54 protein-coding genes and 1 pseudogene (2 of these 55 cut by a window edge) are annotated in these 57,671 nt (G+C 41.7%); 37 read left to right on the top strand and 18 right to left on the bottom strand.

What is annotated here, in order from left to right:
• From ACH11B_RS24125 to ACH11B_RS24090, 8 genes are all read left to right on the top strand, one after another.
• Positions 1 to 1,256: the 3' portion of a two-component regulator propeller domain-containing protein gene (locus tag ACH11B_RS24125; RefSeq protein WP_377610813.1), read on the top strand. 1,732 nt of this gene lie to the left of the window's left edge; 1,256 of the gene's 2,988 nt are visible here — the last part of the coding sequence; its start codon lies beyond the left edge, outside the window; its stop codon occupies positions 1,254 to 1,256.
• 68 nt (positions 1,257 to 1,324) lie between these two features.
• A complete protein-coding gene (locus ACH11B_RS24120) occupies positions 1,325 to 1,945 on the top strand; it encodes a response regulator transcription factor (protein ID WP_130858378.1) in 621 nt (206 codons plus the stop codon).
• Between the two features lie 262 nt (positions 1,946 to 2,207).
• On the top strand, positions 2,208 to 2,816 hold the full coding sequence (locus ACH11B_RS24115; RefSeq protein ID WP_377610810.1) for a phage tail protein: 609 nt from the start codon (positions 2,208 to 2,210) through the stop codon (positions 2,814 to 2,816).
• Positions 2,817 to 2,836: 20 nt separating this feature from the next.
• On the top strand, positions 2,837 to 3,994 hold the full coding sequence (locus ACH11B_RS24110) for an ABC transporter substrate-binding protein (protein WP_377610808.1): 1,158 nt from the start codon (positions 2,837 to 2,839) through the stop codon (positions 3,992 to 3,994).
• A 21-nt stretch (positions 3,995 to 4,015) separates the two neighbouring features.
• Complete coding sequence (locus ACH11B_RS24105) at positions 4,016 to 9,997, top strand: Ig-like domain-containing protein (protein WP_377610806.1); 5,982 nt, start codon at positions 4,016 to 4,018, stop codon at positions 9,995 to 9,997.
• A gap of 61 nt (positions 9,998 to 10,058) precedes the next feature.
• Positions 10,059 to 10,967: a PorP/SprF family type IX secretion system membrane protein gene (locus tag ACH11B_RS24100; RefSeq protein ID WP_149105946.1), complete on the top strand. Its 909-nt coding sequence runs from the start codon at positions 10,059 to 10,061 to the stop codon at positions 10,965 to 10,967.
• Positions 10,968 to 11,087: 120 nt separating this feature from the next.
• Positions 11,088 to 11,891, top strand: coding sequence for a carbon-nitrogen hydrolase family protein (locus ACH11B_RS24095; RefSeq protein WP_013667686.1), 804 nt, complete (start codon positions 11,088 to 11,090; stop codon positions 11,889 to 11,891).
• 135 nt (positions 11,892 to 12,026) lie between these two features.
• A complete protein-coding gene (locus ACH11B_RS24090) occupies positions 12,027 to 12,257 on the top strand; it encodes a DUF6597 domain-containing transcriptional factor (RefSeq protein WP_130858373.1) in 231 nt (76 codons plus the stop codon).
• Positions 12,258 to 12,751: 494 nt separating this feature from the next.
• On the opposite strand, the gene ACH11B_RS24085 is transcribed toward ACH11B_RS24090, so the two are convergent.
• Complete coding sequence (locus tag ACH11B_RS24085) at positions 12,752 to 13,261, bottom strand: SRPBCC family protein (protein WP_013667683.1); 510 nt, start codon at positions 13,259 to 13,261, stop codon at positions 12,752 to 12,754.
• Positions 13,262 to 13,403: 142 nt separating this feature from the next.
• The gene (locus tag ACH11B_RS24080; protein WP_013667682.1) at positions 13,404 to 13,763 is read right to left on the bottom strand and encodes a helix-turn-helix domain-containing protein; all 360 of its coding nucleotides are present in this window, start codon (positions 13,761 to 13,763) and stop codon (positions 13,404 to 13,406) included.
• Between the two features lie 125 nt (positions 13,764 to 13,888).
• Between ACH11B_RS24080 and ACH11B_RS24075 the strand changes: the two genes are divergently transcribed.
• Complete coding sequence (locus tag ACH11B_RS24075) at positions 13,889 to 14,680, top strand: SDR family oxidoreductase (protein WP_013667681.1); 792 nt, start codon at positions 13,889 to 13,891, stop codon at positions 14,678 to 14,680.
• A 64-nt stretch (positions 14,681 to 14,744) separates the two neighbouring features.
• Positions 14,745 to 15,068: a nuclear transport factor 2 family protein gene (locus ACH11B_RS24070; RefSeq protein ID WP_013667680.1), complete on the top strand. Its 324-nt coding sequence runs from the start codon at positions 14,745 to 14,747 to the stop codon at positions 15,066 to 15,068.
• A 115-nt stretch (positions 15,069 to 15,183) separates the two neighbouring features.
• Here the strand turns inward: ACH11B_RS24070 and ACH11B_RS24065 are convergent, their stop codons facing one another.
• Complete coding sequence (locus tag ACH11B_RS24065; RefSeq protein WP_377477464.1) at positions 15,184 to 15,966, bottom strand: NIPSNAP family protein; 783 nt, start codon at positions 15,964 to 15,966, stop codon at positions 15,184 to 15,186.
• A gap of 493 nt (positions 15,967 to 16,459) precedes the next feature.
• Between ACH11B_RS24065 and ACH11B_RS24060 the strand changes: the two genes are divergently transcribed.
• Entirely contained in the window at positions 16,460 to 17,677 is a 1,218-nt protein-coding gene (locus ACH11B_RS24060) for an alpha/beta hydrolase (RefSeq protein WP_377610802.1), read from the top strand.
• Between the two features lie 126 nt (positions 17,678 to 17,803).
• Here ACH11B_RS24060 and ACH11B_RS24055 read toward each other — a convergent pair whose 3' ends face one another.
• Positions 17,804 to 19,633, bottom strand: a complete 1,830-nt coding sequence (locus ACH11B_RS24055; protein ID WP_377610800.1) for a glycoside hydrolase family 2 protein — start codon at positions 19,631 to 19,633, stop codon at positions 17,804 to 17,806.
• 182 nt (positions 19,634 to 19,815) lie between these two features.
• Here ACH11B_RS24055 and ACH11B_RS24050 point away from each other — a divergent pair, with 182 nt between their 5' ends.
• The 3 genes from ACH11B_RS24050 to ACH11B_RS24040 all read left to right on the top strand — a co-directional run bounded on the left by ACH11B_RS24050 (position 19,816) and on the right by ACH11B_RS24040 (position 24,188).
• Positions 19,816 to 20,589, top strand: coding sequence for an SDR family NAD(P)-dependent oxidoreductase (locus tag ACH11B_RS24050; protein WP_377610798.1), 774 nt, complete (start codon positions 19,816 to 19,818; stop codon positions 20,587 to 20,589).
• Positions 20,590 to 20,679: 90 nt separating this feature from the next.
• Positions 20,680 to 21,594 (top strand): helix-turn-helix domain-containing protein, encoded by a 915-nt coding sequence (locus ACH11B_RS24045; RefSeq protein WP_377610796.1) that lies wholly within the window; start codon positions 20,680 to 20,682, stop codon positions 21,592 to 21,594.
• 197 nt (positions 21,595 to 21,791) lie between these two features.
• Positions 21,792 to 24,188 (top strand): ABC transporter permease, encoded by a 2,397-nt coding sequence (locus tag ACH11B_RS24040; RefSeq protein ID WP_377477459.1) that lies wholly within the window; start codon positions 21,792 to 21,794, stop codon positions 24,186 to 24,188.
• 17 nt (positions 24,189 to 24,205) lie between these two features.
• On the opposite strand, the gene ACH11B_RS24035 is transcribed toward ACH11B_RS24040, so the two are convergent.
• The 4 genes and pseudogenes from ACH11B_RS24035 to ACH11B_RS24020 form a co-directional block, all read right to left on the bottom strand.
• Entirely contained in the window at positions 24,206 to 24,586 is a 381-nt protein-coding gene (locus ACH11B_RS24035) for a VOC family protein (RefSeq protein ID WP_149105932.1), read from the bottom strand.
• Between the two features lie 303 nt (positions 24,587 to 24,889).
• Positions 24,890 to 25,539, bottom strand: a pseudogene (locus tag ACH11B_RS24030) (DUF2306 domain-containing protein).
• Between the two features lie 362 nt (positions 25,540 to 25,901).
• The gene (locus ACH11B_RS24025) at positions 25,902 to 26,255 is read right to left on the bottom strand and encodes a cupin domain-containing protein (protein WP_013667672.1); all 354 of its coding nucleotides are present in this window, start codon (positions 26,253 to 26,255) and stop codon (positions 25,902 to 25,904) included.
• 80 nt (positions 26,256 to 26,335) lie between these two features.
• Positions 26,336 to 27,124, bottom strand: coding sequence for a helix-turn-helix domain-containing protein (locus ACH11B_RS24020; RefSeq protein ID WP_377610793.1), 789 nt, complete (start codon positions 27,122 to 27,124; stop codon positions 26,336 to 26,338).
• Between the two features lie 547 nt (positions 27,125 to 27,671).
• Between ACH11B_RS24020 and ACH11B_RS24015 the strand changes: the two genes are divergently transcribed.
• The 5 genes from ACH11B_RS24015 (at position 27,672) to ACH11B_RS23995 (ending at position 31,880) form a co-directional block, all read left to right on the top strand.
• Positions 27,672 to 28,520 (top strand): helix-turn-helix domain-containing protein, encoded by an 849-nt coding sequence (locus tag ACH11B_RS24015; protein ID WP_377610792.1) that lies wholly within the window; start codon positions 27,672 to 27,674, stop codon positions 28,518 to 28,520.
• 53 nt (positions 28,521 to 28,573) lie between these two features.
• Entirely contained in the window at positions 28,574 to 29,074 is a 501-nt protein-coding gene (locus ACH11B_RS24010) for a DinB family protein (protein ID WP_377477457.1), read from the top strand.
• A 199-nt stretch (positions 29,075 to 29,273) separates the two neighbouring features.
• Positions 29,274 to 30,200, top strand: a complete 927-nt coding sequence (locus tag ACH11B_RS24005; protein ID WP_377610790.1) for a hypothetical protein — start codon at positions 29,274 to 29,276, stop codon at positions 30,198 to 30,200.
• A 157-nt stretch (positions 30,201 to 30,357) separates the two neighbouring features.
• Positions 30,358 to 30,861 (top strand): type II CAAX prenyl endopeptidase Rce1 family protein, encoded by a 504-nt coding sequence (locus tag ACH11B_RS24000; RefSeq protein WP_377610788.1) that lies wholly within the window; start codon positions 30,358 to 30,360, stop codon positions 30,859 to 30,861.
• Between the two features lie 104 nt (positions 30,862 to 30,965).
• On the top strand, positions 30,966 to 31,880 hold the full coding sequence (locus ACH11B_RS23995; RefSeq protein ID WP_149105929.1) for a hypothetical protein: 915 nt from the start codon (positions 30,966 to 30,968) through the stop codon (positions 31,878 to 31,880).
• Between the two features lie 128 nt (positions 31,881 to 32,008).
• Here the strand turns inward: ACH11B_RS23995 and ACH11B_RS23990 are convergent, their stop codons facing one another.
• Positions 32,009 to 32,962 carry a helix-turn-helix transcriptional regulator gene (locus ACH11B_RS23990; RefSeq protein WP_377610785.1) on the bottom strand — a complete coding sequence of 318 codons (954 nt, stop codon included), beginning with the start codon at positions 32,960 to 32,962 and terminating at the stop codon, positions 32,009 to 32,011.
• A 124-nt stretch (positions 32,963 to 33,086) separates the two neighbouring features.
• On the opposite strand from ACH11B_RS23990, the gene ACH11B_RS23985 reads away from it, so the two are divergent.
• Both ACH11B_RS23985 and ACH11B_RS23980 read left to right on the top strand, forming a co-directional pair.
• Positions 33,087 to 34,871 carry an ABC transporter ATP-binding protein gene (locus tag ACH11B_RS23985; protein ID WP_377610783.1) on the top strand — a complete coding sequence of 595 codons (1,785 nt, stop codon included), beginning with the start codon at positions 33,087 to 33,089 and terminating at the stop codon, positions 34,869 to 34,871.
• A gap of 38 nt (positions 34,872 to 34,909) precedes the next feature.
• The gene (locus ACH11B_RS23980) at positions 34,910 to 36,640 is read left to right on the top strand and encodes an ABC transporter ATP-binding protein (protein WP_377610781.1); all 1,731 of its coding nucleotides are present in this window, start codon (positions 34,910 to 34,912) and stop codon (positions 36,638 to 36,640) included.
• Between the two features lie 77 nt (positions 36,641 to 36,717).
• Here the strand turns inward: ACH11B_RS23980 and ACH11B_RS23975 are convergent, their stop codons facing one another.
• Positions 36,718 to 37,284: a Crp/Fnr family transcriptional regulator gene (locus tag ACH11B_RS23975; RefSeq protein ID WP_377610779.1), complete on the bottom strand. Its 567-nt coding sequence runs from the start codon at positions 37,282 to 37,284 to the stop codon at positions 36,718 to 36,720.
• Between the two features lie 129 nt (positions 37,285 to 37,413).
• Positions 37,414 to 37,800, bottom strand: a complete 387-nt coding sequence (locus tag ACH11B_RS23970; protein ID WP_377610777.1) for a winged helix-turn-helix transcriptional regulator — start codon at positions 37,798 to 37,800, stop codon at positions 37,414 to 37,416.
• Positions 37,801 to 37,874: 74 nt separating this feature from the next.
• Here ACH11B_RS23970 and ACH11B_RS23965 point away from each other — a divergent pair, with 74 nt between their 5' ends.
• Positions 37,875 to 38,771: an NmrA/HSCARG family protein gene (locus ACH11B_RS23965; protein WP_377610775.1), complete on the top strand. Its 897-nt coding sequence runs from the start codon at positions 37,875 to 37,877 to the stop codon at positions 38,769 to 38,771.
• A gap of 438 nt (positions 38,772 to 39,209) precedes the next feature.
• Here the strand turns inward: ACH11B_RS23965 and ACH11B_RS23960 are convergent, their stop codons facing one another.
• Complete coding sequence (locus tag ACH11B_RS23960; RefSeq protein ID WP_377610772.1) at positions 39,210 to 39,566, bottom strand: winged helix-turn-helix transcriptional regulator; 357 nt, start codon at positions 39,564 to 39,566, stop codon at positions 39,210 to 39,212.
• A 100-nt stretch (positions 39,567 to 39,666) separates the two neighbouring features.
• On the opposite strand from ACH11B_RS23960, the gene ACH11B_RS23955 reads away from it, so the two are divergent.
• The 14 genes from ACH11B_RS23955 (at position 39,667) to ACH11B_RS23890 (ending at position 51,479) form a co-directional block, all read left to right on the top strand.
• Positions 39,667 to 40,629: an aldo/keto reductase gene (locus tag ACH11B_RS23955; protein ID WP_377610770.1), complete on the top strand. Its 963-nt coding sequence runs from the start codon at positions 39,667 to 39,669 to the stop codon at positions 40,627 to 40,629.
• 343 nt (positions 40,630 to 40,972) lie between these two features.
• Positions 40,973 to 41,761, top strand: a complete 789-nt coding sequence (locus ACH11B_RS23950) for a nucleotidyltransferase domain-containing protein (RefSeq protein WP_130855166.1) — start codon at positions 40,973 to 40,975, stop codon at positions 41,759 to 41,761.
• Positions 41,733 to 42,467, top strand: coding sequence for a DUF6597 domain-containing transcriptional factor (locus ACH11B_RS23945; RefSeq protein ID WP_377610768.1), 735 nt, complete (start codon positions 41,733 to 41,735; stop codon positions 42,465 to 42,467). Before ACH11B_RS23950 ends, ACH11B_RS23945 begins: the two co-directional genes overlap by 29 nt.
• 211 nt (positions 42,468 to 42,678) lie before the next feature.
• Entirely contained in the window at positions 42,679 to 43,608 is a 930-nt protein-coding gene (locus tag ACH11B_RS23940) for an AraC family transcriptional regulator (RefSeq protein WP_130855168.1), read from the top strand.
• Between the two features lie 91 nt (positions 43,609 to 43,699).
• The gene (locus ACH11B_RS23935) at positions 43,700 to 44,476 is read left to right on the top strand and encodes an SDR family oxidoreductase (protein WP_149105928.1); all 777 of its coding nucleotides are present in this window, start codon (positions 43,700 to 43,702) and stop codon (positions 44,474 to 44,476) included.
• A 41-nt stretch (positions 44,477 to 44,517) separates the two neighbouring features.
• The gene (locus ACH11B_RS23930) at positions 44,518 to 45,840 is read left to right on the top strand and encodes an MFS transporter (protein WP_377610766.1); all 1,323 of its coding nucleotides are present in this window, start codon (positions 44,518 to 44,520) and stop codon (positions 45,838 to 45,840) included.
• Positions 45,841 to 45,909: 69 nt separating this feature from the next.
• Complete coding sequence (locus tag ACH11B_RS23925) at positions 45,910 to 46,473, top strand: hypothetical protein (RefSeq protein WP_377610764.1); 564 nt, start codon at positions 45,910 to 45,912, stop codon at positions 46,471 to 46,473.
• A 28-nt stretch (positions 46,474 to 46,501) separates the two neighbouring features.
• Positions 46,502 to 47,545 (top strand): DUF6268 family outer membrane beta-barrel protein, encoded by a 1,044-nt coding sequence (locus ACH11B_RS23920; protein WP_130855172.1) that lies wholly within the window; start codon positions 46,502 to 46,504, stop codon positions 47,543 to 47,545.
• A 133-nt stretch (positions 47,546 to 47,678) separates the two neighbouring features.
• Complete coding sequence (locus tag ACH11B_RS23915; protein ID WP_377610762.1) at positions 47,679 to 48,461, top strand: SDR family oxidoreductase; 783 nt, start codon at positions 47,679 to 47,681, stop codon at positions 48,459 to 48,461.
• 10 nt (positions 48,462 to 48,471) lie between these two features.
• Positions 48,472 to 48,906 (top strand): DUF2147 domain-containing protein, encoded by a 435-nt coding sequence (locus tag ACH11B_RS23910; RefSeq protein ID WP_130855174.1) that lies wholly within the window; start codon positions 48,472 to 48,474, stop codon positions 48,904 to 48,906.
• A gap of 18 nt (positions 48,907 to 48,924) precedes the next feature.
• The gene (locus ACH11B_RS23905; protein WP_149105923.1) at positions 48,925 to 49,122 is read left to right on the top strand and encodes a hypothetical protein; all 198 of its coding nucleotides are present in this window, start codon (positions 48,925 to 48,927) and stop codon (positions 49,120 to 49,122) included.
• A gap of 3 nt (positions 49,123 to 49,125) precedes the next feature.
• Entirely contained in the window at positions 49,126 to 49,482 is a 357-nt protein-coding gene (locus tag ACH11B_RS23900) for a hypothetical protein (protein ID WP_130855175.1), read from the top strand.
• A 7-nt stretch (positions 49,483 to 49,489) separates the two neighbouring features.
• Positions 49,490 to 50,398 carry an AraC family transcriptional regulator gene (locus ACH11B_RS23895; protein WP_149105921.1) on the top strand — a complete coding sequence of 303 codons (909 nt, stop codon included), beginning with the start codon at positions 49,490 to 49,492 and terminating at the stop codon, positions 50,396 to 50,398.
• Between the two features lie 337 nt (positions 50,399 to 50,735).
• Positions 50,736 to 51,479: an SDR family oxidoreductase gene (locus tag ACH11B_RS23890; RefSeq protein ID WP_377610759.1), complete on the top strand. Its 744-nt coding sequence runs from the start codon at positions 50,736 to 50,738 to the stop codon at positions 51,477 to 51,479.
• Positions 51,480 to 51,609: 130 nt separating this feature from the next.
• Here ACH11B_RS23890 and ACH11B_RS23885 read toward each other — a convergent pair whose 3' ends face one another.
• The 6 genes from ACH11B_RS23885 to ACH11B_RS23860 all read right to left on the bottom strand — a co-directional run bounded on the left by ACH11B_RS23885 (position 51,610) and on the right by ACH11B_RS23860 (position 57,086).
• Complete coding sequence (locus ACH11B_RS23885) at positions 51,610 to 53,085, bottom strand: PLP-dependent aminotransferase family protein (RefSeq protein WP_377610757.1); 1,476 nt, start codon at positions 53,083 to 53,085, stop codon at positions 51,610 to 51,612.
• A 640-nt stretch (positions 53,086 to 53,725) separates the two neighbouring features.
• Positions 53,726 to 53,917: a hypothetical protein gene (locus ACH11B_RS23880; protein WP_377610755.1), complete on the bottom strand. Its 192-nt coding sequence runs from the start codon at positions 53,915 to 53,917 to the stop codon at positions 53,726 to 53,728.
• A 49-nt stretch (positions 53,918 to 53,966) separates the two neighbouring features.
• Positions 53,967 to 54,599, bottom strand: coding sequence for a hypothetical protein (locus ACH11B_RS23875; RefSeq protein WP_377610753.1), 633 nt, complete (start codon positions 54,597 to 54,599; stop codon positions 53,967 to 53,969).
• Positions 54,600 to 54,602: 3 nt separating this feature from the next.
• Positions 54,603 to 54,773: a hypothetical protein gene (locus ACH11B_RS23870; protein WP_377610751.1), complete on the bottom strand. Its 171-nt coding sequence runs from the start codon at positions 54,771 to 54,773 to the stop codon at positions 54,603 to 54,605.
• 589 nt (positions 54,774 to 55,362) lie between these two features.
• Entirely contained in the window at positions 55,363 to 56,274 is a 912-nt protein-coding gene (locus ACH11B_RS23865) for a helix-turn-helix domain-containing protein (protein ID WP_377612870.1), read from the bottom strand.
• 17 nt (positions 56,275 to 56,291) lie between these two features.
• Positions 56,292 to 57,086, bottom strand: coding sequence for an SDR family NAD(P)-dependent oxidoreductase (locus tag ACH11B_RS23860; protein WP_377612868.1), 795 nt, complete (start codon positions 57,084 to 57,086; stop codon positions 56,292 to 56,294).
• A gap of 467 nt (positions 57,087 to 57,553) precedes the next feature.
• On the opposite strand from ACH11B_RS23860, the gene ACH11B_RS23855 reads away from it, so the two are divergent.
• A protein-coding gene (locus ACH11B_RS23855; RefSeq protein WP_377612866.1) for an Rpn family recombination-promoting nuclease/putative transposase crosses the window boundary here: on the top strand, positions 57,554 to 57,671 show its beginning. The gene runs 749 nt beyond the window's last position; the window shows 118 of its 867 coding nt (coding positions 1–118); it begins with the start codon at positions 57,554 to 57,556; its stop codon lies off the right edge, out of view.

The following is a 57,671-nucleotide window of genomic DNA, read 5'->3' as shown; positions in this document are numbered from 1 at the left end:
CAGACCATGTCGCGGTAGCCACCCATAATGGTTTAAGTATGATTGACAAACAGACAAAGCAAATTGCTAATTACTCTCGACTGGATCGATTGCCAGCAAATGAATTTAATCAGGCGGCTGCTTTTCAGCAGGGCAATACCTTTTACTTGGGAACCATCAATGGTTTGCTTTATTTTAATGCGGAGGCGCCTCGTGTTCCGCAAGTAAGAAGATTAACGAAAACCACTCCCCTAAATATTACCAGCTTTACTACCGAGCGAGCAGGCCAGGGATTGGAACGGCATTACACCTTCCCGTATAAACAAAATAAAAGGCTTATAATAGAAGCTGGAACGCGCTATTTTACGATTGGCTTTGGCGGGGTGAGTGAGCTGGCCAAAGAGCTACAGTTTTTTTATCGATTGGATGGACACTTGGATTGGCTGCCTTTGGGGCGTCGGCAGGAAATTACCTTCGTTGAAACGCCGCCCGGCAGTTATCAGCTGCACCTTGCTTCTCGTCTGCCGGATGGGCGGTGGACTAACGCTAGCCTAATCGTGCCACTTCAAGTGAATCCCACCTTTTATCAAACAATTTGGTTTAAATGCCTGCTCGTATTGCTTTTCGCGATCATTATTTGGGCAATCTTTAAATATCGTGAATATATACAAATCAAAGAACGTCGTTTACGAATTAGCATCGCCAGCGATCTTCATGATGAGGTGGGAAGTTCTTTAACACGCATTTATTACCAAGCCGATTCGCTGAACAGCAAAATAAACGGGTGGAGTGAAGAAAATAAGCAATTGCAACAAATCGCAGATACTAGTAGGCAAGCCTTATCTACCATGAGCGACATGGTTTGGTCGATCGATTCGCGTTTTGATACACTAAAAGACCTGGTTATCCGTATGAAAGACTACCTGTATAAACTTCAGGAGGAGGTAGATTTTCAGTATAAGTTTGAGATTCGGGGAGCTTACGCCTCAAACGGCTTGTCTCAAATTATAAGGCAGAACCTTTTTCTTATTTTTAAAGAGGCTGTGACCAACGTGATCAAGTATGGCGATGGTTCAGAAGCAATCATCGAGCTGATTATCGACAATACTATACACTTGTCGATTAAAAATACCTGTTCAAATCCTAAGGAATTATTTGTAAATCACCAAGGTGGACGCGGACTCCAAAATATGAAGGAGCGCGCTGCTAAAATGAATGCACAGTTGTCTATTGTTGAAGAGAATCAATATTTTCAGGTGCATATAATACTTATGTAGTTCAAAACTAATGCATGCACCCCCATTGAGGGGGATGTAGAACCAAAAATAATAAATAGTTTTAACGCATGATACGTTTAGGGATAATTGAGGATGACGAGCATATTCGTACAGCCCTGTTAAATTTTTTCAAAGAACAGCAAGGTTTTTCTTGTCTTTTAGCGGCGGGCTCGGTAGAAGACTTTATGAGTCAGTGGACAGACAATACTTATCTCGATGTGGTTTTGTCAGATATCGGGCTGCCTGGAGAATCCGGAATTAAAGGGATTTCCCGCATAAAAAAGAGAGCACCAAAATGTCAGGTAATTATGCTGACTGTTTATGATGACGCAAAAAGGGTTTTTCAAGCCTTGTGCAATGGCGCTTCCGGTTACCTCTTAAAGCAAACGCCTTTACAAAAAATCAAAGAGTCTGTTATTTCACTTTGCGATGGGGGAGCACCGATGTCGCCAGGTATTGCACGACTGGTGGTGGAGTATTTCAACCCCAGGGTGACGCCTGATCCAAAAGAAAAACTTACACCGAGAGAAGAGCAAATCGTAAGTGCTATTGAGGAAGGACTGACTAATAAGGAAGTCGCACTGCGTTTGGATATTGCTGTAGAGACCGTTAAATATCATATTAAAAATATCTATCAAAAGCTAGAGGTCAATAGTAGACATGCATTGATCAGCCGAAAATTTAAATAGTTCAAGTGTAAGAAGCTTTGTTTAATAAACTATGCCTTGTATCAGCTCCGATACTAAATAACAAGTATATCCAAGGCTACGCTAGCTCCTCCTCTTAGCCACAGCGCACAACCCTTAATCTCCACACATGCGATCCCCCCCAAAGGAGGGATACAAAGTGAGCAAAATTTGTGTTCATTTTGTGTCGTTGTGGAAATTGTGTGAAATACTTCATATCCACAATAGCAGTCAATATACGTAACACATACTAAACTCAAAAATTATGGCAGCAGAACCTCTTTTAAGTGAAATAATGATATGGGCACCTGATTTTGCCCCTAAAGGTTGGGCATTTTGTCAAGGACAGCTTTTGGCTATCAGTTCAAACTCCGCACTGTTTGCACTGCTTGGAACCATTTATGGAGGCAACGGTACGACTACCTTTGCATTACCGGACTTGCAAGGGCGCGTAGTGATCGGCCAAGGCCAAAATCCAAGTGGGTCCAACTATATACTTGGACAAAGGGCAGGTACAGAAACCATTACCTTAACATACGCGCAAATGCCAATGCACACACATCAAGCAACGTTCACGCCAACTCCCGGGAGCGTTTCCGTTGGTGTTTCCACGAACCAAGCACAAACACATGTAGCCACATCTGGTAGCGTATTGGCCGCACCTTATGACCCTAATAATGCCGCGTCATTAAATGGCTTTATAGATCAGGCAAATGCAGGTACCTTAGTAGATCTGAGTGGAGTATCAGCAACTGGTGGAGGTAATGTAGCAGTAGGTCAAGCAGGTGGCAATATACCATTCAGCATCATGCAGTCTTATCAAGTACTCCATTTTGTAATTGCACTGCAAGGTGTATTTCCTTCGAGAGAATAATCCCCCCTTCTACCTTTGATATGCAAAAGTTAAAAATAGGATTCTTAATACCCTATTCAGGGGTATTCAAAAATCTTCGCAATGATTTCAAGCAAGGTGTTATGCTTGCGTTGGCGCAAAGGACACCAAACTGCCGTATCGAAATCATTGAGGAGTTTATTCAAACCGGCGGTCAGTCCTTTGTCGAAAATGCACTAAATAAACTGGCTTTATTCGATCAAGTCGATATGATCATTGGTGTGATAGGTACCAAGGTTACTCAAAACTGCTTAGAAATCATCAATAAATACCGTATACCCGTCGCGATAGCCAATTTAGGTGGTTTTGTTCCTACGTATCAATTCCGGTCAGATTATCTCTTTTATACGAGTCTCGATCTTTGGAAAAGCGAGTGGGTGATGGGGAAATGGGCGCAACGGGAATACGGCGCAGATCCATGTGTAAGCCTATCGTATTATGAGGCAGGATATAATATGCACGAATGTTATCGTTATGGCTTACATGCGGCTGGAGCTAGCCACGTCAAGCTTAATTTTATAAATGGAATGACTTCCATGCCAAACACCCTGCTTCTCATCAATCAATTACAAATGTTGATGCCAAACCACACCCACGCCATGTTATCGGGAAAAGAAGGAGAGCAGTTTCTCCGCTATTATCAGGAAAGTAAGATATCCTCTCGCACCGCATTAAGTGTGGCTCCGTTTATGACGGATGAGTGCTTGGAAACAAGCGATCTATTCGTGACAAATCTAACCAGTGCTATAACCTGGACCTACACATTAGAAACAGGCGCTAATCAGGATTTTATACAGGCTTATGAGAGTAACTATGACGAGAAACCGATAGTGTATAGCATGCTTGGTTACGAAGTAGGCTTATGTCTTTCAAAAGCGATTCGTGGACATGAAGATAAGAAGATCACACGCGATTCATTGGCTAGTGTGCTGGCAGCGATCACCTGCCTCGGTCCACGAGGAGAAATCAACCTTAAAACGACGCCTTATCAGTCCAGTCACCCGGTATATGTCCGGCTCTCACAAATCAATCGTAAAACAGGCCTAGTAGAAAATAAGGTAATTGACCAGGATCCAGGTATCAGTTGGGAGCACCCTGAAATGCTGCAAGCGGCCTATCAAAATAGTTCCGGGTGGCAGAATCCTTACTTATGCGTCTAGTCGATATTTTAACAAGTATATATGAAATACTTTTACCCTACAAAATTTTTCAACTACCTAATAACGCTTTGCGGACTGTTATTCAGTGGTCTTATTGTACATGCACAAGTACTCAATTCCGGTGTTTATGACTGGGAGGGCTTTAATGCAGGAGAGGTTCACGCCATTAGCACAAATACGGCACCAGCCACCTGGGAGGTTGGTAATGGCTTTTCAGCCATTGCAACGGGAAATGGCAATGGTAGTCAAATCAGGGTGTTAATTGGCACTAGTTTAAGTACAAAAGTGTTACGTTATGATGCGTTGGCTGGCGCTACGCTTCATTCTGCCACTTTAAAAAGTACCTCTGGAGATAATTTTGGTATAAGGCAATTTAACATTTGGCCTACCCAAAATGAAACCCAGATGATTGAAATTTATGTAAAAAGAGATGGTGTTCTTATTGATACCATCCGCACTTACTATCAACCCACTATACCCATCCATAAAATTGCCATAAGTTCAAGCGACTATCCATTCTTGGCGAATATGGATGAGCTTGAAATAGTTGGTTTCAACATAGGTGTTATGTTGGATGATATTGAAGTAATGACTAATCAGGCTCCTGTCGCGATGGATGATGCCGTATCGGTAAGGGAAGATACACCCGGCACTGGGAATGTCTTGACGAATGATAGTGATCCGGAAGAGAACGCCCTGACCGCCTCTTTGGTGACGGCGCCCGTAAATGGCACGATCGTACTCAATGCGGATGGTAGCTTTACTTATACACCAAGTGCTAATTTTAATGGTTTAGATAGTTTACGATATCAGGTTTGCGATAATGGTACACCTTCTCGATGTGATACAGCATGGGCACACTTTCAAATTGAAGCGGTAAACGATGCACCGGTAATTGTGGGACTACCTGCCGATATTACCGTGCGAGAAGACGCTACCGAAGATGCATTGGATATTTCGTCGGCGACAATAATGGATGTTGATGCGGGTGTGGGACAAGTCTCCTTAACGTTGGACGCCACCGGCGGAATATTTGATATTGCAGCAGGAACTGGAATCTCCATAACGGGCCATTTGACTGGAAAGTTAACATTAACGGGAAATCTGATAGATCTTAATAATTACATCAATGTGCCTAGTAATATTTATTTCCGGCCTGATCATAACCTGTCAGGCGACAATGCGGCTCTGGTAGAAGTTTCCATCAATGATAATGGTAACACCGGTTCAGGCGGTGCAAATAATGTAGTCGTTGGTACTATCAATATAGATATTACGCCGGTGAACGATGCTCCGATGGCTGTAGACGATGCTGTCAGTACAGCGAAAAACGTAGCAGCGATAGGGAATGTTTTGACGAATGATACAGACCCTGAAGGGAATGTGCTGACTGTCTCACTGGTGACGGCGCCGGTTAATGGAACGGTGGTATTAAATGCTAACGGCAGTTTCACGTACACACCAAACACTAATTTTGTCGGCTTAGACAGCCTGAACTATCAGGTATGCGATAATGGTAGCCCGTCCTTATGCGATACAGCGACTGTCAAGTTCACCGTAAATTCAACAAATGACGCTCCGGTTGCAGTTGATGATGAAATTATTGTAACTGAATATGAACCTGCAACGGGTAACGTTTTGACGAACGATAACGATCCCGACGGGAATGCGTTGACTGCCTCACTGGTGACGGCGCCTGTGAATGGTACAGTCGTGCTGAATGCCGACGGCAGTTTTACCTACACGCCAAATTCAGACTTTTTCGGTCAAGATAGTTTAATCTATCAAGTATGTGATAATGGCACGCCCTCACTTTGTGACACCGCAACGCTTAGAATAGCAGTAACTGCTGGAAGCCCACGAATAAATATGGTAAATACAACTGCCTCAAACGGTTTGTATAAATTAGGAGATGAGATAAGTATCGTAGTTGTTTTTAATCAAATTGTCGTCGTTCAAGCGGCAGGGGGAAACCCCACGCTGACATTAAATACAGGTGTCGTGAACAGGGATGCCGAATATGTTTCCGGATCGGGTACCGATGCCATAACATTTAATTACACGGTGCAAGCAGGTGATCTCAGTCATGACCTGGATTACCTATCAACCACCGCATTGAGACTCAATGGTGCGGTGATAAGAAACGGGGCTTTAGTTGATGCGGATCTCACATTGCCAAATACCGGTGGTCCAAACTCCCTTGCCGGTCAACATGATATTGTCGTTGATGGAGTTACTCCCGTTTCAACCTTGGTTATTGTACCAAATAATGGATATTATAGAATGGGAAGTTCACTGAACTTTACGGTGAATTTCAATGAGCCTGTTACCGTTAGTGGCAACCCTTACCTGAACCTGACTATTGGAGAAGCACTTGTTCAGGCGACCTATGTTGCAGGTTCAGGAACTAGCACGCTTGCGTTTAGCTACGCCGTGCAAAGCGGAGACTTAGATTTAGATGGGATCACCTTGGCCGGAATTATCGGCAATGCAAGTGTTATGCAGGACGCTGCTGGCAATGAGGCTTCCGCTATGTTGAATAATGTACCGAGTACAGCAGGAATTTTCGTCAATACCATACAACCAAGCGTAACGCTTTCTACGGAGGCCAGTTCTCCAGTTAGTAGTCCTTTCACCGTAATTGCAACGTTCAGTGAGGCCGTTACTGGATTTACACTTGAGGATATTATAGGAAGCAATGCAACACTTAGTAACTTACAAACAAACGATAATATTTCTTATTCGTTCTTAGTGACACCCGCGGCGGGGGGAATTGTGCAGATCTACATACCAGCTGATATGGCGGTTAATGTCGGTAGCAATGGTAACCTAGCATCCAATACACTAAGTCTTCAGTATGCGACGATTATTACGGGCATAACCTTGGATGACGGGTCTTTTGTGTATGACGGCACCGCAAAATCGCTGGCTATCGCCGGCACCTTACCAGCGGGCACGAGTGTCAGTTATGAAAATAACAGTCGCACCGATGTAGGTACGCAGGAAGTAACGGCCACGATTAGCGGTGATAATTATGAAACACTGATATTAAAAGCAAACTTAACGATTACCAAAGCCGCTATCACAGGCATCAGTTTCCAAGATGGATCTTTTGTATACGACGGAACAGCAAAATCATTGGCCATCTCAGGTACTTTGCCAGTAGGCACGAGTGTCAGCTATGAGCATAACAGTCGCACCGATGTAGGTACGCAGGAAGTAACGGCCACAATCAGCGGTGACAACTACGAAACCCTGGTGCTGAAAGCAAACTTAGCGATCAGTAAGGCCACCATTACGGGCATAACCTTGGATGACGGGGCTTTTGTGTATGACGGCACCGCAAAATCACTGGCCATCTCAGGTACTTTGCCAGTAGGCACGAGTGTCAGCTATGAGAATAACAGTCGCACGGATGTAGGTACGCAGGAAGTGACGGCCACCATTAACGGTGATAATTACGAAACCCTGGTGCTGAAAGCAAACTTAACGATTAGCAAGGCCGCTATCACAGGCATCAGTTTCCAAGATGGATCTTTTGTATACGACGGAACCGCAAAATCACTGGCCATTTCGGGCACTTTACCAATGGGCACGACTGTCAGTTATGAAAATAACAGTCGCACGGATGTAGGTACACAGGAAGTAAGTGCTACGATTAGTGGTGATAATTATGAAACCCTGGTACTGAAAGCGCGCTTAACAATTACCAAGACCAACATTACTGGCGTAACGTTGGATGACGGATCTTTCGTTTATGACGGTACCGCAAAATCGCTGGCTATCGCTGGCACCTTACCAGCGGGCACGAGTGTCAGTTATGAAAATAACAGTCGCACGGATGTAGGTACACAGGAAGTAAGTGCTACGATTAGCGGTGATAATTATGAAACCCTGGTACTGAAAGCGCGCTTAACAATTACCAAGGCCAACATTACGGGCGTAACGTTGGATGACGGATCTTTCGTTTATGACGGTACCGCAAAATCGCTGGCTATCGCTGGCACCTTACCAGCGGGCACGAGTGTCAGTTATGAAAATAACAGTCGCACGGATGTAGGTACACAGGAAGTAAGTGCTACGATCAGCGGTGATAATTATGAAACGCTGGTACTGAAAGCAAACTTAACGATTACCAAGGCCAACATTACGGACGTAACGTTGTATGACGAATCTTTTGTGTATGACGGCACCGCAAAATCACTGGCTATCGCTGGCACCTTACCAGCGGGCACAAGTGTCAGTTATGAGCATAACAATCGCACGGATGTAGGAACACAGGAAGTGACGGCCACCATTAACGGTGATAATTACGAAACCCTGGTGCTGAAAGCAAACTTAACAATCAGCAAGGCCACCATTACTGGTATCACATTGGAAGATGCAAGTTTTGCCTACGATGGTAAGGCCAAGTCATTAGCAATAGCAGGTACTTTACCAGCAGGCACTACTGTTAGCTATGGAAACAATGGTCGCACAGATGTAGGTACACAAGAGGTAATAGCAACAATCAACGGAGCGAATTATACCGATCTAGTGTTGACCGCCAATCTGACAATCACCAAAGCCGCTATCACCGGCATCAGTTTCCAAGATGGATCTTTTGTATACGACAGCACCGCAAAATCATTGGCCATCTCAGGTACCTTACCGGTGGGCACCAGCGTAAGCTATGAAAATAACAACCGCACCGATGTAGGTACGCAGGAAGTAAGTGCTACGATCAGCGGTGATAATTATGAAACGCTGGTACTGAAAGCAAACTTAACGATTACCAAGGCCGCTATCACCGGCACCAGTTTCCAAGATGGATCTTTTGTATACGACGGAACAGCAAAATCGCTGGCCATCTCGGGGACTTTGCCAGTGGGCACCAGCGTAAGCTATGAGAATAACAATCGCACGGATGTAGGTACACAGGAAGTAAGTGCTACGATTAGTGGTGATAATTATGAAACCCTGGTACTGAAAGCGCGCTTAACAATTACCAAGGCCAACATTACGGGCGTAACGTTGGATGACGGGGCTTTTGTGTATGACGGCACCGCAAAATCACTGGCCATCTCGGGGACTTTGCCAGTGGGCACAAGTGTCAGTTATGAGAATAACAATCGCACCGATGTTGGAATGCAGGAAGTAACCGCTAAGGTAAGCGGTAGCAATTATATCCCACTCACGCTAAAAGCAACCTTACAAATAAGGACTGTTGAGCGTAGTATCGATTTCGAGGAATTACCGGAAAAAACCTACGGCGATAACGATTTTAATCTACAGGCTACGGCTAATAGTGGGGAGGCGGTTAGTTACATTAGCAGTAATACCAACGTAGCGACAATCAGTGTCGACGGGCGTATCCATATTGTTGGCGCTGGTGAAACTATTATTACGGCCACCGTTCCGGATAACGCTAATTATAACAACAAGCCAACGGTAAGTAGGAAACTAATCGTTAAAAAAGCTTCGCAAGAAATTAGTTTCACGGAACTAGGAGAAGTAGCCCGTAACGTAGGCAGTCTCCCGCTAACGGTAAGTGCAAGCAGCTCCCTGCCGATTCGGCTAGAAGTAAGCGATCCACAGGTAGCAACTGTTTCCGGCACAACCCTTAATGTCCTTCGGTTAGGTACCGTAATGATAACGGCCTTCCAGGAAGGAGACGCCAACTATGAAGCCGCGGATCCTGTAAGCATCCAGGTGCAAGTAATAGATAAGGAAGCTGCGTTACCCATAAAAGTACACAAAGCGCTTTCACCAAATGGAGACGGTATCAATGATTTTCTGATGATCGAAGGAGTTAAAGACTATCCTGATAACAAACTTATCATTGTAGACCGGAACGGTATGCAAATCATAGAGATGAGCGGTTACAATAATGAAGACAAAGTGTTCCGAGGGCTTGGTCCTGGTAATAACCAGATTCCCCCAGGAACCTATTATTATCTCCTGGAAGTAAAAGTGGACGGAACTTGGAAGCACGAAAAAGGTTATTTCGTAGTCCGATATTAAGTGGTCATCAAAGATATACGCCTTCTTTTTAAGAATGAAGGCAGCGAAAATATAAGCTAACATGAACAGTATAAAATTCATATCAGTTATTGCGGTCCTATTGCTGCACCTTACATTCGCAAAAGCTCAACAGGCTCCCACGTATAATCAATACGCTAATCAGCCAACCGCCTTGAATCCTACTGCAAGTTTGTTACGGCCAGATGGCGAGGTTGCTTTGTTGGGCCGCAAGCAATGGGTTAACCTAGAAGGTGCGCCAACTTCCTATTGGATGACTGCGCATGCACCTTGGCACAAATTTAATGCGGCGATAGGATTAAATGTGCGCCATGAAAGTCTGGCCATTGAAAACGCAACGGAATTAAGTGCCTTTCTGGCGAAGTCAGTTCGGCTTTCGGAGAACGAGTACTTGGCAATGTCCATGAGCTTAGGGGTCAGCTTTTATAACGGAAGTTTTAGTCAAGTAGATCCAAATGACCCTGCGTTTCGTTCTGATATTCGCGAAAGTACCGCTTTGATGGGTTTCGGTGTGTTGCTTTATCGGCCCGAAGGTTATTATGTCGGTCTTTCCATGCCAAGACTTGCCCTGTCAGATTTAGGATCTGGAGGCGATATAAATCGACAATATAATTTCAGCAATCAATATCACCTCATGGGCGGTGCTGTGCTTCGGCTTGATCAGAGTTTTGACATAAAACCCGCATTCCTGGCAAGTTATATTCCGGGAGTGCCCTTACAAGCCGATTTTTCTGCAATGATATACGTGCAGAAGAAGGCTGGTTTGGGTTTAAATGCACGCACTAATAGTGATTTATCTGCCTTGCTTGAAATCATGGTAGGGCCATTGAAGCTGGGGTATAGTTATCAATTTAACTCCAATGATAATCCACTTAAACGAAGAATCGATAATGCCACTCACGAGGTCGGTTTAAGTTATCGATTTGGAAGTGGTAAAGCCGGTATTTTATAAGTTTATTGGAAGGTGTTCCTATTTACTCTAAAAATAAATGAACGATGGAATGAACACTTGTTATGATAGAAGAGGTATGATAAAACTTTGTTATATTTAGCGTATTATTCCATTCAACTCATGAAAATAGCGCTGGCTTCGCCATTTTTTCCTAAATCTCTTCGCGAGGGACTTGCTTCGTTACGTGTTTTAGCTGAATATGCCGGACTGCAACAAGCAGAAGTGGTCTGTTTCCCTGAATCTTTCATCCCTGGTTATCCCGGAATGGGTTATTCAAAAGAAGATCGTACAGCTGACGCATTAAAGTGGGCGTTGGCAGAGGCTTGTGATATAGCTAAAAGAAATCATATCGCTATTATTCTTCCCATGGATTGGTGTATTGGATCACAAGTGTTTAATCTTGCTCATGTTATATCAAATAAAGGAGAATTGTTAGGTTATCAAACAAAAAATCAGTTAGATCCTACAGAAGATAATTTATGGACGGCAGGCGAGCGGCGGCAAATTTTTGAGCTGAACAAGGTCAAGTTTGGAATCACCATATGTCATGAAGGTTTTCGATATCCTGAGTCGGTACGGTGGGCTGCTCAACGAGGTGCACAGATCGTTTTTCATCCGCATTTTGTCGGCAGTAATGAAAAAGGAATGCTTCTCACCGAGTTCGGCGCTAAAGAAAATCCCTATTACGAAAAGGCAATGATGATGCGCGCCTTGGAAAACACAATTTACTTTGCCAGCGTCAATTATGCCGCTAAGTACCAAGAAGCGGCCAGTGCTGTCATAGCGCCCGACGGTTCTTGCTTAGCTAGGCAGAACTATGGAGAAAGCGGTGTGCTGATAGTCGATATTGACCTAAGTAAAGCTACCGGCACCTTGGCGAAGCGTTTTAAGCCAGCCTTAGTATATGAGAAGACGTTTCCGTAATAACAAAAGTAAGCTCGTCGTTACGCACGTTTAATTTTGATCGTTTTTTAATTGGGGTAAGCCCATCACTAAATTTAGTTATTAAAAAATGTAACTTTGGAAGAAGCCCTTTTGGCAGGATAAGCAATCTTTAGTATGCCATTCGAATATTTCAAACCTTGTGAAGAGCTGAAACCCTATATTCACTCTGACTGGACACTCAAAGGTACGAACCGAGCTTATGAAGTTTTTTATCCTGATACCTGTGTCGACATTGTTGTGAATATGGGTGATCGATTTGCAATAAGTCAGCAGAACATTGTATTAGAACCACAAACGGCCTATTTGGGAGCGGCATTAACAGAAGCGATATACGAAAAAAGTTAGTTGATAATCAATTTTGTAAAAAAGAAGAAAGGAAATGGTTCGTTCGTACAAAATCTTGGTAGGATTGATTTTTACTTTTGCAATAGCGCATCTGCTATATCCACTTTTTGATCGCACCGGGTTAAGCTCAGCCGCAAGTGTGATGTGGTTTCTTTCAGGCGGCTTGGCCATGTTTTTCAATGGCTGTATCAATCTGATTCACTTGGTGGAAAAAAACCGTTTTGCAAGGCTGATGAGTGTGGTAACAAACGCTGTCATGTTACTTTTTTTGATCATCCTGTGCATGGTGATTTCCGAAATACAGGTTTTCGTTTTAACCTTTGTTTTATTGTTAACTTTAATCGTGAGTGTAAGGTCTTCATGTCAAATATGATAAACAAGAGCTTGCAGCTCAATCGTTAATACTGTTAGGTTCCTGCTTCTACCTTAGCATGACAGCGATAAATTGACCAATCGGTCTTCATACAAAGAGTATCCTACTGAAGACGATACGCTTATGAACCTGTTTTTAATAGGTCCATAAATCTTCCGCATTCCGCATAATCCTTTATAATACGATTTCGTTCCTCTAAGAACCTGCGAAGATAGTTGTTGAGAATTAACCGGTCGAAAGACTTGCCAAAAACACCATAAGGAATACCATAATCAAAATGATCAATAACCGTAGTGAAATTGCCAACTGTTCTAAAAAAATGATCATGTTTGATGTAAGAAAACGGCCCTTTTAATTGCTCATCTCTGAAATGGAATGGACGTTCATATGCTGTTATCTTTGAGGTCAGTTGCTGGCGTATTCCAAAATGCTTGGCTTGCCAGGTGACGGTTTCATTAAAGCCAATCAATCCACAAGTAGTACCGGCTATGGCCTTTTCGTCAGTTCCTACGGTGGAAATACAGTGTAAATCAATACTTCTCGATAGATCAAAGCAGATATCAATTTCCGCTCGAATATTAGTGGTTAATTCAATTACAGGCACAATTGGTTTATTAATGAAATTAAACATGAAAGTGGTCACTATTGTCTATAGCTAAACCACTCCGTATATCCGTAAAGTTAATGATATCAACGTAAATCTATCGTAAAAATTATGTTAACCTCTGCGATACGAATCTGGTTAATACTTTTTTTTTCACTCTCAATCGAGTTTACGGGGTAAATCTTTTTGCTATAACGGTTCTTAACTGCTCTCCATTTTCGTCTCCCCATCGTCCTAAGGTATCAATTACCGGGATCAAGCTCTTTCCGAATTCAGTAAGGCTATATTCAACTTTTGGCGGAACTACCGGGTAGATTTTCTTGCTTATAAGTTCATGCTCTTCCAATTCTTTCAATTGAATGTTCAACACCCTGCGCGAAGCATCCGGTATTTTGCGTTGTAATTCGCTTGGTCGTATATGACCTTCATTGATAAACCAAAGCAAGCGTATCTTCCACTTGCCGTATAATACTTCACCAACCAGGTCAAGTCCGCAATTTAAGTTAGGTATTATTTTTCTTTCGTACATGACACAAAAATAAGCCTATGTTCCTCGGCGTACAATAGGGGAATAATTTATCCCTATATGAATCGTAATGCCGTACTTGTAGGGACGTATCATACTTCTCAACTTTGCATTGAAAGTTATTGAACATGGAAAATTTAGATTATCAAAACGAACTATCAGGTAAGATTGCGTTGGTAACCGGTGGAACAAAAGGAGCAGGCAAAGCCATTGCTGAACGTTTAAACCAAGCGGGTGCAAAAGTAATCATCACGGCTAGAAACAGACCCGAATCACTCAATAAAGAGCAGTATTTTATTTCGGTAGATTTAAGTAAACCGGAGGGCGCTGCTAAAGTTGCGGCTGAAGTGTTTGAAAAATTCGGGAAACTCGATATCCTCGTAAACAATCTTGGAGGTTCCGAAACCCCGGGAGGGGGCTTTGTCGCATTAACTGACAGGGATTGGGAAGAGACGATACAAACCAATTTACTCGCTCCGGTTCGCTTAGATAAAGCGTTTCTACCGCAGATGCTTAACAACAAAAGCGGTGTAATTATTCACATCGCATCTATTCAAGGCAGGTTGCCGCTCTATGATTCCACGCTTCCGTATGCCGCCGCAAAAGCAGGCCTAATTAATTACAGCAAGGGGCTGTCAAAAGAAGTATCCGCTAAAGGTGTACGTGTGTTAACCGTTTCCCCGGGTTGGATAATGACAGAATCGTCAGAGCGAATGATGGAACGTATTGCTGAAAGCTCAGATATTTCCATCGAAGCAGCTACACAAAGTGTAATGGATGCGTTAGGTGGTATTCCTTATGGAAGACCAGCTCAACCTGAAGAGATTGCAGAATTGGTTGGTTTTCTTGTTTCTCCAAGAGCCGGCTATTTAACGGGTACAGAATACGTCATAGATGGGGGCACTATTCCAACCATATAATTGCAGCATGACATTGCATCTAAAAGAAAATACAAAAAATTAGTTAACCATAAATGATACGAATATGAAGCTACCTAAGGTTATAACCAAATTAGTTGAAGCACAAAATCAAGCCGACAGTGTTGCTTATGCTAACTGTTTTTCTGAAACTGCTACTGTCTTTGATGAAGGGAAAACGTATAAAGGAAAAACAGACATCGAACAATGGATTGCCAATGCTAATGAAAATTACAAAGCCGTAATGCAGCCTCTTCACTTTGAAGAAAAAGAGACAACAAGTATTTTAAAAGCAGAAGTATCAGGAACCTTTCCCGGTAGCCCTGTCGTTTTAAACTATCATCTTGAAATCGCAGATGGACACATTCAGTCTTTAAAGATCACGACATAAAGAAGAACTGACAAAGGGCCTATTCCGTATCGTGCAGTAGAGATGCAGCCAATTGTTAGATGGCCGTAATGATTAATTCAATTGCCATCTAACAATAATTGGTTCTCGGTTGACACTATACCTGTGAATAAGGAGTTGGAATCAAAAAGCTATTGCTAATTTTAGAAATGGTATTCGCATACTGCGGATCTGCTAGTAATTTTTTCCATTCAGGGTCTGCCCCAAAAGCAGACCACCCCTTATCGCGTTCTTCCATGCTGTTGCACGTGAGCATATAAGTGATACGGGGTAGCCTGTCACCGGCAATCACTTCACCAAAGAATACAGGCATCAATTTTGCGCGTTTAAAAATAGGAAATTCTCCATCATGGAACATCTTAATCTTTCTTCTTACGGCGTCTTCACTATAACCTTCATATGTTCTTAATTCAAATATCCGTGACTCACCTGAAGGGACAACCATTGTAGGAAATCCATCGAAGGCAACCATTAAAGACGACGTAAAGCGATTGTAGACAGGTTTATCAGCAGGTATACTGTTATATGCGGCGCTATTTTTAATATAATCGGCGTCCGCTTTTACTTTTGCATTAACGGATTGATAATTATCAAGCGAAGAATAAGGCATCAATAAATAAATTTTGGCGGGATCTGATGGTCTCCATTCCTTAAAGACACCAACTTTTTTTACTCCATATTTATTCAATGCAGGAATAAGGGCTGTTTTGAAATAATTTTCCAGCTGACCTATATCAGAACCAAATCGAGCTTCATATTCGCGCCATTCGTATACTTCTTTTTGCATTGGCGCTTTATCATTTGCCATTGTTGGGGTGATACTTACTGATGCACTTGCAGCAGCCACAAGCGAAGATTGGAGGAATTTCCTGCGTTCCATAACTGTTAATTCGGGTTTAATGTATAAATGCTAATGCATAAGATAAAGATATTCATACTTAGTTGACATCCAAAATATTTTGACAATTTGCATTCAATTCTTACCACAGCATGTCTTACTAGTCGACGAAATAAAAACGATGTTCCGCATCAATTATAATCCTGAGAATGAAATCCAAGTAGGTGAGTATTACATTGATATTGTAGGCGTAAGCCCAGCGCAACAAGGTGAGGGAATCGGCTCAGGGTATTCGAATTTCTGATAAGACGAGGTTTTAAGCACTGTTCAACTGTTCGTTTTCGAACATCTAATTGTTCGGAAGCGTACAGTTATAAATAGAACGAAGCATGTAGAATGTGAGCTTACGAGCTTATCGCTGGCTTGGTCGTTTTATTGATGTTGCTTTTTAAATTGCCTGTGAAAACAATTAGGTACTGTACGTTCTCAATGTTTAATATCAGGGGCAAACCTTTATAAGGCTAAAACACTGAACATGGGAAAAAAGATTTATATACTTATTGCGCTTATAGGCCTTGTTTCTCTTTGTCTGGCACAAGAGAACAAAAATCAGCGTTTTGAAACTTTTGTGCAAAAGTTGGAAGGGACGGTAGTGGAAGGAAGACCAAGGTTAGTCGAACAGTATCTATCTCAAATAAAATCAACGCCAATTATTGAAAAAACGGAGAACGTTCACTTCATCTGGTATGGAAAGGCCGAAAAGTTGGAAATCGAAGGAGATTTACAGAAGGCATGGGCGATACCTGAGGTCTTAAACAAAATAGACTGTGGTGAGCAGGATTTCTTTTACATTTCTTACACAATTCCTTCAGATGCGATTATTGAGTATCGTTTTATTGTTGACGGAAAGAGATCTGTAGATACAAGAAACCCTAAAATAACACAGAGTTTTGATTACGGCAACCGTAATATCTTTTCCATGCCAGGTTTTATACGTTCACCTTACGTCGATATGCGCTCTGATATTGAAAAAGGAGTTGCTAACACGTTGGTGTTCAAAACGGACGATTCCCTATTCACCGACCGTTTGATATGGGTTTATACCCCTTTCAATTATACAAAGGATAAAGAGTATCCGGTGTTATATGTACATGACGGAATGTGGGCTATGTATCTCAGACCTTTTATTAATGTACTAGACAATCTCATTCATGATCGGAAGATTGAACCTATTGTGGTTGTATTTGTCGCCTTTGAAGATCGGTGGAATGAATATGTAACTCAAAGCGCCGAGTATGCTAAATTGATTGTTAACAAGCTGATTCCGTTTATAGAAGAAAATTTTCAAGTGAGCAGTTTTTCCCATGGACGAGGAATAATGGGTGCTTCTGCAGGTGGCCATAGCGCTATTGTGACAGCTCTCCGCTATCCCGAATTTTTTGGAAATGTCTCTTCGCAAGGTGGAGGCGCTGGTGGTTATCCCGGTTTAAACAAGCTCGCTAATGACGCCTTAGACGTTTATTTGACAAAAAGAGATAAGTACCCTTTAAAGAATATTTATACGGAAGTTGGCACTTATGATCTTGAATTCCCCGATCAAAAAACAGGTTTACTTGACGGAGCTCGTCAGTTCCATAAGCGGATGCAAGAGAACGACATCATCCATGTATATAAAGAGGTAAATAGTGGCCATGCGGGAGATAGCTGGGATCAGCGTATCGACGATATATTAATTCAATTTTATGGAAAATAAAAGGCCTGAAACTGAATATTGGCTGCTTAAAACGGTAAAATTGATTAACATCTATTTACCATATATACTGAGCCATGCACATTTTTAATACATGGCTTTCTAGTTATAAGGAGGAGCTAATATTTCTTACAAGTCCAGTCTTCCGATACTCTTATTCAATTCATAACTATCCTTAATAACAGCTTCGTTAATTTCCTTAATGCGCTCTAATTGCATTTTTTCCACTTTTCTATCATAAGTCAACACACCGTTCACTTCATGTTCCACATCCGTTGTTTGCGTATATATGGCCACACTGAGCCCCTTATATTTCATGAGCTGATCTACTTGCTCTAGAAGTAGTATATAACGGTCTGTGAGCGCTGTCTGCGTAGGCTCATAAGCGTAGGCATTATTTTCTACGGGCCACATATGGCCTCGGGTGTATAATCCCACACCCCCAAATTCACCTAAAGAGGCTGCCCGCGCACTGTCAGGCACCGAAGCGCCGTAAGGTCCCACATAGATGTGTGTATCTACAAAGTCCCCATTGCCCGGGTCGCCGTAAGCCTTCTGATAGCTGGGATTATTATTAAAGCCGGAGTTCCCATTAACCAGTCGCGACGGATCGTACTGTTTCACCCAATCCGTGATGTTTTTTACGTCAAAGGCTCCCCAGTTTTCATTGAAGGGAACCCAGGCGATGATAGATGGCGAATTATAGTGATCATCAATTATTGCCTTCAGTTCCTTTCGGAACATTTCCCGGTATATCGTCGTATCTTCGTTAGGATACCAAATGGCAGGCATATCTTGCCAAACCAGCAATCCCAATTTATCTGTCCAATAGTAAAAACGCTGCGGTTCCGTTTTCATATGCTTTCTAATCAGGTTGTATCCTGCCTTTTTCGTATACTCGATGTCCGATTTTAAGGCTTCCTCAGTCGGCGCCGTTAATATCCCATCCGGCCAATAACCCTGATCCAACAACCCCAGTTGCATCACAAACTTTCCATTCAGAAGCGGTCTTACCACACCATTTATTTTGCCCAGTTTAATATCCCGCATGGCAAAATAGCTCGTTACTTCGTCGGAGATACCACCATCTTTACCATAAAGACTCAACTTTAGGTCATAGAGAAAAGGGCTGTCCGGCGACCAGAGCTTCGGATTTTTTATGGGCAGGTAAAAATACGAACCGCTCACTCCATCGCTCTTGGTAATCAGTTGTTTACCATCATAAGCAGCCGCGGATATCTTTTTGGCTCCATCACTTTCTACAAATATTTTTAGTCGTCCATGGTCAAGCTCCGGAAGTAAACGAATACCCTGTATAAAGTGTTTATTTACCGGTTCGAGCCATACCGTCTGCCAGATACCGGAGGTGAAGGTATAATCGCCCCGCGGACCGTTTTTGCCTGATGGTGTTTTACCATCATTTAAATCCTTAGCTGCTACAATGAGGGTGTTTTTGCCGTTTTTTAGGAAAGGAGTAATGTTTATAGAGAACGCATCATAACCTCCTGCATGGCTGCCGGCTTGCTCTCCATTTACAAAGATGGTTGCATCATGATCCACCGCACCAAAATGAAGAATGATCTGTTTGTTTTTCCAGGCAGCAGGTACTTCAAAAGTCCGCCTATACCACATGTTTATTTCCTGTTTCCGTTGTATGCCCGACAAAAACGATTCCGGGCAGTAAGGAACAAGAATTTTCTCCACTACGTTATCAAAAACGGCTGGTTTTTGTGGCTGAAAAGCGTCCGGAGCATCCTTTCCCCCGAGATAATCCCACTTGCCATTAAGACATAACCATTCCGCTCGCTGCAATTGCGGTCGAGGGTATTCCGCTAAAGGGACTTCCGCCCGGCTTGCCGTTTCGGTCCACGGAGTAGGCAATTGAGCCACTTGACCCCTAAGGGGATAGGCATTGACAAAGAAAAGTAAGAAGTAGATAAAGTATTGGTGAGTCGTCATAGTAATACAAGATTATACATTTTTTTTCAATTGACAGTCGGAACCTTAACGGTCTTATGAAAAGATGTAAGTGTAGGTCGTCTCAAGATCAGGCATTTCAGTTACAAGACTCCTTGATTTAGTTACAAGGGTGCGGAGCCGAATGCAGATTTTTGTATCAGTAATTGTTAATTGTAATACTTATGGAAAATCAAGCAGCGTCAAAGAACAATAAGCAGCCGGTTGCATTGGTGACAGGCGCCAATCAGGGTGTAGGTAATGAAATCGCCAAAGCGTTAGCAGTAAATGGCTATCAAGTATATGTAGGTTCACGTAACTTAAGCAATGGCGAAAAAGCAGCCGCTGAAATCGGTGAGAATGCCACGGCTATCCAGCTGGACGTTACGCAACAAGCGTCCATCGATGCTGCGGTAGAGCTTATCAAACAAGAATATGGCCGCCTTGATTTGCTGGTCAACAACGCGGGTATATCCCATGCCGGAAAACCCGGTCGACCAATGGAAGAGGTTTTGGCAGAAGGCCGTGCTACCACCGCATCGCTTGACGAAGTGCGGGCAGTTTGGGAAACCAACGTATTCGGCGTCATTGCCGTAACACAGGCAGCGCTACCTTTACTGCGTAAGTCTGATGCGGCCCGCATCGTCAATGTATCGAGCGGACTGGGATCGCTCACTTGGGTATCCGACCCGGCTTGTTGGGCAAGAGAGCACTTTGGTGTAGTATATGCCGCATCAAAAACAGCCCTTAATGCCGTTACCCTTTCCTTTGCCCTAGAACTGGAAAAAGAAAACATCAAGGTTAACGCTACGAGCCCGGGTTTTACAGCCACTGCGCTGAATAACTTTCAGGGCACGGACAGTCTGGAAGTGGGGTCCCGCGAACCGGTTCGCGTAGCGCTGGAGACAGACGGCCCCACCGGTCGTTTTACCGGTCCAGATGGCCCGCTACCTTGGTAGACCGTCATCAAGTACGAAGATAGTATTAAGGTTGCTTACTTTATGACCGTTGCTTGAAATAAGAAACGGTCATAATCATTATCTTACAGCATGAAACCGCAAACGCCAAAAGTCGTCAAACTCGAATCCATAACCGAGATACACCGTATACTCGGTCTTCCAGGCCCTGGTCATCCGCTGATCAGTTTAGTGGATACCACAGAAGGGCGGATCAACCTAAGTCGATTACCATTAAGTTACGTAACCAGTCTTTACAAAATTTCCTTTATAACAAAGTTAGGTGGCAAGTTTAGATACGGCCAAGGCTATTATGATTTTGACGAGGGAAGTCTTCTGTTTACAGCACCTAACCAGCTTGTTGGTAATACCTCAAATTACCAAGGGAATGAAGGTTATTCGTTGATTATTCATCAGGATTTTTTTCAAGGATATCCGCTAGCTGCGAAAATTAAACAATACGGTTTCTTTTCCTACGCCTCAAACGAGGCGCTGCACCTGTCCGAGAAAGAGCGGACAACGGTATCGTCCATCTTTACCATCATTCGCGACGAACTCAATAGCCGGATAGACGATTTCAGCCGCGAAGTAATTATTGCACAGATCGAGTTGCTGCTGAGTTATGCCAAGCGCTTCTACAAGCGTCAGTTCTTGACCCGCCAGCCGGCTAGCAGCGACTTACTTCAACAATTGGAAGAACTACTGAATACCTACTTTGAGAAAGGCGAGGCGGTAAAGCACGGTATGCCAACCGTACAATACTTGGCCGAACATTTACATTACACCGCCAATTATCTAAGCGATATGCTGCGTTCGCTCACCGGTCTGAATGCCCAGCAGCATATACATGAAAAGCTCATTGAGAAAGCCAAAGAACTACTCGCAACCACCACCTTAACAATCAGCGAAGTAGCCTATGAGTTAGGTTTCGAGCATCCGCAGTCATTCAGTAGGCTATTTAAAATGAAAACGAAACTTTCGCCGATGCAATTCAGGGCAGCCATTTGATTTACCTAAATCAGGAATATTTCTGAGCGTATTTAGTGCAGCTTATCTCGCGCCGTTGGAAATCTACTGTGCGGTTTCGAACACTAGCCGTCCATAAACGAACAGTAGATGCCAGCCAAAGTGCGGATGGCACGACTTAGAAGAGATTTAATGCATATGGCAGTGTTCTTGTTTTCTCAGGATAAAGCTTCTGTCTTATGATAAGAAATTATATTAAGATTGCACTGCGAAACCTCCGCAAGAATCCGGTTTATTCGTTTATCAATATATTTGGCCTCGCTTCAGGACTAGCCTGTTTTATCCTCATATTGATTTTTGTGCAACATGAATTATCGTATGATCGATTTCATAAAAATAGTGATCAGCTATATCGCGTTATACAGCGGCGTCCAGATTCTAAAGGAGCGGATCATTGGGCTGCTACATCACCCGCATTAGCTTCTACCCTCAAGAAAGAACTTTCGGAAGTTACGAGCGCGACTTCGGTGTTTCCAACCTTTAATCCACTGATCAGTTTAGGTGACAAACGCTTTACGGAGGAAGGAATTCTTGCTGATACTAATTTCCTAAAAATATTTACCTTTCCGTTTCTACAGGGCGATGCGGCAACAGCTCTTGAAAGTCCCAATAGCATTGTGCTTACCGCCTCTTTTGCTCGAAAAATATTTGGTGAGCAAAACCCTATTGGTCAAACGTTGACATACCAAAACCAACAACCGCATATTGTTACGGGTATTATGGCTGATGTACCTGAAACCTCGCATCTAGCCTTCAGTTATATTCTCCCTGCATTATCTGATCAGTACTATCGAGATTGTATCACCAGAGAACCTTGGTACAATAACGGTTTGTATACCTATGTGGTTTTAGCATCAGGAGTGGATACCCATAGGGTAGAGGAAAAAATGCGTGCTTACATTGACAGAAACTTGGCTGATTGGCGACCGGAAGATCGTATGGCTTTTTTATTCCAACCCTTGCGAGACATTCATCTCAAATCGCAACATCTGAAAACATTTCCCTTTGAGAAGGGGGGAAGTCAAAGATACGTATACCTTTTTTTAGCAATCGGTTTCATTGTGCTACTACTCGCTTGTGCCAATTATACCAACATAGCGGTAGCTCGGTCTATCCAACGTGCTCAGGAAGTTGGTGTACGAAAAGTAGCGGGGGCCCGGCGATGGCAACTTATGCGACAATTTTTGGGTGAATCTGTAATCATGACTTTGCTAGCACTTCTGCTGGCATTAGCGATGGTACACCTACTGTTGCCTTCATTTAGCCAGTTAATGGAGCGCCCCATTCATATAGATTATTTAAGTAATCCCATGTTGTTGCCAGCGCTATTAACGCTTGTTGTGCTAGTAAGCCTAATTTCAGGTAGCTATCCGGCCTTGCTGATGAGCAGGCTTAAACCCGTTACTATACTCAAGGGCAAGAATACAGTGCCCGCTAGTCGTTTTACATTACAACGCGTATTAACTGTCGGACAATATGCTGTTTCTATCGCTTTGCTGGCAGGGAGTTTCATTATATATAGACAGATGCAATTTGTCCAGCATAAAGAGCTTGGATACGATCGGGAGCATATCCTTACCATAAAAGTCAGTGATGCTAACTTGAGTCAACGCTACTCCACTATTCGTGAAACGTTGTTGCACGATCCTCATGTGGTTGCAATGAGCTATTCGTTATACTTACCCACGGATGTGATTACCAGTCAAAGCATGTCTGGTTGGGAAGGTAGTGATGGCAAACTATTGCCAACCCAAACCACTGGTATAGATTATGATTTTCTCGATGTTTATGGGATACCACTTGTTGCTGGACGAGGGTTTTCGCGTCAATTCGGAACAGACACACTTGGTGCTCCCATTGCACTTATAAATGAATCTGTTGCTAAGGCCTTGGGTTGGACACCAAAAGAAGCTATTGGTAAGGAGTTTAATTACTCCGATGGGCGTGGTCAAAGGCGAATTGTGGGGGTGGTGAAAGATTTTCATTTCAATTCCATACACCAACCACTCGGACTACTTGTACTGACACTAGATCAAGGACCTTCAGGATATATTTCTGCTAAGATCCGATCGGAGAATTTGCAGGAGACTATTGCGAAGTTTGAGCGGGTGATTAGGAATGTTACCCCATATCCCTTTGATTATCAGTTTATCGATGATAATTTTAATAAATTATATAAGAATGACATCAGACTTGGGGAGCTATTCACCTCATTTACGCTACTTGCCGTTTTGATCGCCTCTTTGGGACTATTCGGATTGGCAGCCTATTCTACACAACAACGCATGAAGGAGATCGGAATAAGGAAAGTGCTGGGTGCGAGTATTCCAGGTATCGTAAGGCTGTTGAGCAAAGATTACATTAAACTCGTACTTGTCGGTTTTATTATCGCCGTACCCTTGGCCTGGTATTTTATGAATCGCTGGCTAGAGAATTTTGCATATCGGGTTGACCTGGATTGGTGGATATTTGCCTTAGCAGGTATATTTGCCCTTATGATCGCTTTGCTAACGGTGGCTTTTCAGTCATTGAAAGCAGCCTGGATGAATCCCACGAAGTCGTTGAGAGCAGAATAATTTTGGTAATTGACTCCTTATTTCTTTACCGGTGTAAACAAATTGACCAAATTACCGTCAGGGTCACGGAATAATAATGATTTATTTCCCCAAGGCATTAGCGTAGGTTTTTGAACAAGATAGGGCTGTAAAAGATCCGCCAATCTTTCATAATCACGATCTACATCATCAACTCTAAATTCTATGATCACACTACGGTTTGTGGCGGTCTGGGCAACAGAATCGCCACCGAAAAATTGCAGTGTTCGAGTACTTCCTATCGCTAAGGTTGCCGTTTTTGTTTTCAACTCCACAAAATCAGGCGTGTAATGCACAACAGAACTTTGGGTCACTTGTTCATAAAATGCGATTAAGCCATTTATATTGGCCGTTATAATTCGGATTGATACTAGATTCATGCTGTCTTCTTTAATAGTACATTTCAAAAGTAGGTTAGCCTTATGACAACTGTATGTCAGGAGCGGTTGAATTTTTTTATATATTCAGATTATAGGAGTTTATAAGTTGATGGTAACTTTGTTCATATGACAAAATATTCCAAAGGCGAACTAGAAGAGGCGCTAGAGGCTTTAAATTCAACACTTGGCAAATGCGAAAAAGCCTACTCAAATTAAAAGAAAATTCGGCTCAGCATACCTTAATGACGCATAGAATTAATGCATTTCGTATTGCATTAGCGCTTGTTGAAAACGAATTGCAGGTTAACGATTGATCGTTTCCGCAGGTTCCAAACCATCCGGCTCATTTTTATGTTTTAACCCCTTTACGATCAAATAGGCGATAAACAAATTAGGTAGCCAACACCACCAAGCCACAATAATATAAGCTGATCTATAATTGCCGATGATTGAAATCAAAATAGGCAACCAAATTCTTAGCGTTACGGCAGCAAAGCAAGATGCATAACTATATACCATCATAATTTGATGGTCAGAAACTGTTTTTTCTTGACAGTTAAGTAAGCCCTCAACGTCGTATAAAACCAAATCACGGCCAAGCAAGCAAATCCAAAGGAGGTCCAGGGGCCTTCATCTGCAAACAATGCGATGTAAAAGCCAGCTAGAGAACTTAATAAAACCGATCCGACATAAATTTTACCAACTTGCCTGTGAAGCAAGGGTGTTTTAATCCGCAGTTTTGAACTAAATTGAACCCACCCAATAAGTAAGGCAAGCCCCCCTAAAATAATATGCGTGTAAAAGGCAACATTCCAGAATGTATCTGTTAAAAGCCATGCCGGTTTTGAATTTAATATTCCCACTCTTCCGGCAATTAAGAAATATTGCAGCGGATATAGCCCAATTATTATCGATAAAGCAGCAAATAGAATCCAAGAAATCTTTTTTATCATTATCATCATTTAAGTTTACCAAGAAGACATGCCGGTTTAACAAGAAATGAGGTTGATCACTTTTATCGCCGGGTAGTCAAGTCAGATCTACTTATTTCTTACACTAAAGATATATTTTTATATTCAAATAATGTAACTATTGAGCCTCTTTGTCGGCAATAGAGAGCTTAAAGATAATAATGAATGGTCTACAATTGGCCTTAAAGTTTGTTCTGATAGTAGCACAGTAAAAGAAAAACGAATAATTTTAACGTAACGCTTGTTATCTATCGGGAGTTAAGCTTTGTAATGAGTTCACACCTATTTAAGCCATGCAGTCAAGAACGTGCATGGCTTCTTTTTTTAATCGTGATAAGGGGAGCTTATAAAATTTCCACTTCTTCAGGGATTACCAATAAGAGAAGGCAACCCAGCTCTGTATGCACACTATGTTTGAAGTTGGGGGGTGTATATAAATAAGAGCCCTCGGAGAGTCTTGTTTTCTCAATAATGGCTTCTCCCTTCAATACAAACAACTCCTCTCCCGCCGGGTGGTTGTGGTAAGGATAAGCAGCACCAGGTTCGAATTTAAGAAGGATGGTTTTAGATCGCTTTGTTAGCTTGTCGTATCGAAGCGACTTTACAAATATGCCTTCGTAATGATGATTATTCTCGATTAAAGGAATCCATTCAATGGCTTCGCTTTGAACAATGTAATTGTTAATATTAGTGTCCATAACTTGTTTTTAATACTTTACAAAAATCCATATAGATGCGAAGCCATAAAATGGACAAAGCTTGAAAAAACATGTAATATTTAGAGGAGATAGGCCTTTCTATAATCTTTTGGCGATAGTGTTGTGTGTTTCTTAAAGAAGTTAGAAAAATAGAAAGGATCGCTAAAACCTAGCTCGAAAGCTATTTCCTTAATGGAACGGTGCGATTGATAAATAAGCAGTCGTTTCGCCTCAGACACAACCAGGCTGTAAATTACGTTTTGCGCGGTTTTACTGGTATGAAGTTTAGCTAGTTCATTTAACTTTGTTTCTGTTGTATTGAGGATAGCAGCTATATCAACCAAAGAGTAATTTCGAGAAAAATTATTTCTCACAAGCTCTAAAAAATATAAAAACAGAGCGCTAGGCTTCCATATTTCATCTCCACGGGCAATTTTAGCCCGATTAACTTCCACGATTAACAGTTCGATGTATGTACGAAGCGCAATATGGTATTGATAAGGCTGTGTGCTTAGTTCGATATCAATAGCATTCAGTAACCCTTCAAATTTTTCGGTTTCATAAATGCATATTACCTCATTCATTCCAAAATGGCAGAATAAGCCGTTGTGGAAAATTAGTTCGATATCGTTTTCATCCTTGCATATAAAGTCCAGTGTAAATTCTAAAACTCTTATACATCCTATTATTTCTTTAAAATAATGGACCTGACCAGAAGTGATGGAAACCAGTTCATTTTCGGTGAGCGAGAACTGTTGCGCGTCAATAACAATACTGGCAGAACCCTGTTGGCACCAAATCAATTTATATCTGAGTACTCGTGTAGGTTTATCGCTATCAACACCGTTAAGCGTATACAAACTAATCATAGCCTTCTAATATATTTTATTCGATCTTGGTAAATCATTGTCAACGCTTATACCACACGGTCAAAAAAAAGTATAAAATAATTTCCATGTGATAGTTTCTTTGATACGTACCGAAAATAAGAAGAAGTTTTCTAATCTTCATGGCGAAGAAAAAAGACGATTAAAAAACATTCTACTAAATTCGAACTGAGGTATTTCTATTGCGACGCTAGGATATGACGGGCGATCTAAGGTGACTGCATTAAGCATTTCCACTAAATATCATACCAACAATACTTGGAAGCAAGAACTACAGGTGATATTGACTGATTCCGTTCGAGTATGATGATCGAAGGAGTAACAATCATAAACATAAAATGCAGCCTCCAAAATTTTCGGTAGCTATAGGCTAAGTAAGAGCAGTTACGTGGTAGAAAATTTTGCCGCTGCGAGGTTCTTTGCTTCTTTCTTCACGGCGAAGAAAGAAGACGATTAAAACATTTACTAAATTTGGAGCAACGTATTCTTTTGCAGGGAGTGACGTTAGACTAGGGATAAGCAATCTAAAATGGATACATTGAGCATACACGATTACGTTTCAGACCGGCAAGCGCCCAGAAACAAAATCTTTCTTCCACAAAATCTGATTTCGTTATTAGAACAAGGCGAGAAAGTAGTGTATTATGCTGACAATAAAACCGTTATTACAGACAATCAATTTGCGATACTTTCTTCCGGTAATTGTTTAATGACCGAAAAACTTCCGGTAAACAATCATTATCGTAGCTTGATGTTGTTCTTTGATAATACGACATTAGCCACATTCTTTATTAAATACGCTTCTATAATTGACAAAATTCCATCAAAACCCGACAGGCCAAATCAGCCGTTTGTCGTATTTGAGAAAGACGAATTTATCAGAACCTACATCACCTCACTTAAGCTCATTCAATCAAAACCCGCATCTTTTTCTGAAAAAATAATAGAACTGAAATTTGAAGAATTAATGTTGCATCTACTTGAAAAATACCCGAACGAAATGCTTGCGTTCCAAGTAAAAAATCAAGAAAAATATTCAGACTTTGAAATACGGAAAGCAGTTGAATTAAACATAACCAACAATCTCACCTTAGAAGAATTGGCGTTTTTGTGCAACACAAGCGTATCTACTTTCAAGCGAAAATTTGTAAAACTCTACCATGTAGTGCCAAGCCAATACTTCCAGCAACAAAAAATGGAAATGGCAAAGACCCTGTTGTTACAGAACGAAAATCCGGGCGAAGTATATTATAAAGTTGGATACGAAAATCATTCAAGTTTTTCGAAATCGTTCAAACAGGTTTATGGCATAAGCCCTAAACAATTTCAGCAGCAGAATATGGCTGTTCCTCAACAGCAATTGAACGATCTGCGATAACGCTGCCATATACAAGTCTTCTACTTTTGCGTTACACTTTAACGCAACAAAAAATGACAAAAAAGTATCTGTTGGAAATTGCTAATTATAGCAACTGGACTGATAGCGCTGTAATCAAATGGCTTGAACAAATCAGCGATGAGCAATGGGAAAAAGAAATAGCAAGCAGTTTTAATTCAATTGCAAAAACAGCAATTCACCTAGTGAGTGCTAAAAAGATTTGGATTGATTTTTGGAAAAATGTAGCTAATCCGGTTTTTCTTTCAGCTCGATTTACGGGAACAAAAAGCGAGCTGATTGAAATCTGGAAGAAAACAATGGACGATTACCAAGACCTCATTGCGAATTACCCCGAAGCAAATTATTCCCAGATAATTTCGTTTAAGGTAAGAGGGAAAGAATGGAAAATGGAGTTTGCACAAACCGTTTTACACCACAACAATCACGCTACTTACCATCGCGGACAATTGGTAACCATGCTACGGCAAGTCGGTTTTACTGGTTTTTCTAACACAGATTTGGCAACTTATTTTGTCACCGGTTCGGTTGGGTGATTATAGCAAGCTGAATACGCTGTTATCCGCTGATTTAAAAAATGAATGGCTTAAAGCTTTATACTGGCCATTATGACTTTCTCAAATCATTTTATAGACAGTAATGCAAGTAGGATAGAAGCTAACCCTCCATTAATTTAGCTAAAATCTGTATATTAGAGAATCAATTCATTTGGGACAATTCCTTAAACCCTAAATTATGCGTAATAATCATCGTAAATCTTTGATCGCCGTTAGCATAATAATTCTTGTCGTCTTATCTATTTCTTTAAGCGGCTGGTCACTAGTTCCTTTCGGAAAACGATATTTGCCGGATTATTTCTTTGACAATGTTTCCAGCGGAATCAAAGGGTATGTCCGGCCAAATGATCGACTAATTCTCCTGAACGACTCCATTTTCCATCCGGAAGAAGGAAAATACGCACTTGGCGTAAGTCATGCATCCACTATAGTGGAATACAGCAGGGAAAAGGCGATGGAAAAATTCGGAGATGCCGGGCAGTATGGTGCAGTAGAGATAAGAGGAGGCAAAGCACAGATCTTTTATGGAAGGGAAGATAGTGTTCGTATGAATAAAAAAATGGCTCTTCTCTTAGCTCATAATGCCGGTTCCGTTCCTTCTCGCTTAAACCTGGGCCTTAACGCCATTCATTCCACTGGAGAAATAGATGATACGCTATTTCTAGGATCCTTAAGTTACCGTTTAAAAGGTGATACGTTGCTGACATTAACACCGGATAACCTATATTACGTCAGCAACAGTGAGACAAAAAAGGAAAAAAGTAGACGCTTGCTTATTTATCGCTATGGGAAATTAGACACTATTTTAAATGGCCGGATAAAGATTGAGGGAAACATCGAACCTGGCTCAAACGTATATACCTATAACAGAGGCATAGCCATCTATCACAAATGGGCAGCAAACACCCTTGTCGGCGTCTTGGGTAATCACCACGTATTAACCATTAATGGCAAGAATATTAAGGAGTCCCTTAGTAGGGTACAAGCAACAGGAGGTTCTGTACACTACCTGAATGGAATAGAGGCAGTGAAGAAATATGGCATAAAAGGATTGTTCGGGGCTGCCGAAGTTTCCGGAAATAGTTTGAAGTATTTCCGGAATTGAGCAAAAAACGTTAAGAATAATACTGTAAGTTTATAGACGTCAATAATTTAATTGCTATGTATGACTTTTTTATTTAAGAATACCGTTTCTAAATTTCTACGCTGAATGGTGAAATCAACATGTCTTTCCTTATTTTTCTTTATTAGCTAATAAACCGATGATTAAAATAGCTTACCAAATACAATCTCAATTGACATCCTACCTGCAATCAAAATCCTATATCCAATTATTTTTCATTTTTCTTATTGCTGAAATGACTTTTTCAGGTGTCACTGCTTTTATCGCGACTATGATTGACCCTAGCTTAACATCCAATCCTATCGAAAATGAAAGTATTTTCTTCGCTTTTATGATGCTAGTTATCGTTGCACCGGTGATAGAGACCTTTATTTTCCAGCTGGCCGTTATCGAAATAGGATACGAGTTTAAGTTGAGGGGAAGATTGCTGGTGCTATTATCCGCTATCTTATTTGGTATTTCTCACTATTATAATTGGGTGTATGCGATGGTGATGGTCTTTACCGGATTCATTTTTGCCTACTCATACGTGTTTATCCGGAACCAGTACGATATCGCTAAAGCAACACTTTTTGTTGCCTCTTTACATGCTGCCTCCAATCTGGTATCCTTTTTAAACAACAATGTTTTTAATTTCTTCTAACAGTAAAAATAGTTATTAATTACGTTTGTTTATTTTGCTAAAAATATTAGTAATATTCAGTTGTTTTCAGTATCTTTGCCATAGAACCAAAGCCGAACCTGTCGATGGCAAAAAAAGACGATCTGTTATGGAAGGGGATATTGGAAGAGATCTTCGATGACTTCCTTCGTTTCATGCATCCCAAGGCTGATGAGATATACGACCTGAAAAAGGGCATCGCCTTTCTCGATAAAGAACTCGAGCAGTTATTCCCGCCCGAAGAAGATGAATTTTCACCAAAAGTTGTGGACAAGCTGGCAAGAGTAAACACCTGGGAAGGGAAGGAGGAATGGATACTGATTCATGTAGAAGTACAAGGAAGGTATCAAAAGGATTTCCCCAGGCGTATGTTCACTTACTATTACAGGATATTGGACAAATACAACCGACGTATCAGTGCCTATGCCGTCTTTACGGACGGATACAAGATGAAGCGACCTGATAGATACGAAACCAGCTATCAAGGAACCAGTTTAACTTATCGCTTTAATACATACCAGCTGGCGCTGCAGAATGAAGAAGAATTATTGGAAAGTGGTAATCCGTTTGCAATCGCAGTATTGGTAGGAAGGGCAGCATTTATAGGAAGCAAGTACGGAGATAGTCAAGAAAGCGAGGCAGAGCTGATGAGCTTTAAGCTACAATTGCTACGCAAGCTGACTGAAAGAAGGATTAAAAGAAAGAAAATCAGGGCACTGATGAACTTTTTAAGGTATTATGTACGTTTTGAAAATGATGATAATAATGTTAAATTTGAACAAGAAATACAAACGGTTACAGGAAGGAGCGAAGCTATGGGCATAGAAGAATTACTGTTGGATAGAGCTACTAGGCAAGGTGAACAAAAAAAGAGCAAAGAGTTTGTAGAGAATCTATTGCTCGAATTCGGTTTTACCGATGAGCAAGCGGCCAAAGCCGCAAAAGTTTCTATTGAATTCGTTCAAAAAATCCGCGCCAAACTAGATAAGAAAAAGAAATAGACTAAGACATCTATTTATCATACATATTTAAGCCATGCATTAAACAACGTGCATGGCTTTTCTGTTTAAAATACTGTTGGCAGTTCAAACGAGGCTCCCGTGCTAAGAACAGTCTCATGGAATGAAAGCTAACTATTTTTCAGTTCGCTTGGCAATACACCGAATTTACGCTTAAACGCCACGGTAAAATGCTGAGGGTGATTATATCCTACCTGATCGGCCACCTCGCTAACATAAAGGCCTTCTTCCAGCAGTAGCTGCTTAGCCCTTTCCATTTGCAAATCTCTCACATAACCGAATACCGTGGTGCCGAACAACTCTTTAAAACCGCGTTTCAGTTTGGTTTGATTAATACCGACAATTTTGGCTAAATCAATAATGGAGCAAGGCCTTCGGTAGTTCCGCTCGATGTAATGCTTTGCTTCATGCAGGCAGTCAATATCCGCAGGTTTTAACGTTGATACTGCACTTTCTGTTTTCATTAGCGTCTGAATCTGTAGCAACAAAAGCTCACGGGCTTTCGTCTCTAGGTACAACTGTTGCAGCGGCCCAGTAAAAACCTTACTGTTCATAGCGCCAAGACAACTGTACATATCAGGGATTATAGGAGAAGCAGGAGCGCTTCTATATTCTTCCTTACCAAAGCGGCTAAATAACTTGTCTGCAAGCAGCTCATCTTCTTCAACGAGCCCGTCTAAAAAGCTTTTCTGAAAAGCCATTTCAAAGAAATCATATTGCTGGTTTTTACCTATATATCCGGATTCCGATTGATCCCTGTCTTGATAGTATAGCCGATAGGTGTTTAGAGAAGGTGCCCAGGGATTCTGCTTTGATGCATTTAAGGTATTACCTAGCACAAAATGGGTGACATAAAACGAAGTGTCGAAGTGGATGGCAAAGCTGATATCCTCGTTGGCCGCCTGCCTGCCACGTATTAAATGAAAATCATTTAAAGAGATGTCGGATAATTCCATCGATAGCGAATTATCTTCATACGAAAGCCTATGTTCCAATATACGCGGACTGAAAAATTCGGTATTCACATAAACCGTCTCCGACTCCAATTGCATGCTGTATCCCATAATAATTCTTCTTACGGCTTTTATACTTCCTTTCGCGTTACCGGTCGCCCCATAATGCGAAGGAACTTTGCAAAGCCAAATACAGGTACAAAAGTACATTATTTAGAATCAAAATAAATAACGCATGCAACAACGTGAGAATAACAAGTCCGAAACTTCAACATCAAAAGGAAAACCAACTGAATTGATGCAAGCTAAGGCCCTTAACCGTTTACTATGGCCCGTTAGAAAATATGTGATCGGCGGATGCCTGCTTGCTTTAGTAGGGTCTGCGGTCGGTTTAGCACCCTATATCGCCATAGCCGAGATTGCTAGAATGATCTATTCACTCGAAGAAGTCTCCCGGCAATCTATATGGTCATGGGTCGCAGTGGGCATATGCGGCGCAACTCTTCGGCTGGTCTTCCTGTTCTTTTCCTCCCAATTGGGCCATACCGCAGACGCCGAAATATTGTACAATATTCGGGTGCGGCTTGTGCAACGTTTGGGAGCAATTCCCTTAGGCTGGTTCAGGCAAAACGGCTCAGGCGCTATTAAAAAAGTGATGACCACCGATCTGGAAGAAATGCATCAGCTGATAGCGCATGCACTCCGCGAGATGATAGGAGCGCTAACGGTGGTTCTTGTAGGTGTTAGCTACCTGTGGACCGTAAACTCGCTGATGACACTTCTAAGCATTTCCGTTCTCTCCGTTATGTATATCAGCTTCAAGATCGCGATGCGGTCGGCAACTACCCACATGAACCGATTATTGGTTGCTGAAGGCAAAATCAGCGCATCAGCGGTCGAATATGCTGATGGTATTACAGTGGTAAAAACATTTGGCGTTGGGGGCCGATTATTGGCACGCTTTGATGCGGCCATAAAAGAATATGCCAAGGCCATGCAAGTGTGGGTGTCTGAAACAAAATATAGCTCCGCAATTGCCCGCCTTTTTGCATCAGAGGCAACCCTGTTGGGCGTCATCGTTATCGCAGGCATTTTATTGATTAACCGCGGCATACTGCCCGTTGCAGAGTTCTTACCTTTCCTGATTGTCGGAATCGGATTGCCAACCTCATTGGTGCCCGCCGTTCACGGTTCTCAGGGATTACGAAAAGGACGGCTGTCTGCTTCCAATATTGAAAACATTCTTACACAGGATATTATACCGGAAGGGAATTATCCCAAAGATCCCGAAGAATATGCCGTTGCTTTTCATAACGTTTCTTTTGGGTACTCCAACCAACAATATGCTGTGCAGGATATAAGTTTTCGCTGCCCGCAAGGTACGGTAACCGCCCTGGTAGGCCCGTCCGGATCTGGAAAATCGACCTTGGCTCATCTTATCCCTCGGTTCTACGACGTGGGAAAAGGCAATATTACCATTGGTGGGATTGATATCCGGCAAATGACATCGGAGAAGTTGCTAGGAAGCATGTCGCTTGTTTTTCAGGACGTCGTGTTGTTGCGGGATACCGTTCGGGAAAATATTCGGGTAGCCAATCCAAAGGCGTCAGAGCAGGACATTATCAGCGCTGCAAAGGCCGCATATATACATGAGGTAATCAAGCGGCTTCCTCAGGGGTATGATACCGTTCTCGGAACAGCTAGCAGCGGCCTGTCCGGTGGAGAACGTCAGCGGCTGACCATTGCCCGGGCAATTTTATCCAACGCTCCTATTGTAGTTCTTGATGAGGCCACCGCCTCGCTTGACCCTGACAATGAAATCCTGGTTCAACTGGCACTCAGCTCGCTGGTGAAGAACAAAACGGTGATCATGATCGCCCATCGCTTATATACAGTTACCAATGCCGATCAGATCATCGTACTGCAGACAGGTAAAATTGTGGAGCACGGTACCCATCAGCAGCTGCTCAATAATCGGTCGCTCTATTTCAGCATGTGGCAGGCCCAGCAGATTAAATAATAAACCCCTGTTTCGTGTACATATAAAATCAACAAAAAATGATAAGAAAGCTATATAGGCTATTTCCGGATAAATCGGTCCTTCTCAAATTAACATTACTTCATGTTATTCTTGCCCTATTGCAAGGTGTTTTATTGGGCGTATTGGTGCCGATACTTAATTACCTACTAAAAGAATCAGTTGCCTTTCATGATATAGAATTTTGGCTTATAATCGGTGCTGTTGCCTTCGTAAGTTATTTAACATTGACTGTTATCGCAACACCTGTCGGTTTCGGCGCATCCATGAAGCTGGCAACGCAGTTACGCAATAATGTGATGAGCCATGTTACGCAACTGCCGTTAGGTTGGTTTACCTCTGATAATAAAGCAAGGCTAGCCCGTACCCTTACAGCAGATATAGGCTTAATTGCCCAACTTGTAGTAACCATTGGAGCGCCTGCCATCGTGGCCATATTGGTGCCCGCTTCCATTATTCTTGTCACCTTTTTAGTCAATTGGCAAATAGGACTGTTATTTCTATTTATTATGCCCTTGGCGCTTTTCGTATTGCGTTGGGGTGCAAGAATAGCAGCTGAAGAGGAAATTAAGCTCGAGCGAGCGGCCACTGAAATCGCAGGAAAGGCCATCGAGTTAGGACAGGCCCAAACGGTGCTTCGCGCAGCCGGGAAAGCCGTGGAAGGAACAAAGTCGTTGCAACAAACACTCGCGGAGCACCGCACTGTTTATCGTAAGGGCTTGCAGCGGGCCAAGATACCTTTCCTCAGTTTTATTGGTGCTATTACCGTAGGCTTCATTGCAGTCATTTTGCTTATAACACAGTTCTTTATCGACCGGTCATTCACCGTTTCGCAAACGATCATTCTATTTATTTTGGCCGTCCGATTTTTAGAACCGTTGGCGTACCTGACAGAATTGATCGGGGCGCTGCAGGCCATGGATAACGGCATGAACCGTGTAAAGGATATACTGCAAACTCCAACCTTACCCATCAACCCGCGGCATACCAAAAATAGCGGAGATACATCAGTCCGATTAAACAATATAACATTTGCATACGACCGCGAGCCCGTCATTAAAAATGTTTCCTTGCTTTTTCCCCACGGCAGTACAACGGCATTAATCGGTGCGTCGGGTTCTGGAAAAACGACATTGATCAGGCTTATAGCACGTTTTTACGATGTAGATCAGGGAAATATTCAGATTGGAAAAGTGGATATCCGTGAATTGGACTACAACACGATGATAGATGACATCGCCATTATTTTTCAGGACGTTTATCTTTTTGACACCTCCATCAGGGAAAACCTGTTGATAGCCAAACCCGATGCGACGGAGGCCGAATTAAAAGAGGCCGCTTCATCAGCGCAGCTCGATGAAATGCTTGAAAGGCTACCCAAGGGTTGGGACACCAAGGTTGGTGAAGGAGGACTTCAATTATCAGGCGGCGAACGCCAGCGGGTATCCATCGCCAGGGCGTTCTTGAAAAAGGCGCGTATTGTGTTGATAGATGAGGCCGCATCAGCCCTTGACCCGGAAAACGAACAGGCTATCAGCAACGCCATTGCTAATATTTCCAGCGACCAAAACCGGACCATCATCATCATTGCCCATCGCCCTGCCACTATTCAGGCGGCCAACCATATCGTTGTACTGGAAAACGGCAGTGTCATAGAGCAGGGAAGCCCCCATGATCTGCTGCTGCAAAACGGCTATTATGCCAAATTCAGGCAGCAGCACAAACAGCGTAGGGAATGGAAAGTGGAGTAATTATATGACGGCATTATGTTAATCACAAAACCTGAGCATTAAACAGTCATGCTATTTACCAATAGTAAAAAGTTATATTACCGGATATTTTTCCGTATTCGGCTAAGAGATTGTTGAGTTACTCCTAAATAGGAGGCAATATAAGCCAGTGGAATACGATTGATGAGCGATGGGTAATTTTCCATAAATTCTAAATATCTTGTGGTAGCATCTTGCGATATTACGGGGCCTTTTCTGGATTTTTGGTACATACATAGTTGCACCATTTTATTCTTAATGTTATCCCAACCAACGATAATATGGGAGAGTTCTTCCCAATCTTTTTTTGAAAATACAATAAGGTTACAATCTGTAATGGCTTGTAGATACTCAGAAGATGAAGTGTTTGCCTCCAAGTTAACATAATCACATACCAAGCTGTTTTCACTAATAAAACAACGTGTAATTTCATCACCCTTATTATTGTAATAACAGCCACGAATAACACCTTCAACTACAAAGCCGACCTCCTTTGGCACTTTTCCCGCTTCAGAGAAATAATCCTCTTTTTTTAATTCGCGTGGTTGCGCTTTACTTACGATCAGGTCGATTTGCTGTTTATTAAGGTTGCCAAATCGCAGCATATATTCAATCATTTCTTCCATTAAGGCAAGTTAAACATAATATCACTTTACTTATTTACCATTTGATAAAAACTGTAATGTGCGAATATGCTGGTTGAAATTAAACAAGATGAAGAAATGACTTATGGCTGTTTACAAAAAAAAATACCATCAAGATTTACTTTTTAAGATGGCCCCAATTACCTCTTTTCTGTTTGAGAGTCCAAACTCGATCAAACTATTCAGAACCGGCCAAATCATCTGCGCATGGGAAGTGAGTTGATAATACGCAATATCTTGCGTAGGCGTGTATTCGACAACTTTCTGAACAAGTTGGTGTTCCTCCAGAATTGTCAATTCCTTACTTAGCACTTTTGGGGAAATACCCTTTGAAACTTCAAAAAAATCCTTGAACCGTAATCGCTCATGATAATAAATATTAAGAAGTAAACAGAACCTCCATTTACCTCCAAATAATTCTAAGGTGTCTCGCAATGCCAAAAATCTTTTATTCAACATTTCTTCATCGTCGATACAGGGCTTTATCTTTTTCTCCATAGCGCTTTCCTTGAGGAAACTAAACGCAAATATAACGGTATCCCGAAATACCTTTGTCCAATATATTACAGAAAATGAAAAAGATTTTTGTTACAGGTGCTACCGGAAATCAAGGAAGCGCCACCGTTTTAGAGTTATTAGATCATGGTTTCGACGTGACTGCTTTAACCCGAAATCCAAATAGTCCGGAAGCACAGCATTTAAAAAGCAAAGGTGCTCATTTATTACAAGGAGATCTGGAAAACATTAATGCTTTACGCCCAACGTTGCAAGCCATGGACGGACTATATCTTGTGCTGCCGCCGGTTTGGATATCCAGCAAAGAGACTGATGAACAGGAAGCAGCGATGGGAATTCAGATCTTAGAGGTAGCCAAAGAATGCGGAGTCAATTTCGTTATATATTCTTCGGTCATGGCATCAGATAAACAAGCAACGTTCCGTCCAAAATTCAAATTCAGTATTGAACAATACTTATGGGCCAGCGGGTTAAGCGGTGTGGTTATAAGGCCAGCATCCTTTATGGAAAATCTTTTGCTGCCAAGTTTCGGTTTGGGGGAAGGGAAATTTATAAATCCCTTACCTGAAGATCGGGCTATTCCCTATATAGCCACAAAGGATATAGGAACCTTTGCCAGAATTGTATTTCAAAATCAAAAACAATTCGAAGGGAAAACGATTGATTTAGGGAGCGACCTGTACATGCCGAAGCAAATTTTACAGCTGCTGGAAAGTAAATTAAACCAATCCATCGAGTTTATACAAGTCCCTCAAGAGCTATTATATCAACAAAGCAAAACATTCGCGCAACTGGTTGAAATGATCGAAAAGGAAGGCTACGATCCAATAGATTATTCGCTTATTAATCAATGGATGCCAAGCTTGACAACTTTTGATCAATGGATGGATGAGGTTGGCACAAAAAACATCAGGGCGTTACAACATAAAACATCCAACATCTCAAAACAGTGATATGCCTTCTGCTCCCCCATAAGACCTTTCGCTAGACAGCTTGATACATAAAAGTCTTTATTTTTTGATATTGATTGTATAATAAAAGATCATCCATTTTCTAATAACTCGCTAATGAATTGTAGTTGATCCAAATATAGAATCTTTGATAAAGGTACTGGTTGCCAATTTTAGCTTCGGAGGTGTTTAGCTGTAAGGAATCCCGTCCGTCGGCTACCTAATAAGCTATTTTGGCAACTCTTTTAAGGTGGTGCACCATCAACTATGCTGATCTAATCTTTGGTAAGCATTTCTGTACCTGTTTTATTAAGGGAAACAAAATCAGGAATATACTGTCCGAATTCATAGCATCATGTTAGTCGGGAACCATTTTTGGAATAATGAACTTACCTTGCTTTAGGTTGTTTTTTGCGGAGAGAAAAAAAACGTAACCCTTCATTACACTCCTTCGGATAAAATCCGCTCTTCTAAAATTTCTCTGTTTTCTTCTCCCCATCGGGCAGTTGATTCAATAATAGGAATAAGTGATTTTCCTAGTTCCGTCAATTCGTATTTCACTTTAAAGGGTTTGGTGTTATAATCTTTCTTTAAAATTAAACCATGTGCTACCAATTGATTCAGCTGTACATCCAACACCCTTCTGGAAGCTTTGGATAGGGTTCTGTGAATTTCTCCCGGTCGTTTGATGCCGTGGTAAATGCTCCAAAGAAGGCTTATTTTCCATTTTCCGCTCATCACTTCCATAAAAAGATGCAGGCCACAATCCAGCATCACCGGTATTTTCTTTTGATACATAAGGCCAATTGCTAAACGATTCGGATACGGACAAATTTATCCGTTATTGCACACAAAATTACCTTCAGATACTTTTGTATAATAAAAGTAAACAAAAAAAATGAAGTACAAATTATTCGGCACACGCACCGGTCTGTTTGCAAGTGAAATTATTCTAGGCGGAGCCGGTTTGGGCATCCGCAGCGGTTATGGATCAACTCCGGAGGAAGCACACGGTATCCTAACAAGCTATGCTAAGGCAGGTGGTAACTTTATCGACACTTCCGATAGATACCAGTTGGGCGAATCGGAAGAAATCATCGGGAGATTTCTGAAAGGTCAACGCCAGAATTTTATTATTTCCACAAAATATACGCAAAGTAGCCGTCCGAATCCTGGTATCAGCAATTTCGGAAATCATCGTAAAGCGATGCGTCAGGCTGTGGATGCAAGCCTCAAAAGATTGCAAACCGATTATATCGACATTTATATGCCGCATTATGACGATGGTTGTACCCCTTGGGAGGAAATTGCCCGCGGATTGGAAGATTTAGTACAATGCGGCAAGGTGCTTTATATGGGGCTAACCAATTTCCCTGCCTGGAAAACTGCTGCGATTGCCTCCTCGATTCCATTGAACGCCATCCAGATTGAATACAATTTGGTACAACGAACAGCAGATCGGGAATTTCTGGCAATGGCCAAAGAGTTTGGATTAGGAACCATGCTTTATTCTCCGCTTGCCGGCGGTTTATTAACCGGTAAATACAGGAAGGGTGCAACCGGGCGCTTAGCCAAAATAGCTGATGAAGCGCAACGGGAGGATGATATTACGAAGGAGATCCTTAACTACCTGGAGTTAGTGGCCAAAGAACATGACGCAAAGCCGGGGCAGGTTGCTTTTGCCTGGGCGTTATCCACTGGTCATTTTCCATTGGCGGGTGCCCGTAATATTAATCATTTGGAAGACAACTTAAAAGCAGCAGAGATAGAATTAAACCCTGAAGAACTTTCCCGATTGGATGAATTAAGCAAAATCGTGTTAGGCTATCCGCACGACTTGCTAGTAAAAGTAAGAGGGTAGGCTTATTCAGTAAGGGAACCTGTTGTGTACTCGACGCAGAAGATAATAGAGCATAATTTACGGAAAAATTCCAATTATGGCTATTACTTTGGAAGATTAGCTTAGCCTCGGGAAAAGCAAAAAAGAGAGCAGCCTCATTTGCTGTGGAAGTCGAATTTATAAAGGTATTTTGAAGGGATGGGAAAGGTGGTGTTGATTGACGTTGAAAGACACACTTGGCATTCAAACAATAATTACGGAAGAATTTATTTTGTAAATTTGAAACTAATGCTGACAATTATTTTTAATCCGCATTACGTGTATTTATTAGTTACAGGTAACCTGAAGAAATGACAGTGATACAATGATACAACGAGAATTTGCTGACAAAGCTAAAGAGATTTTAGAGCCGGACGACAACGTGATTGGTTTGGCTGTTGCGGGTTCGTGGCTGACCAATGAAATAGATGAATTTTCTGACCTCGACCTAATTCTGGTAACGAAACAAAAAATTTCCAACGACAGCAATCGTATGCTCGACTATGCAAAAAGATTAGGGGATTTTTTGTCGGGATTTACGGGTGAGCACGTTGGAGAACCGAGATTATTGATTTGTCTTTATGACAATCCTCTTTTGCACGTAGATATAAAATTTTTAACACTTGACGAATTTCAAGTCCGTATTGAAACTCCAACTTTGCTAATCGACAAAGATAGACAACTTGAAAGAGCAATTCACTGTACCGAAGCGAAGTTTCCTTACCCGGACTATCAATGGATTGAAGATCGTTTTTGGACTTGGATCCATTACGCATTGCTAAAAATAGGGCGGGGAGAATATTTTGAAGCATATGACTTTATGGGATTTTTACGCATGGTTGTTTTTGGACCATTGCTCCATATCAAAAATGACAATTTACCCCGTGGTGTTAGAAAAGTAGAAACAGAACTGGAATCCGCAGATTTAGAAAAGTTAAAACGCACGATTCCAACCTATGATCGGCAATCCTTATTAGCTAGTTTGAGAAACGGAGTATCCTTATACAGACAATTAAGGACGGAACTTTTTGACAGCAAAGTGAGATTACAAAACGACACAGACAAAAAAGTGATGAATTATTTTGATGAAATACAAAAAAATAAAACCCTATAAAGAATTAGCGCGCTTCATTCATTTTTATTGGGAACTGAAGGGAGCTGAAAACGAAAAACAATGGGAACGGGTTTTTCCCGATGGCTGTGCGGGCATCATACTGAATTTAGGGAATAAATGTCTGACAGATAACGGGGCGCTTTCGATGGAATTTGGAAAGACGTACGTAGTGGGTGCCATGAATTCTTTTAAAGATAGCTTTATTGATAACGATACGCATTTATTTGGTGTGTGCCTAAAACCGGCAACTTTTGCGAATTTCTATCGTCATGCTTCGCAAGACGAATTGACAAATAACACGGTCGAATTAGAAAAATCCAATTCATTTCGTGTTGATAAAGCATTTGAAAATCCATTCAATTATTTTGACCATTTTTATTCCGAAAGAATAAAAACCAAAACCAATCCATTACATGCTGTTATTGACCATATACATTCATCAAACGGAACAGCTAACATTTACGATCTGGCGAAAAGAAATTTTACAACCGTAAGACAACTGGAGCGGAATTTTAAAAAGCTCATCGGACTATCACCAAAAGAATATTCGAACATTATCCGTTTTCAGCATGCTTTGTCTTTAATCAAAGATTCGAAGCAAAACCGCAGCTTGCTCGATATTGCATTTGAATGCGGTTATTATGATCATTCACATCTTAGCAATGACATCAAACGAAATACGGGACTTTCACCATCATTGCTTTAATTTGTCGCATTTTTACAAAGTGCCAGTCGTAGTGTAAAAGTAATTTGCGGAGATTATTTTTATCTGAATTTTATGCTGTCCTAACTTTGGTAAGCCTACACCGTTATCCGCTTTTGATGGCACCACAATTTTGAATTTCAAGCGCAGTTTTAAAGAATGTTTGTTAAGGTGGAATAGAATGGTTATGTTTGATTATTGCAAATCGATCAATATGGAAATCACTACGCTTGAAGGTTTTTATAAGACAGCTTCAGATAATTTAAACAAAGACATCAGCCAGTTATTACCCCAGGGGCTTACAAAGGAAGTTGGCCATTTCAATGTATTTGATGTCAGTGAATTGGCAAAACTGATCAAAGTAAAGCCTAATATGACTTACAACAGGCGCGCCTACTATAAGATCAACCTAATTGATGGACGCAACCGGGCGGAATATGCCGATAAAGTAATTGATATCGAAACGCAGGCACTGATGTTTACCACGCCGAAGGTCCCTTATAACTGGATCGCCAAAGACATGGATCAGCGTGGCTACTTTTGCCTTTTCAGCGCGGATTTTCTTGCACAGTCCAAAAGTGGTGTTGTACTTGATGAACTGCCTATATTTAAGCCGGGGGGGTATCCCTGCTTCCATATCAATGAACAGGAAAAGGAAGAGATCAAAGCGATTTTCAGAAAGATGCATAAGGAGATCAATTCCGACTATGCGTATAAATATGACCTGATACGCAACTATTTAATGGAGCTGATCCACTACGGTCAAAAGTTGCAGCCTGCTACTGATCTTTACCAGGAGCATAACGCCTCGTCCCGTGTATCCTCATTGTTCGCCGAACTTTTGGAGCGGCAGTTTCCCATCGCCTCGCCATTTCAGGGACTTAAACTGCGTACGCCTAAAGACTATGCCGATCAGCTGTCTATCCATGTTAACTATCTGAACCGTGTACTGAAACAGCAGACCGGACAGACAACAAAAAGCCTGATCAGTAACCGGATCATTCAGGAAGCTAAGATATTGCTCAGGCAAACGGAATGGAATGTGTCCGAGATCGCGTTTAGTTTAGGATTTGAAGAGGTCGCACATTTTTCTAACTTTTTCAAAAAGCAGACGGACTGCTCTCCTCTGACTTTCAGAAACTAGAGAAAGGTTTCGTTTTTGCAAACATTGTTTTGATTCTTGCAAAGTCCTCCTGATCCGTTCTTGCCAACTTTGTTCTATTAAATTAAAGAACATGGAATTAAGCAAGAACACAATTCTGATCACGGGAGGAACAAGTGGCTTTGGTTTTGAGTTTGCCTCCAGACTCCTTCAACTCGGCAATAGGGTGATCATCACCGGCAGGAACGAACAAAAACTGGAAGAGACAAAAAAGATTCTTCCTGGCATCCACACTATAAAAAGTGATGTTAGCAAGGTCGAGGATATCAGCTGTCTGTACAAAGAGGTAACAGAAAAGTTTCCCGAGCTGAACATGCTGATCAATAATGCCGGGGAGATGCGAAAGATTGCCCTGTATGAAGATCACGACCTGTATGATATTACCCGCGAAATAGAGATCAACCTGATGGGCCCCATTCGCATGGTCCAGGAGTTTCTGCCCCACCTTAAAAAACAGCAGACCGCCGCCATCCTAAATGTCACCTCCGGTATCGCACTTGGTGCATTCCCGATTGCCCCTGTCTATAGCGCCAGTAAATCAGGATTACGATCCTTCACGCAATGTCTGCGGGTACAGGTTAAATCTACCGGCATCAAGGTATTCGAACTCATCGCCCCCGGCTCTACAACACCCCTGAATGAAAAGTTCAGGAATGGCGGCGAAGTTGATACCAAAATGTTAGTCTCACCCGAAAAAATTGTAGACGAAGCTATTAAAGGGATGATCAACAATACCTACGAGATCTTTCCCGGCAGTGCCAAGATCATGCGTATCCTGAGCAGGCTTGCCCCCAAATTCATGCTTTCGCAAGCCACTAAGATGGGCGAGAAAGCCATGTCCGGCAAATAATTTCCCTCAAAAAAATTCTACTTACAATCAAAATCATGGTTATGAACGATCAATTGACTTCAACACCTCCGCTGAGCCGCTGGCGCAGAACGGCTTTCATTGTTACCTTATTTTTGGTCAGCGCATTCAGCCAGATCGACCGTATATTACCCTTTATCCTTGCAGAGTCCATTAAAAAAGAATTGCACCTCAGTGATACGCAGTTAGGGCTGATCAATGGGATAGCCTTTGCAGCGATCTATTCTGTGGCCTCCCTGCCGCTTGCACGGTTGGCTGATCGTGGGGCATCCAGGCAGGTTTTGCTCTGGTGTGTATTGATCTGGAGCATTATGACGGGATTGGGTGGTTTGTCGGCAGGTTTCCTGACAATGGCGCTTTCGCGCTTTGGCGTAGCCCTTGGAGAAGCCGGAGGAACGCCCGCCAGTCATGCACTGATTGCGGGTAACATCCCAGAGCATCGGCGCGGTCGCGCGCTCGGCATTTTTTCGATGGGCATCCCTTTGGGTACAATGATAGGGTTTGGTGTCGGCGGCTGGGCAAGTGATCATATAGGCTGGCGTTTTGCTCTTTTTGTTGCGGGAGGTGTCGGATTACTATTGGTTATCCTGGTGTTGACGTTTACAGGGAAGACGGTCATTACTTCGAAGCAGCCCGGCAGTGCTACCGGCAATATCTGGTCCGCCGGCCGCGAGCTGCTGTCGAAACCTGCGTTCCTGTGGATGTTCATTGGCGCGAACTTTTTAGGTTTTGCCGCTGCACCATTTTATGCCTTCACTGCACCGTTCCTGATACGGACATACGGCATGACAGCCAGCGAGGTGGGGCTGTCCTTCGGCTTGTTACAAGGGCTGATGGGCATCATCGGCACCGTAGGTGGTGGACGGTTATTTGATAGCGCTTTAAACCGCGAGGCAAGCCGTTTATTGCATCCGCCAGCTATTGTTTTCAGCATCGCCGCAATTGCAACGATTGCAGGGCTCCTGGCGCCCGAAGGCTGGATGTCCATTGCGCTTTTTGTACCTGCTATGCTAGCCTTTGCGTTTCTGCTTCCATTTGCTTTTGGCGCAGGTCATCTTATAGCAGGGGCAGGGAAGCAGGCACTGTCTTCCAGTCTGCTTATGATCGCTTCCGGGTTATTAGGTCCGGCACTATCGCCGCTGCTCGTGGGCATGATCAGTGATGCGGTCGGTGCGGCTTATGAGGTAAACGGTTTGCGCTGGGGAATGATGATCGTTCCTGTTGCCAGTTTACTAAGCAGCATTGCCCTATTCATCGCCAGCAGAAAGATCAGAGAACACTTCGCCGTACCACCCAGACAAAATGTCCCTGCAGACATGGGCAACCAACTTTCACTTATTAAATAACATATTCACTGACTATCATGCAAACCTGTGCGTTTGCCATAACGGCTGGTAAAGCTGTGTAAATAGGTATTGTCTGGACCTAGGGCTGGCATACTTGGTAATATTTTCGAAAAAATGAAAAGTGATCAGTTTTATGCCGAATGGTGGCCATCGGGTCGAAGCGGGAGGGACAGGCTGCTTCCAAACGAAAACACGTTTTACATCTATCTAAAAATAAGTGCCACCTTAACGGGGCGTCCGGCCCTTGTCTTCTGCAGGTCAAGCGATCTTGAATGGGAAGATCAGGATATGGGTTGTATCACATCGTTTGAAAAGGCATTTTTTGATAAAGGTGTTTGGTGCAATTTCGAGGCCATCGATCTTTTTAAAGAGCGCAATCCCATAAGCATCGAATTGGATGAGGAAGAAGTGCTGACACTTGCGCCGATCTTTGATAAGATATGCGGTAGCATGGAATCCAACTATCTCTACAAGTCCGACCTGGTGCGGACTTACGTTTTCCAGATCATCCATATTGCGATCAAAATTCACCTGCAAAGGACAAATATCGTCAGATCACCTGTACGCTACGTACGCCTGACTACCTGCGGCATAGACATGTTCGTCAGGATCAGGCTCCGCCATAAAAAATAATAGTTCCATACAATTAATCTTAGCAATTATGTTTAATCACAATTTTTTAATTTCTAGCGCGCGTCATTCAATAGGAGCAGCTTTCGGCTATATCCAGGCGCTAACAGTAATCACATGTATTGCAATGCTGCCCCTCGCCGGTAAGGCGCAGAGCCAGGATAGTCTTGCCAAAAAAGTCGCTGAATATGAAGCGGATAAGTTTGCCGAACGCAGGCCGTTTAGCATAGACTACAAACAATACGGCAATTACAACTCCTCGTCTACCCTAAGAGGACAGGATCTTCCGGATGGCGAGTTTACCAAATGGTCACAACTGAGTGCAAGTGCCAATATTAATCTTTTGCAAAACCGCCGATGGTTGGTACAGGCCAATGGTTTTTACCGATATGTCTCTGCTGAGTACAACTTCCCGACATCCACAACGGCTACATCACAAACGGTCAGCAGAGATCTTCATTATCATACAGAGGGGCTGAACGTTGTCTATTTCTCGAAACTCTTTGGAAAGACCGTCATCTATAGCGGCAGTGTCAATGTTGATTGGAGTGAACGTTCGCTGGAAAGGGTTCGCGGGCTGTTTACTGGCGCTATTGTTCTGAAAGCGAACAATAGAACGAAGATCAATGTCGGAATTTTATACACTACCGATCCCGGTACATTTATCCGAGTGATTCCAACATTCCTTTTAGAGCATAAGTTTAATGAGCGCCTGATGGCAGATGTTTTTCTGCCACGGTATGCCTACCTGCGAAAAAAAGTGTTTAGCAATGGCAGGCTTTCCGCAGGTTGGGAACTCGACCCGCAAACCACTTTCTTTCTGAACGATCTTGACGAAAACGGCACAACCTATCAGTATCGCCAGGTTGACGTGAACACGGGACTGCTTTATGAGCACATTTTACCGGGAAGCATCACCCTTTCGTTGCGGGCCGGTGTCCGTATAAATCCCTACGCACGCACGTTTGAAAAAGACCGTTCGTTCACGGATTACACTTGGGAAGGCAGAGCTGACGCGGCGCCTTACGCCAACATCGGATTTTCTTTTAACCCCTTTTCGAAGCGAAAGAAGTAAGTTTTTAGACAATTTCGTTCCCGCTGAAATTACGCTATCAAAGCAAATGGTGTTTTTACTACAACCTCGCGACTTTTGGATACATCTGCTCATCGATATTGGCTGAACTTTGCATCAACAACAGTGAGAAAATATGGACTTAAAGAATAGCACCATCCTGATCACAGGAGGAACCAGCGGTATAGGTTTGGAACTTGTCAGGCAACTTACCCGGCAGGGATCAACCATCATCGTTACAGGTCGTAAACAAGAAGCTTTAAATGATACCAAAAGGCGTTTCCCAAAAATACACGTCTTTCAGAGCGATGTAAGCGATCCGCTGGATATTGAGCGCCTCTACGAGGAGGTGACGCAACAATATCCTGATCTGAATATCATAATCAACAATGCAGGTGAAATGCGGTTGCTTGACGTTCAGGATGCCGGCAAAGACTTGGAAAACGTCACCCGTGAGATCGATATTAATCTCACGGGACCGATACGGATGGTTCATCAGTTCTTACCGCACCTGATCAAAAAGCCTGCTGCGGCAATTGTGAACGTCTCTTCTGCCATTGCTTTTATGCCTTATTCTACCGCTCCGGTTTATAGCGCTTCAAAAGCCGGAGTTCATGCGTACACGCAGGCCCTACGCCTTCAATTGAACAAAACCAGTGTCAAGGTATTCGAACTGGTTCCTCCGGGGGTGAATACTAATCTTCAGCATGATTGGGTGTTGCCACCGAACCCAAGCCAAATGATGGATGTGGATAAACTGGTCAGTGTAGCCATCAAAGGACTTCTGAACGATACACCTGAGATCAAGCCATTTCTGGTGAATGTGATAAAATTTCTAAGCAGACTGGTGCCTAACCAACTGATGCAGTTAGGACACAGGGAATTTAAAAAATTTAAAAAACTGAATAATCAACAATAAATAATCAGCTATGAGAAAATCAATTTTAGCCGTGTTCGCACTGCTGTTATCAATAACCTCTTTCGCACAGAAATTACCTGCTGACCGGATCACAGGGGTGTGGCAATGTGATGATTACAAGATCGAGGTATTCAAAGCGGGCAACACCTATTCCGCCAAACTTTTATGGTCGAAAGAGATGTTCGAAGCAGATGGCAAAACATCAAAGAAGGACGTTAAAAATCCGAATGAAAAACTCCGGAGCAGGTCTGTGCAAGGTTTGACGCATATCACCGGCCTTGTCTATAAGGACGGCGAATACGTGGATGGTACCTTGTATAGCGTACAGGACGGAAACACATATGGTCTCAAAGGTAAACTGAAAGGCCCTAATGACCTGGAAACCCGGGGTTACAAAGGTGTCCCATTGATGGGCAAATCATTTAAATGGAAAAGAGTTCAGTAAACTATAAAAACAACGCTCATGAAAGATAATAAAGACAGGCTGTCGAGGTTTTGGTTTGTCGCTTCCAATGCCCTTCCCCCTATAGGATTTTTCCTTTATTTCAGACACAGAAAGGCACATCCAAATAAGGCTAGAAAAGCTTTAACAAGTGCAATGATCGGTGTGCCGATAGCGATAATCGGAGGTTACATCATGAACACTTTTGTCCTCAACTAAACTATGATAAGAATCATTATTTCCGCAGCACTGCTGTTCATTTCGGTAACGCTTAGTTTTAAACATGCCTGGGATACCGTATACTACAAAAGCAATCCGGAATCCGTTAAGATGATGGAAAGCTTAGGAATTAGCGAAACGTTCATTCCATATCTTGCTTGTGCAGCCATAGCGGTTGGCGTACTTTTACTCATCCCACGCACTTTTTTTCTGGGCAATATGCTAAATGCGGCCCTGATTGTTATGATTATGGGGTTGGCGCTACGAGCAGGAAATTACCGCATCGCGTTGATAGAAATCCCGTTTTTAGTTATGCCATTAATTATGATATGGCTGAAGTATCCGTTCAAATTTAAGTAAATGTAGTATGACAAACAGGAAACCCTACCGAATCAGTTCCATAACGGAGATACACCGTTTGATGGGACTACCGAAACCCCATCATCCGCTGATCAGCATCGTGGATCTGAAAGGCCTGAAAAATGACACAGGAATAGAGGCGGTCGTTTTCGACTTGTATGTGATATCTATGAAAAGAGGTTGCGACGGTTTACATTACGGGCAACAGAAATACGATTTCGACGAAGGCCTTATGGCCTTTATGGCGCCCGGCCAGATCCTGCGTGGTGAAGCGAGCGGTGTGCCGCCTGATCTGGAAGGTTGGATGCTTTTCGTACACCCCGACTTTCTTTGGAACACATCACTTGCTGTCAAGATCAAGCGTTTTGATTACTTTGGCTATGCTACCAGTGAAGCGCTTTTCCTTTCTGATAAGGAGGAAATAGTGATCAATGACCTGGTCAAAAATATTAAAACTGAATATCATTCCAATATGGATAGATTCAGCCAAGATATTATTATCTCCAACCTGGAGACCTTGCTGCAGTATGCCGAGCGTTTTTACCAACGTCAGTTCATCACCCGAAAGATCACTAACCATCACGTCTTAAATCAGGTGGAAGAGATCTTAACAAGCTATTTTAAGAACGAAGCGCTGCTTTCTAAAGGGCTGCCAAGCGTGCAATACTTTGCTGAAGCTTTGAACCTATCGGCTAAGTATTTAAGTAGCCTGTTGAAACAACTGACCGGTCAGACGATGCAACAGATCATCCATGAGAAGCTGATCGAAAAGGCCAAAGAGAAATTATCTACGACGCAGATGTCTGTAAGTGAGATCGCCTACCAACTCGGGTTTGAGCATCCTCAGTCTTTCAATAAATTATTTAAAAGCAAGACTAAGCAAAGCCCATTGGATTTCAGGCAATCCTTCAACTGAAATGCACAGGTAATTCGGGCCAGTATGCAACAGTAAAATTCTGCCTGGACTTGTAACCAAATGACTGTAGCCTGTTCGTCGGAAGCATTAGGTCGGGTCTTTTTCTATACATTAATCACTTCGATAACACTACTTTTCCCAACTGGCCGTAGTATCCAGTGATATTTTCGTTATTCTATTTAGTTGAATGCAAAAGCTGGACTGTCGCAAATCTGAATATTGGATGGTCATCTCTATCTGTTTTATCTCGTATTTTGTAAATAAACAAGGCAGTAGCTTCGTGTTTATAATTGGCGTCTGTTTTTGTTTGATCAAGTTTTATTTAAATAAATGAATCATGAAAATCTTAGTAATCGGAGGAACCGGCCTTGTGGGCAAAGGAGTAAGTAAAAAATTGGAAAGTATGGGGAATGAGGTAATTATTGGAGCGCCCTCATCCGGCATTAATGTCCTGACGGGGGAAGGACTGGCAAAAGCTTTGATGGGAACTGAAATCGTAATCGATCTTTCTAATTCTCAATCGCCAGATGATCAGATCGCTTTGGATTTTTTTCGCACGGCCGCTGAACATCTAATTAAAGCTGAAAAGCTTGCAGCTATTAAGCACCACCTAGTACTTTCTATTGTCGGAACAGATCGCGCACAACATATAGGGTATCTGCAAGCAAAAAAGTATCAGGAAGATGCCGTAATCGAATCAGGCATACCCTATACTATCATCCGTTCAACACAATTTCATGAGCATGTAAGCACCATCATCGCTGTTCAGGGCGAAGGCCGGAACGTCCATGTTTCAACAATTGATTATCAACCGATCGCATTGCAGGATGTTGTAGATTATGTGGTAATGTTCGCTTTGGAACAGCCTAAAAATAAGATCGTTGAAATAGCAGGGCCTGACCGCGGATTGATGAACAACTTCGTGGAAAACTATTTGAAGGTGAAAGGTGAAGATAAAGTTGTGGTAGCTAACGAGGATGACAAATACATGTTCCATAGCATGCCAAAGTCAGGATTGGTTCCTGCCGGCGATTTCTATCCAGGTAAGATAAGGTTCGATGATTGGACAAGAAACTCATAATAATTACATTGAGAACCTTTACAAAATCTATCGGATTATAATATTGAAACAATTTTATCATAGGATTCTAGATTTCAACAGAGGACAGGGCTCTCACTTAAGCATAGAGCTAAGTCTTCCATTAGGACGTTTATCGGGATCGTTTTAGTGCATTTGCGAAAGATTGCATTTCACTCATATTCAGCGAGGCAAAGCCAAACCTTATTCCATTGACGTCATGCTTATATTTATAGATGCTGCCATCGTTCATGTATATACCTTGGGTAGCAAGCCTTTCTGAGAGTTGGGGTATGGAGTATTCAGGATCAAATAAAGTCCAAACTGCCATACCCCCATTAGGAGTACTGAAATTGGCACTATCTCCCAAAGAAGAATTTAATAGTTCGCAGAACTCATCCCGCCTTCTTTTGTATAGTTTTACAGATCTTCTCAAATGCCTTTGCATTTCGCCGATGTTGAAAAGATGAGCAACAGATTCTTCGAATAATACATCACCACGAATATCTAGAACTTGTTTTAGCTTCGATGCTTGCCATATAAAGTCTTCACTGCCAATTAAATATCCCAGCCTGATAGTTGGAGCCAATGTTTTAGAAATTGAGCCAATGTAAAGAACGTAGCCATCGTGTTCAGCACTGGCTAAAGGTAATATAGGGGCGCTTGCGTAGTGAAAATCATAGTCATAATCATCTTCGATTACAGGAAGACGATAGCGGCGAATAATGTCTAAAAGTTTGACTCGCCTTTCGGCACTGAGCGTAACCGTTGTGGGGTGGTGATGGTGCGGAATGATGTAAAGCAGACTCGGTGTTGATTGCTTGCAGATATTTTCAATTGCATCGACATCAATACCATCCTGATCAACCTTAACTTTTATAAGCTTAGCGCCTAGCTGTTCAAAAAGCCTATCTGCCAAGACGTAATTAAGGTCGCCTACAACAACGGTACTACCAGGCTGGAGTATCATACTGGCCGCGACAGTTATTGCCAATTGTGCACCATGAGTAATCAGCACTTGCTCAGGAGTAATATCGAGGGCTCTGGTCTTGGACAAAAAAAGAGCAAGCTCTGTTCTTAACGATATACTACCCTTTGAGCCGTCAGCTAATAACCTATCATGAACATTCGTTTTTCTTGATAAAAATTTGTACCGATCAACGATCAGGTCTACCGGTGCAATTCTGGCATCAGGATAACCATCATTAATCATCAGCTGGTAAGGTTTTAGCTGCCTGGTTATTGGTTTTCGAATAGCCACCTGTCGATAAAAGATATCTTGGTCCTTTGATTGAAATTTCGCTGAGGTGCCTATGTCGAACGACTTGGGGCTCATTACCGGTAACTGCTGCGCAACGAAATTGCCTTTCCGCTTTATCGCTTCAAGCCAACCCTGAGCCTGCAGTTCTTCATAGGCAGCAACTACCGTTGTACGGTTTAATGTTAACATTGACGCCATATCCCGACTTGCCGGTAATTGATACCCCGGTTTTAGTTTTCCATTCTTTATCAGTTCCACCAAACTATTTGCAACCTGTCTGAAAATAGGTATTGCGGACTGTCTGTCAACAGCGATGAGGGTACTAAAAGGTAATGTTTGAACTGCCATATTTAAAGGTGTGTACTCGACGCAAACCGTATACATTTAAAATATTAAGTCGTCTAATTTAGACTTTATGTTGCTTATTTCTTCTTAACAGTGACAAACTTGAAAATTAAAAAATTCCTATTGATAATGCTTACATTAGCAAAGTAAAACTAGATCAACATAAAGCTAACGCAAAAACATAAAAAAACCTATCAGTATCTCTCGATCTATGAAGAAATCCCTGTCAACCACCATCAAAATACTGTTAATCCCCGTACTTTATGCTATTATACTACATATATTTTTCGGGGTTGATACCTGGCAAGACCTATTTTCAGTAATGTGCCTGAGCTTTTTATTTTGTTTGCCTTTAATCAGATGGGATTATGGTAAAATGATATCCCTATTGAATGCTTTGAGCCGTACTCATAGTCTGAGTTGCTTGCTTCCGATAAAACCGCTAAATTTCAAAAAGGGGTCAATAATTTGTTGATTGTCTTCTGGATCTGTTCCGGAACAGTGATCATTTTAAAGCTAGTTGAAGTAATTTTAGAGAAGAAAAGACAAAAAATACGGAACGTAAAGGGAGACTTTTGAATAGATCTGTTCTGGTTGACTCTAGGCGTTTATGGAGGTTTCCAGCTTTGCGTTTATTTGGTGTTTAAGAAAAAATAATTGCTATCCCGCAATTTATAGCATGGATAAAAACAGGTTCAATTTTTTCGAGGTTTTTGTGCATGCCGGCAAAACGTCCAGTATGTGCATCTCGTTTAATTTCTTTGCCCGAAGAGGAAAGAGAACGTTTCTTGACAGCCTTTTTTCTGTCAGTTTGTTTCAGCGAAGATACTTTCATATTGTTTGATAATAAATGTCCGTTCATTTTCCTAACCTTGCGGTAGTTTTTAAGGAAACTTCGATTCCTTACGAGGAATGAAAAAGCCCTTTATGCAATTCAGATTTCTTATGCAAATCTGAATATGATTCTTTTTTTGAATACCGGCGCCGTCAAAAGCAGGGCCACCTTCGGTAAATACGCCCCTCACTGTATCGAAGTGTTTATAGTTAGTGAATTTCTTTGTTTTCAGATCTAGCTGTATCTGTTCATCAACTTTCTGATGGAGATATTCAATAACCGCACAATCCAATTCTCTTAATATTAAATCGTGATATTTGTCTTTAGGTAAGTCTTTATTCTGAGGTAATTTCTTTCCTGCAAACTCCAAATCCCCTTTCATTAGGTCGTAGTAAGTGGCAAGAATATCAATAAATTCGGAATCAGTGAAGTCTAAACAATAATCTAGTTGGTAAACAACACCCACAACAGATGGTGTTGAGAGAGTCCCCCTAGCTTTTTTATCCTCAGCCCACTTTAAAGCTCTTGCATAGTTGTTTTCCCAGATATAAAAGCCATTTCCCAACCAATCAAAAGATTCATTGCTTTTTTTTACAAGGTCAGGTTTTCTTACTAGCTCGTCCCTCACAGACTGGTCACATCCATGAAAACCAAGCATTAGGTTTGGTCTTTTTCTATACATTTATCATTTCGGGAGCACTACTCTTCCCAAATGGCTGTAGTGTCCAGTAAAATTTTCGTTTTTGGTCAAAATTTTTGCAGACTGAAAAGAGGCAACAACTTTATCACGTTCTTTCTTTTCAGACTTTATCTTTTTTGCTAAAGATGCCAAAAGCTTAACTTGATTGGTCTCCATGGCTCAACTCTTTTTGATGGTGTTGTGCAAATATAAAAAAAATAGTGTTTTTCGCCAATTGTGAAATGCTATGCATTAAGGTTATAGACTAGCATTTCACTTTTAACTTGCAATCTCTTTATGACAATGTAAAGATCTTATTCTCAAATTCTCATTTATTTTTTAAATCAAAAATCTTTTTCTAACTTTTCATAGCTCGATAGAATTATGATGGTTAAAGAACGTGCTGTTTCCGTCGGTTTTAATGGCAATCAATAATGATACCATTAACGGTATATAGAAGAATTGGTAATAATTTAAATCATATCCTAAATCTATGAATTTATTCCGTATAATAGTTGTTCTGATATGTTTGTCAAGGCCTTGACGGTCGCTGGCCAATCTAAAGCTATCCTAGTGCCCACTCACACCGTTGATATATTGAAATTGATGAATGTTTCTTACAATAAGCCAAAAGGCACTCCCACAGAAAGTTGATCTTCTGTTCACTTTCCAATAACCCCGAACACAATTCGCACTGAGCCAATAACTATAGGTTTTCGAATTCGAGGAATGCGTATTCACGAGCGCGTGATATTTGAAGTAGTTATCAGTTAAAGTTTTGCCGGAACGCTAAAGGCGACATTTCGGTTTTTTGTTTAAATAATTTACTGAACGATTGCGGATAATCAAAACCCAATTGATACGCTATTTCACTTACTGAAAGTCCGGTGCTTGTCAGTTTTTCTTTAGCATTTTCAATCAATTTGTCGTGAATGTGCTGTTGTGCGGTTTGACCGGTGAGTTGTTTTAAACAATCGCTCAAATACTTTGGTGATAAATTAAGTTTAGAAGCGAAATAGTTTACAGTCGGTAAACCGTTTTCCGTTTCCGCAAAATAAGCATTTAGCAAGTTTTCAAATTTGCTTAAAAGTTCACTACTATTTTGTTTTCGCGTAATGAACTGTCTATGATAGTAACGATTGCAGTACGTAAGCAATAAATCGATGTTTGAAATAATTACATCCTGACTAAATTTGTCTATCGGTAAGCTTGTTTCTTTTTCTATCTGTAAAAAAATGGCTTCAATGGACTTTTGTTCTTCATCTGACAATATCAATGCTTCGTTAACAGCATAATGAAAAAAGTCATACGTTTTTGTCTTTTGCGATAAGGGGTAACCTCTCAAAAAATCGGGATGTACGGACAGCAACCAACCCGTTTGCGGAATAAAATTGCCTACTTCTAAAATGTTCACTTGCTTCGGAGAAAAAAAAGACATGACCCCCTCATCAAAATCGTATTGCGTTTGCCCGTATTGCGTTTTGCAAGGGCAATCTTTTTTAAGCGTGATTTGATATAAATCCGAAACTAATTTTGTGCGTTGTTCCACTTCATTTTTTGGGAAATCTTCAAATCGCAGTAAACTAAACAAAGGATGTCTCGGTTTCGCTAAACCCAATAGCTGATGTTGTTGTGCCAATGACCGAATATTTACCGTTGCAACTTCCTGCTTGTTCATAAGTTCAAATTTATAAATTACAATCCCATTTCTTTTCTTTTTCGTTGAGCAAAAACGCTCGTAATAGTAGAGTATGGAATTAAAGACCCTATTTTTGCTAACATTGCATTTTGAAATCCTGAAACATGAAATGTTTTTTTCTTTTCCAATGCTTTTATCATTTCTGCGGCAACTTGTTCAGGTGTCTGTGTATACGCACCTTTTACAAGTATTTTTCCCCATTCATTATTGTTGGCAGCAGTATTCATAAAATTGGAACTCGTAAGTCCCGGACAAAACAGCATTACATTTACTCCATAAGGTTTGCATTCTTCGGTCAATGCCTGGGTAAATGAACGGACAAACATTTTGGAAGCCGCATAAACACTCATATATGGACTTGGGAAAAAGGAAGCCATAGAACCGACATTTATAATAGTTCCATTTTTGTTGTTTTTCATTTGGGGCAGGAAAAGATGACAAAGTGCAACCAATGAAGAATTATTTAATTGCAACATTTCTAACTCGGACTGCAAATTGTTGTTTACAAACTCTCCACTTGAACCAATTCCTGCATTATTCACCAGAACGTTTACCGACAAGTTTTTCTTTTTAGCCTCTTCAAAAACATAATACGCGGCTTTGGGTTTGCTCAAATCTGCAACAATGTAACTTGCTGTAATTCCGTTTTGGTTTGATAGTTGTTCGCATTTCTGTTTCAGTTTTTGTTCATTTCGTGCAACTAAAAGCAAATTGCGTTTTTTCTTTGCTAGTCGGTATGCTAATGCTTCACCAATTCCGCTTGTTGCACCTGTAATTAATATAACCTCCATCTTCTTCAAATTTTATGTGGCAAAATTGCGACTGTTTGAAAAATTAAAAGTGTTCAAATGTCGGCATGTTGTATTTAAATGTCGGGGCGGCTATTGTTTGTACACAGAGGAAGGCAAGAAGCAGTTTAAAAAGAACCGGAAAGCCGTCGAAGGAACAGTTCGGTTTCTAGACTAGTTTTTCGATAAATATGTCAGACTAAAAAACCAAAGCTAAAGGCGCCCCCACAGAAAGTTGATCTTCTATTCACTTTCATATAATCCGAGATCCAATTCGTGAAACAGTTTCATGCTCTATTTAGCAATGTGAAATTTAGAGAGAAATCGAACCAATGTACAGGCTAAGGAATATGATTGTTTCACTTTTTCGTTTTTTTATTTGAAATAAAAGAATATAGTATTTTTTACTAAAAATATTAGTATAATAAAATTATTTTCTGTATCTTGGCCTCAGACCAAATCTATAACCGATGGCAGAAATAAGCTATCCCAAACCCGGGAAATTTATCGATCCTTTGAGCGACTTTGGATTCCGACATTACTTTGGCAGTGAGCCCAACAAAGAAATCCTGATTGAATTTCTGAATG

The sequence above is a fragment of the Olivibacter sp. EAT-5 genome (assembly GCF_044784325.1).
In the GTDB taxonomy this organism is placed as follows: Bacteria; Bacteroidota; Bacteroidia; order Sphingobacteriales; family Sphingobacteriaceae; genus Olivibacter; species Olivibacter oleidegradans.
The sequence above is the reverse complement of the archived record's forward strand: the minus strand, read 5'-3'. Positions and strand labels throughout refer to the sequence as shown.

Coding starts and splice junctions, on each gene's coding strand:
- ACH11B_RS23990 (WP_377610785.1), bottom strand. CDS start 32,962: ATGGGATACAGCATGCAATTGGAGTCGGAGACGGTTTATGTGAATACC.
- ACH11B_RS24035 (WP_149105932.1), bottom strand. CDS start 24,586: ATGAATCTAGTATCAATCCGAATTATAACGGCCAATATAAATGGCTTA.
- ACH11B_RS24080 (WP_013667682.1), bottom strand. CDS start 13,763: ATGTACGAAAGAAAAATAATACCTAACTTAAATTGCGGACTTGACCTG.
- ACH11B_RS23985 (WP_377610783.1), top strand. CDS start 33,087: ATGCAACAACGTGAGAATAACAAGTCCGAAACTTCAACATCAAAAGGA.
- ACH11B_RS23940 (WP_130855168.1), top strand. CDS start 42,679: ATGGAAATCACTACGCTTGAAGGTTTTTATAAGACAGCTTCAGATAAT.
- ACH11B_RS23955 (WP_377610770.1), top strand. CDS start 39,667: ATGAAGTACAAATTATTCGGCACACGCACCGGTCTGTTTGCAAGTGAA.
- ACH11B_RS23860 (WP_377612868.1), bottom strand. CDS start 57,086: ATGGAGGTTATATTAATTACAGGTGCAACAAGCGGAATTGGTGAAGCA.
- ACH11B_RS24095 (WP_013667686.1), top strand. CDS start 11,088: ATGAAAATAGCGCTGGCTTCGCCATTTTTTCCTAAATCTCTTCGCGAG.
- ACH11B_RS23930 (WP_377610766.1), top strand. CDS start 44,518: ATGAACGATCAATTGACTTCAACACCTCCGCTGAGCCGCTGGCGCAGA.
- ACH11B_RS23885 (WP_377610757.1), bottom strand. CDS start 53,085: ATGGCAGTTCAAACATTACCTTTTAGTACCCTCATCGCTGTTGACAGA.
- ACH11B_RS24070 (WP_013667680.1), top strand. CDS start 14,745: ATGAAGCTACCTAAGGTTATAACCAAATTAGTTGAAGCACAAAATCAA.
- ACH11B_RS24085 (WP_013667683.1), bottom strand. CDS start 13,261: ATGTTTAATTTCATTAATAAACCAATTGTGCCTGTAATTGAATTAACC.
- ACH11B_RS24100 (WP_149105946.1), top strand. CDS start 10,059: ATGAACAGTATAAAATTCATATCAGTTATTGCGGTCCTATTGCTGCAC.
- ACH11B_RS24090 (WP_130858373.1), top strand. CDS start 12,027: ATGCCATTCGAATATTTCAAACCTTGTGAAGAGCTGAAACCCTATATT.
- ACH11B_RS24045 (WP_377610796.1), top strand. CDS start 20,680: ATGAAACCGCAAACGCCAAAAGTCGTCAAACTCGAATCCATAACCGAG.
- ACH11B_RS23935 (WP_149105928.1), top strand. CDS start 43,700: ATGGAATTAAGCAAGAACACAATTCTGATCACGGGAGGAACAAGTGGC.
- ACH11B_RS23915 (WP_377610762.1), top strand. CDS start 47,679: ATGGACTTAAAGAATAGCACCATCCTGATCACAGGAGGAACCAGCGGT.
- ACH11B_RS24005 (WP_377610790.1), top strand. CDS start 29,274: ATGCGTAATAATCATCGTAAATCTTTGATCGCCGTTAGCATAATAATT.
- ACH11B_RS24115 (WP_377610810.1), top strand. CDS start 2,208: ATGGCAGCAGAACCTCTTTTAAGTGAAATAATGATATGGGCACCTGAT.
- ACH11B_RS24110 (WP_377610808.1), top strand. CDS start 2,837: ATGCAAAAGTTAAAAATAGGATTCTTAATACCCTATTCAGGGGTATTC.
- ACH11B_RS24055 (WP_377610800.1), bottom strand. CDS start 19,633: ATGACGACTCACCAATACTTTATCTACTTCTTACTTTTCTTTGTCAAT.
- ACH11B_RS24020 (WP_377610793.1), bottom strand. CDS start 27,124: ATGATTAGTTTGTATACGCTTAACGGTGTTGATAGCGATAAACCTACA.
- ACH11B_RS23865 (WP_377612870.1), bottom strand. CDS start 56,274: ATGAACAAGCAGGAAGTTGCAACGGTAAATATTCGGTCATTGGCACAA.
- ACH11B_RS23875 (WP_377610753.1), bottom strand. CDS start 54,599: ATGTATAGAAAAAGACCAAACCTAATGCTTGGTTTTCATGGATGTGAC.
- ACH11B_RS23975 (WP_377610779.1), bottom strand. CDS start 37,284: ATGGAAGAAATGATTGAATATATGCTGCGATTTGGCAACCTTAATAAA.
- ACH11B_RS23980 (WP_377610781.1), top strand. CDS start 34,910: ATGATAAGAAAGCTATATAGGCTATTTCCGGATAAATCGGTCCTTCTC.
- ACH11B_RS24060 (WP_377610802.1), top strand. CDS start 16,460: ATGGGAAAAAAGATTTATATACTTATTGCGCTTATAGGCCTTGTTTCT.
- ACH11B_RS23895 (WP_149105921.1), top strand. CDS start 49,490: ATGACAAACAGGAAACCCTACCGAATCAGTTCCATAACGGAGATACAC.
- ACH11B_RS24075 (WP_013667681.1), top strand. CDS start 13,889: ATGGAAAATTTAGATTATCAAAACGAACTATCAGGTAAGATTGCGTTG.
- ACH11B_RS24010 (WP_377477457.1), top strand. CDS start 28,574: ATGACAAAAAAGTATCTGTTGGAAATTGCTAATTATAGCAACTGGACT.
- ACH11B_RS24065 (WP_377477464.1), bottom strand. CDS start 15,966: ATGGAACGCAGGAAATTCCTCCAATCTTCGCTTGTGGCTGCTGCAAGT.
- ACH11B_RS23950 (WP_130855166.1), top strand. CDS start 40,973: ATGATACAACGAGAATTTGCTGACAAAGCTAAAGAGATTTTAGAGCCG.
- ACH11B_RS23880 (WP_377610755.1), bottom strand. CDS start 53,917: ATGAAAGTATCTTCGCTGAAACAAACTGACAGAAAAAAGGCTGTCAAG.
- ACH11B_RS23900 (WP_130855175.1), top strand. CDS start 49,126: ATGATAAGAATCATTATTTCCGCAGCACTGCTGTTCATTTCGGTAACG.
- ACH11B_RS24025 (WP_013667672.1), bottom strand. CDS start 26,255: ATGGACACTAATATTAACAATTACATTGTTCAAAGCGAAGCCATTGAA.
- ACH11B_RS23910 (WP_130855174.1), top strand. CDS start 48,472: ATGAGAAAATCAATTTTAGCCGTGTTCGCACTGCTGTTATCAATAACC.
- ACH11B_RS24000 (WP_377610788.1), top strand. CDS start 30,358: ATGATTAAAATAGCTTACCAAATACAATCTCAATTGACATCCTACCTG.
- ACH11B_RS23995 (WP_149105929.1), top strand. CDS start 30,966: ATGGCAAAAAAAGACGATCTGTTATGGAAGGGGATATTGGAAGAGATC.
- ACH11B_RS24040 (WP_377477459.1), top strand. CDS start 21,792: ATGATAAGAAATTATATTAAGATTGCACTGCGAAACCTCCGCAAGAAT.
- ACH11B_RS23905 (WP_149105923.1), top strand. CDS start 48,925: ATGAAAGATAATAAAGACAGGCTGTCGAGGTTTTGGTTTGTCGCTTCC.
- ACH11B_RS23870 (WP_377610751.1), bottom strand. CDS start 54,773: ATGGAGACCAATCAAGTTAAGCTTTTGGCATCTTTAGCAAAAAAGATA.
- ACH11B_RS23960 (WP_377610772.1), bottom strand. CDS start 39,566: ATGTATCAAAAGAAAATACCGGTGATGCTGGATTGTGGCCTGCATCTT.
- ACH11B_RS24050 (WP_377610798.1), top strand. CDS start 19,816: ATGGAAAATCAAGCAGCGTCAAAGAACAATAAGCAGCCGGTTGCATTG.
- ACH11B_RS23965 (WP_377610775.1), top strand. CDS start 37,875: ATGAAAAAGATTTTTGTTACAGGTGCTACCGGAAATCAAGGAAGCGCC.
- ACH11B_RS23970 (WP_377610777.1), bottom strand. CDS start 37,800: ATGGAGAAAAAGATAAAGCCCTGTATCGACGATGAAGAAATGTTGAAT.
- ACH11B_RS23920 (WP_130855172.1), top strand. CDS start 46,502: ATGTTTAATCACAATTTTTTAATTTCTAGCGCGCGTCATTCAATAGGA.
- ACH11B_RS24105 (WP_377610806.1), top strand. CDS start 4,016: ATGAAATACTTTTACCCTACAAAATTTTTCAACTACCTAATAACGCTT.
- ACH11B_RS24120 (WP_130858378.1), top strand. CDS start 1,325: ATGATACGTTTAGGGATAATTGAGGATGACGAGCATATTCGTACAGCC.
- ACH11B_RS23890 (WP_377610759.1), top strand. CDS start 50,736: ATGAAAATCTTAGTAATCGGAGGAACCGGCCTTGTGGGCAAAGGAGTA.
- ACH11B_RS24015 (WP_377610792.1), top strand. CDS start 27,672: ATGGATACATTGAGCATACACGATTACGTTTCAGACCGGCAAGCGCCC.
- ACH11B_RS23945 (WP_377610768.1), top strand. CDS start 41,733: ATGAAATACAAAAAAATAAAACCCTATAAAGAATTAGCGCGCTTCATT.